Source organism: Lujinxingia vulgaris (genome assembly GCF_007997005.1).
In the GTDB taxonomy this organism is placed as follows: Bacteria; Myxococcota_A; Bradymonadia; order Bradymonadales; family Bradymonadaceae; genus Lujinxingia.
The window spans coordinates 1-40,670 of sequence record NZ_VOSL01000021.1 but is presented as its reverse complement, the minus strand read 5'-3'; the positions used below and the strand labels follow the sequence as shown (position 1 = coordinate 40,670).

General features: G+C 65.2%; 31 protein-coding genes. 17 read left to right on the top strand and 14 right to left on the bottom strand.

The features are described 5' to 3' along the window. Both FRC96_RS21825 and FRC96_RS04870 read left to right on the top strand, forming a co-directional pair. The coding region (locus FRC96_RS21825; RefSeq protein WP_230469890.1) for a hypothetical protein at nucleotides 1-671 on the top strand (671 nt) is incomplete at its 5' end. Between the two features lie 9 nt (nucleotides 672-680). Next, nucleotides 681-1,109: a group I truncated hemoglobin gene (locus FRC96_RS04870; RefSeq protein WP_146973334.1), complete on the top strand. Its 429-nt coding sequence runs from the start codon at nucleotides 681-683 to the stop codon at nucleotides 1,107-1,109. An 80-nt stretch (nucleotides 1,110-1,189) separates the two neighbouring features. On the opposite strand, the gene lpdA is transcribed toward FRC96_RS04870, so the two are convergent. The 3 genes from lpdA to FRC96_RS04855 all read right to left on the bottom strand — a co-directional run bounded on the left by lpdA (nucleotide 1,190) and on the right by FRC96_RS04855 (nucleotide 7,009). Next, a complete protein-coding gene (gene lpdA, locus FRC96_RS04865; RefSeq protein ID WP_146973333.1) occupies nucleotides 1,190-2,584 on the bottom strand; it encodes a dihydrolipoyl dehydrogenase in 1,395 nt (464 codons plus the stop codon). Nucleotides 2,585-2,724: 140 nt separating this feature from the next. Then, on the bottom strand, nucleotides 2,725-3,957 hold the full coding sequence (gene odhB / locus FRC96_RS04860; RefSeq protein WP_146973331.1) for a 2-oxoglutarate dehydrogenase complex dihydrolipoyllysine-residue succinyltransferase: 1,233 nt from the start codon (nucleotides 3,955-3,957) through the stop codon (nucleotides 2,725-2,727). A 148-nt stretch (nucleotides 3,958-4,105) separates the two neighbouring features. Then, entirely contained in the window at nucleotides 4,106-7,009 is a 2,904-nt protein-coding gene (locus FRC96_RS04855; protein ID WP_146973329.1) for a 2-oxoglutarate dehydrogenase E1 component, read from the bottom strand. 493 nt (nucleotides 7,010-7,502) lie between these two features. Here FRC96_RS04855 and FRC96_RS04850 point away from each other — a divergent pair, with 493 nt between their 5' ends. The 12 genes from FRC96_RS04850 to FRC96_RS04790 all read left to right on the top strand — a co-directional run bounded on the left by FRC96_RS04850 (nucleotide 7,503) and on the right by FRC96_RS04790 (nucleotide 18,668). After that, entirely contained in the window at nucleotides 7,503-7,973 is a 471-nt protein-coding gene (locus tag FRC96_RS04850) for an ATP synthase F0 subunit B (protein WP_146973327.1), read from the top strand. A gap of 63 nt (nucleotides 7,974-8,036) precedes the next feature. After that, nucleotides 8,037-8,648, top strand: coding sequence for an ATP synthase F0 subunit B (locus tag FRC96_RS04845; RefSeq protein ID WP_146973325.1), 612 nt, complete (start codon nucleotides 8,037-8,039; stop codon nucleotides 8,646-8,648). Between the two features lie 64 nt (nucleotides 8,649-8,712). Beyond that, entirely contained in the window at nucleotides 8,713-9,258 is a 546-nt protein-coding gene (atpH, locus tag FRC96_RS04840; protein WP_146973323.1) for an ATP synthase F1 subunit delta, read from the top strand. 101 nt (nucleotides 9,259-9,359) lie between these two features. Continuing rightward, nucleotides 9,360-10,916 (top strand): F0F1 ATP synthase subunit alpha, encoded by a 1,557-nt coding sequence (atpA, locus tag FRC96_RS04835; RefSeq protein WP_146973321.1) that lies wholly within the window; start codon nucleotides 9,360-9,362, stop codon nucleotides 10,914-10,916. Nucleotides 10,917-11,016: 100 nt separating this feature from the next. Then, nucleotides 11,017-11,892 carry an ATP synthase F1 subunit gamma gene (gene atpG, locus FRC96_RS04830; RefSeq protein WP_146973319.1) on the top strand — a complete coding sequence of 292 codons (876 nt, stop codon included), beginning with the start codon at nucleotides 11,017-11,019 and terminating at the stop codon, nucleotides 11,890-11,892. A gap of 54 nt (nucleotides 11,893-11,946) precedes the next feature. Beyond that, complete coding sequence (gene atpD / locus FRC96_RS04820) at nucleotides 11,947-13,572, top strand: F0F1 ATP synthase subunit beta (protein WP_230469889.1); 1,626 nt, start codon at nucleotides 11,947-11,949, stop codon at nucleotides 13,570-13,572. Nucleotides 13,573-13,685: 113 nt separating this feature from the next. Beyond that, nucleotides 13,686-14,126 (top strand): ATP synthase F1 subunit epsilon, encoded by a 441-nt coding sequence (atpC, locus tag FRC96_RS04815; RefSeq protein WP_146973317.1) that lies wholly within the window; start codon nucleotides 13,686-13,688, stop codon nucleotides 14,124-14,126. A 540-nt stretch (nucleotides 14,127-14,666) separates the two neighbouring features. Continuing rightward, nucleotides 14,667-15,524, top strand: coding sequence for a hypothetical protein (locus tag FRC96_RS04810; RefSeq protein ID WP_146973316.1), 858 nt, complete (start codon nucleotides 14,667-14,669; stop codon nucleotides 15,522-15,524). 149 nt (nucleotides 15,525-15,673) lie between these two features. Beyond that, complete coding sequence (locus tag FRC96_RS22615) at nucleotides 15,674-16,651, top strand: hypothetical protein (protein ID WP_146973314.1); 978 nt, start codon at nucleotides 15,674-15,676, stop codon at nucleotides 16,649-16,651. 250 nt (nucleotides 16,652-16,901) lie between these two features. Next, nucleotides 16,902-17,207 carry a hypothetical protein gene (locus FRC96_RS04800; RefSeq protein WP_146973312.1) on the top strand — a complete coding sequence of 102 codons (306 nt, stop codon included), beginning with the start codon at nucleotides 16,902-16,904 and terminating at the stop codon, nucleotides 17,205-17,207. A 12-nt stretch (nucleotides 17,208-17,219) separates the two neighbouring features. After that, nucleotides 17,220-17,657, top strand: coding sequence for a hypothetical protein (locus FRC96_RS04795; RefSeq protein WP_146973311.1), 438 nt, complete (start codon nucleotides 17,220-17,222; stop codon nucleotides 17,655-17,657). Between the two features lie 267 nt (nucleotides 17,658-17,924). After that, nucleotides 17,925-18,668: a hypothetical protein gene (locus FRC96_RS04790; protein ID WP_146973309.1), complete on the top strand. Its 744-nt coding sequence runs from the start codon at nucleotides 17,925-17,927 to the stop codon at nucleotides 18,666-18,668. 20 nt (nucleotides 18,669-18,688) lie between these two features. Here FRC96_RS04790 and FRC96_RS04785 read toward each other — a convergent pair whose 3' ends face one another. Together FRC96_RS04785 and FRC96_RS04780 are read right to left on the bottom strand one after the other, a co-directional pair. Next, the gene (locus FRC96_RS04785; protein WP_146973307.1) at nucleotides 18,689-19,720 is read right to left on the bottom strand and encodes a hypothetical protein; all 1,032 of its coding nucleotides are present in this window, start codon (nucleotides 19,718-19,720) and stop codon (nucleotides 18,689-18,691) included. 145 nt (nucleotides 19,721-19,865) lie between these two features. Beyond that, nucleotides 19,866-21,155: an endonuclease/exonuclease/phosphatase family protein gene (locus FRC96_RS04780; protein WP_230469888.1), complete on the bottom strand. Its 1,290-nt coding sequence runs from the start codon at nucleotides 21,153-21,155 to the stop codon at nucleotides 19,866-19,868. Nucleotides 21,156-21,398: 243 nt separating this feature from the next. On the opposite strand from FRC96_RS04780, the gene FRC96_RS04775 reads away from it, so the two are divergent. From FRC96_RS04775 to FRC96_RS04765, 3 genes are all read left to right on the top strand, one after another. Further along, the gene (locus FRC96_RS04775) at nucleotides 21,399-22,649 is read left to right on the top strand and encodes a hypothetical protein (protein WP_146973304.1); all 1,251 of its coding nucleotides are present in this window, start codon (nucleotides 21,399-21,401) and stop codon (nucleotides 22,647-22,649) included. A gap of 164 nt (nucleotides 22,650-22,813) precedes the next feature. Continuing rightward, nucleotides 22,814-23,767, top strand: coding sequence for a hypothetical protein (locus tag FRC96_RS04770; RefSeq protein WP_146973302.1), 954 nt, complete (start codon nucleotides 22,814-22,816; stop codon nucleotides 23,765-23,767). 133 nt (nucleotides 23,768-23,900) lie between these two features. Continuing rightward, a complete protein-coding gene (locus tag FRC96_RS04765; RefSeq protein ID WP_146973301.1) occupies nucleotides 23,901-24,272 on the top strand; it encodes an MmcQ/YjbR family DNA-binding protein in 372 nt (123 codons plus the stop codon). A 275-nt stretch (nucleotides 24,273-24,547) separates the two neighbouring features. Here the strand turns inward: FRC96_RS04765 and FRC96_RS04760 are convergent, their stop codons facing one another. The 9 genes from FRC96_RS04760 to FRC96_RS04720 form a co-directional block, all read right to left on the bottom strand. Beyond that, complete coding sequence (locus tag FRC96_RS04760) at nucleotides 24,548-25,825, bottom strand: polysaccharide pyruvyl transferase family protein (protein WP_146973299.1); 1,278 nt, start codon at nucleotides 25,823-25,825, stop codon at nucleotides 24,548-24,550. An 81-nt stretch (nucleotides 25,826-25,906) separates the two neighbouring features. After that, complete coding sequence (locus FRC96_RS04755; protein ID WP_146973297.1) at nucleotides 25,907-27,442, bottom strand: lipopolysaccharide biosynthesis protein; 1,536 nt, start codon at nucleotides 27,440-27,442, stop codon at nucleotides 25,907-25,909. A gap of 635 nt (nucleotides 27,443-28,077) precedes the next feature. Next, on the bottom strand, nucleotides 28,078-29,277 hold the full coding sequence (locus FRC96_RS04750; protein WP_146973295.1) for an ankyrin repeat domain-containing protein: 1,200 nt from the start codon (nucleotides 29,275-29,277) through the stop codon (nucleotides 28,078-28,080). Nucleotides 29,278-29,512: 235 nt separating this feature from the next. Next, a complete protein-coding gene (locus tag FRC96_RS04745; RefSeq protein ID WP_146973294.1) occupies nucleotides 29,513-35,143 on the bottom strand; it encodes a protein kinase domain-containing protein in 5,631 nt (1,876 codons plus the stop codon). 398 nt (nucleotides 35,144-35,541) lie between these two features. After that, the gene (locus FRC96_RS04740) at nucleotides 35,542-36,321 is read right to left on the bottom strand and encodes a class I SAM-dependent methyltransferase (RefSeq protein ID WP_146973292.1); all 780 of its coding nucleotides are present in this window, start codon (nucleotides 36,319-36,321) and stop codon (nucleotides 35,542-35,544) included. Between the two features lie 27 nt (nucleotides 36,322-36,348). Further along, nucleotides 36,349-36,903, bottom strand: a complete 555-nt coding sequence (locus FRC96_RS04735) for a hypothetical protein (protein WP_146973290.1) — start codon at nucleotides 36,901-36,903, stop codon at nucleotides 36,349-36,351. After that, nucleotides 36,900-37,307: a hypothetical protein gene (locus FRC96_RS04730; RefSeq protein ID WP_146973289.1), complete on the bottom strand. Its 408-nt coding sequence runs from the start codon at nucleotides 37,305-37,307 to the stop codon at nucleotides 36,900-36,902. Before FRC96_RS04730 ends, FRC96_RS04735 begins: the two co-directional genes overlap by 4 nt. A gap of 703 nt (nucleotides 37,308-38,010) precedes the next feature. Beyond that, complete coding sequence (locus FRC96_RS04725) at nucleotides 38,011-39,459, bottom strand: RCC1 domain-containing protein (protein ID WP_146973288.1); 1,449 nt, start codon at nucleotides 39,457-39,459, stop codon at nucleotides 38,011-38,013. Between the two features lie 579 nt (nucleotides 39,460-40,038). Beyond that, nucleotides 40,039-40,670: RCC1 domain-containing protein (locus FRC96_RS04720; protein WP_230469887.1), on the bottom strand; the 632-nt coding region annotated here is incomplete at its 5' end.

The window sequence follows — 40,670 nt, the reverse complement described above, 5'->3', positions numbered from 1 at the left end:
TGCGCGCCGGACAGCTCGGGGCGCGCGCGTTTGAGGCGCGGGCGCCCCTTGGCCGGGGTGAGCCGCAGAGCTGGCGCGTGGGTGTGCCGCGTCGGGTGCCGGCGTCGACCGCCGAGATGCAAGACGCGATCGACGCCGCCTTCGCCGCGACGCGCGCCTCCATGAACGCGCGCTTTGCCAGCCTGAGTGATGCCGAGAAGCAGCGCGCGCTGAGCCTCGCCCAGGGGGCCTTCAGCGGTTTTCTGACTCGCGCGCGCCAGATCTGGGAGCGGCGCCTCGCGACGGTGCGCGCCGGGAAATCTGAGGCGGCGTTCGATGGTTTGATCACCGAGATCGCCCGCTCGCTGGGGCTCCCCCTGCTGGTCGACGTCTTTGAGAGCCCCGCACCCAACGCCCCGCTGGCAGCGATGCCCGTCTTTTGCGTGCCCACCATCTGGTCGGAGCAGGCCGACTTCGCGCCGGTCTGGCTCCCGATCGAGGTGATCGGCGAGTCGCTGGCCACCGCGCCGCTGCGCCTGCGACTGGTGACGCTGACGCAGGGCGCGCTGCGCTGGGCCGGTGATCATACGGTGCCGCCTGGCGAGCTGCGTCAGATCCCGGCGGAGCGCCTGCTGGGCTCGATCTATGAGGGCGCGCTAATGATGACGGTGCATCGCCGCGAGATCGGCTAGAAGGTCAGTATGGCAGAGAGACAGACAGGCTGGGACGTCATCGAGGAGGTGGGCGGGCGCGCACGTATGGAGACGTTGATGCGCGCCTTCTACGACCGCCTCTTCGACGATCTAATGATCGGCTTCTTCTTTGCGATGAGCGACAAAGAGGCGCTCATCGCCTCGCAGAGCGACTATGTGCACGCGCATCTCGGCAGCCGGCAGGGACGCTACCAGGGCCCGCCGATTCGCCAGGCGCACCAGAAGATGCCGATCCTCGTGGGGCATTTTGACCGCCGTCACCAGATCCTCATCGATGTGCTGGAGGAGTTCGAGGTGCCCGCGCACGTGCGCGAGGCCTGGCTGGGGCTGGATCGGGCGATGCGTGACCTGGTGATCCGCCAGGGCGATCAGGCCCGCCAGGAGATGGGCTACGAGGTGTTTCGGCCCAAAGAGTAGCGCACCCGTTTATGCAGCAACAAAAAAGCCCGCTCCCTGTGCAGGGGAGCGGGCTTTTTCATAGGCGGTGCGGCAACGGCTCAGAGGTTGAGCGTGCGGCCATCCACGTCGAGCGCGGCTTCTTTGATGACTTCCGCAAGCGTGGGGTGGGCGTGGGTCGAGCGCGCGATGTCTTCGGCGCTGGAGCCAAACTCCACGGCCACCGCCAGCTCGGCGATCAGATCGCCGGCGCGCGGGCCGATGATATGCGCGCCGAGGATGCGGTCGGTCTCGGCGTCGGCCAGGATCTTCACAAAGCCTTCGGTGTCATTGAGCGCGCGGGCGCGGCCGTTGGCTTTGAAGGGGAACTTGCCGGCCTTGAACTTGATGCCCGCCTCTTTGAGCTGCTGCTCGGTCTTACCGACCGAGGCGATCTCGGGGTGGGTGTAGACCACATCGGGGATGGCGTCGTAGTTGACGTGTCCGGCGATGCCCTTGATGCGCTCGACGCAGGTGACGCCCTCATGCTCGGCCAGGTGGGCGAGCATCGGGCCGGGGATCACATCACCGATGGCGTAGACGCCTTCGACGGAGGTCTCGTAATGCTCATTGACCTCGATGAAGCCGCGTTTGGTGGTCTCCAGGCCGATGTTCTCCAGGCCCAGGCCTTCGGTGTAAGGCTTGCGCCCCACGCCGACCAGCAGGCGGTCGCATTCGATGGTTTTGGTCTCGCCCTTCTGCTCAAAGGTTGCGGTGACCTTGCCATCTTTGACCTCGGCGCCAGTGACGGCCGCGCCCAGCTCAAACGCGATGCCCTGCTTCTTGAAGACGCGCTGGGCCAGGCGAGAGACGTCTTTGTCGGCGCGGCCACCGAAGATCTCATCGAGGTATTCGATGACGGTGACCTTCGCGCCGAGGCGACGCCACACCGAGCCGAGCTCCAGACCGATGACGCCGGCACCGATGATCACCAGGTGCTCCGGGACCTCCTGGAACTCCAGCGCGCCGGTGGAGTCGACGATGTACTCCTTGTCGAGCTCGACGCCGGGCAGCGTGATGGGCTTGGAGCCGGTGGCGATGAGGATGCGCTCGGTCTCCAGCGTCTCCACCGAGCCGTCGTCCTTCTTCACCTCCACCTTTTTGGCATCAACGATGGTGCCGTGGCCCTGGAAGGTGGCGATGTCGTTCTTCTGAAAGAGGCCGGCCACGCCGCCGGTGAGGCTGGCGACGACTTCGTCTTTGCGGGCGAGCATCTTCTTGAGGTCGAAGCTGACCTCGTTGATGGTGATGCCGTGGTCGGCGAAGTGATCTTTGGCCTCTTCATAGCGCTCGCTCGATTCGAGCAGAGCTTTCGAGGGGATGCAGCCGACGTTGAGGCAGGTGCCGCCGAAGGTGGCGTAGCGTTCAACGACGGCGACTTTCATGTCGAGCTGGGCGGCGCGGATGGCGGCGATGTAGCCGCCGGGGCCGGAACCGATCACAACGAGATCATACATAGTAGAGCCTTTGTTCAGGGGCGTTGAGGCCATCTGGCGAGCGCGTCACAGCGGGGCGACCGGGCCTTATGGGCGAAGAGGCCGGGGCCTTCGGCCCCGACCTCTCTCTGACACTCGCCGCCCTGGCGACGCGCCAGGGATCAGACTTCGAGCAGGATGCGCTCGGGGTTTTCCAGGCATTCTTTGATGCGGACCAGGAAGCTGACCGCCTCGCGACCATCGATGATGCGGTGGTCGTAGGAGAGGGCCAGGTACATGATCGGGCGGATCTCGACCTTGCCGTCGATGGCGACCGGGCGCTCCACGATGTTGTGCATCCCCAGGATACCCGACTGCGGCGGGTTGAGGATGGGCGTGGAGAGCATCGAGCCGTAGATGCCACCGTTGGAGATGGTGAAGGTGCCGCCCTGAAGCTCAGGCAGGGTCAACTTGTTGTTGACGGCCTTGTCGACGAGCTTGCCCAGCTCCTGCTCGGTCTGCGCGAAGCTGTACTGGTCGGCGTTCTTGAGCACCGGCACCACCAGCCCGCGGCCACCGCCGACGGCCACGCCGATGTTGTAGTAGTTCTTGTAGACGACATCGTTGCCGTCGATCTCGGCGTTGACCGAGGGGAAGGCTTTGAGCGCTTCGATCGAGGCTTTGATGAAGAAGGACATGAAGCCGAGCTTGATGCCGTACTTCTTGACGAAGCGATCCTGGTACTGCTTGCGCAGAGCCATGATCTCGGTCATGTCGACTTCGTTGAAGGTGGTGAGCATCGCGGCGTTATGCTGGGCTTCGACCAGGCGGCGCGCCACGGTCTGGCGCAGCTTGCTCATGGTCACGCGCTCTTCGAGCGCGCCCTGATCGACCGCGGGGCGCGAGGCTTCCACGGCCTTCTCGGCCTCGGCTTTCTTGCGGGAGGTGCCGCCATCTTTGATGTGCTGCTGCACATCGCCCTTGGTGACGCGTCCGCCGGGGCCGGTGCCTTTGATATCGGCCAGCTCCAGGTTGTTCTCTTCGACGAGGCGGCGCACCGCCGGGCCGACTTTATCGTGGTCGGCGTCGTCGCCTTCCTCGGCGGCAGCTGCGGCTTTGGGTGCTTCTTCTTTGGAGGCGTCGGCTTTCGCATCGCCGGCGTCGCCGCCTTTGGACTCACCGGGCTCGATATCGGCGATGACATCGCCCGGGTTGACGGCGTCGTCGATGGCAAAACGCAGCTTCTTGATCGTGCCTGCGACCGGTGCGGGGACTTCGACGGTGATCTTGTCGGTCTCCAGCTCGGCGATGATCTCGTCTTCTTCGACGAAATCACCTTCTTTTTTCAGCCATTCAGCGATGATCGCCTCGGTGACAGACTCACCAAGGGTGGGGACCTCTACGGGTACGCTCATGTAAGGCCTCGTAGGCGTGCAACGTAAGTACTAAAAATACAGGGGCTCACTATCACAACATGGACTGGCGAGGTGCAGCCTCGCCGCGCCCAAGGGGTTACCAGACCTGGGCGCTGAAACACAAGCCCGCAGGGGGCTTGCCTGGGGCTTAATCGAGAGTCTCGGCGAAGGCTTTGGTGACCAGCGCCCGCTGCTCAAGCTCGTGGCTCTCGTAGGCGCCGGTGGCCGGGCTGGCGCTGGCCACGCGACCGACGTAGGCCGGCAGCGGATCGGCACCGAAGAGCTCGATGAGTCGCGGGAAGATGTAGTGCCAGGAGCCCATGTTCTTGGGCTCTTCCTGGACCCACACGATCTCGCGGGCGTTCTTAAAGGGCGCGACCGCCTCCTGCAGGAGTTTGCCCTCCAGCGGGTAGAGCTGCTCGACGCGCACGATCGCCACATCGTCGATGCCCTGCTCGGCGGCGTGATCGCAGAGGTCGTAGTAGATCTTGCCCGAGCACAGGAGCACGCGGCGAACCTTCTCGGTGTTCACCGACTCGCGCGTCTCTTTGAGGATGGGCTGGAAGCCCACGGTGGTGAAGTCTTCCATGGGGCTGACCGCGTCTTTGTGGCGCAGCAGGCTCTTGGGGCTCATCACGATCAGAGGTTTGCGGGCCGGGTGCAGGACCTGGCGGCGCAGCGCGTGGAAGTACTGCGCAGGCGTGGTCATGTTGCAGACGTACATGTTGTCGCCGGCGCAGAGTTGCAGGAAGCGCTCCAGGCGGGCGGAGGAGTGCTCCGGTCCCTGACCCTCGTAGCCGTGAGGAAGCAGGAGGGTGAGCGCGCTGAGGCGCTTCCACTTATCTTCACCGGAGTTGATGAACTGGTCGATGATGACCTGGGCGCCGTTGACGAAGTCGCCGAACTGCGCCTCCCAGAGCACGAGCGCGTCGGGGGAGTCGAGGCTAAAGCCGTACTCAAAGCCCAGGACCGCGTTCTCAGAGAGGGTGGAGTTGTAGATCTCGATGGAGGCCTGGTCTTCGGTCAGGTGTCGAAGCGGCCAGTAGCCTTCACCGGTCTCGGTGTCGAAGAGGGCGGCGTGGCGGTGGCTAAACGTGCCGCGGATGCAGTCCTGGCCGGTCATGCGGATGCGCGTGCCGTTGATCAAGAGCGAGGCAAAGGCCAGCGCTTCGCCGGTGCCCCAGTCGGCCGGGGCCTCGCCAGAGGCGACCTGCTCGCGACCTTTGAGGAAGCGGCGCAGGGTGCGGTGCACGTTGTGGCTCTCCGGGACCTCGGTGAGTTTGGTGGCGAGCTCTTTGAAGAGATCTTCGCCGATGGGCGCGTCGTTGCCCGCGCCGGCTTCAAGCTCACCGCCGTGGTAGGGGGTCCACAGCCCGTCGAGGGTGCTGATGGACTTGGGCAGGGGCTGCTCGCGCACCTCTTTGAAGACTTCGCCGTAGTAGTCCATGCGCTCGTTCCAGACCGCCTCGGTCTCCTCGGCGCTCATGATCTGGCGCTCGATGAGGCTGTCGACGTACTTCTCACGCACCGGCTTAGAGCTGTCGATGGCGCCGTACATCATCGGCTGGGTGAAGCGGGGCTCGTCGCCTTCGTTGTGGCCGTAGCGGCGGTAGCAGACCAGGTCGATGATGACGTCTTCGCCAAAGCGCTGGCGGTACTGCATGGCGAGCTTCATCACGCGCACGCAGGCTTCGGGGTCGTCGCCGTTGACGTGGAAGATCGGCACTTCGAGCATCTTCGCCACGTCGGTGGCGTAGGTGGTTGAGCGGCCGTCTTCGGGGTTGGTGGTGAAGCCGATCTGGTTGTTGATCACCACGTGAATGGTGCCGCCGACGTTGTAGCCTTTGACACGCGCCAGGTTGAGCGACTCGGTCACGATGCCCTGGCCGGAGAAGGCCGCGTCGCCGTGCAGGAGCAGCGGCAGAAGTTTCTGGCGGGCGGCTTCGTTGCCCAGGCGATCCTGTTTGGCGCGCACGCGCCCCAGCACCACCGGGTTCACGAACTCCAGGTGGCTGGGGTTAAAGCAGAGCGAGAGGTGAACGGTCTTGCCGTTGCGGGTGGGGTGATCGCTGGAGAACCCCATATGGTATTTGACGTCGCTGCTGCCGACGTACTCCTCGGGGGTTTGAACTTTCTCAAACTCCGAGAACATCGCCTCGGCAGGCTTGTTCATGATGTTGTGCAGCACGTTGAGGCGACCGCGGTGGGCCATGCCCACGACGACCTCTTCGACGCCGGAGTCGGCGGCCTCTTCGAGCATGAAGTCGAGCATGGGGATCAGCGACTCCCCGCCGGTCAGCGAGAAGCGCTTCGCGCCGACGTACTTCTTATGCAGGAAGGTCTCAAAGGCGTCGGCGTCGACGAGCTTTTTGAGGATGTGCGGGCCATCGGCGGCGACATCGAGCGGGGCGTAGTCGTTGCGCTCGATGCGATCGCGCAGCCAGGTGCGTGACTGGCTGCCCGGCATGTTCTGGTACTCGACGGCGATGTGGCCGCAGTAGAGATCGCGCAGGCGCTGGATCAGATCGCCCAGGGTCACCTCGCGCGAGCCGAAGAGGGGCTCGTAGTTGACCTTCGCCTTAAGATCGCCGGAGGAGAAGCCGTAGAGCGAGGGCTCAAGCTCCGGGGGCGCGGGGCGGCGCGGGCGATCGAGGGGATCGATCTTCGCGATGAGGTGACCGTGGAGGCGGAAGGCGCGCACGATCGCCTCGACGCGGGCGGCGAACCCTTCGGTGCGCCCGGGGGCCTTCACCGTGATGCCCTCGGCCTTATCGACCCAGACCGCCTCGCCACCGATCTCCTGGGAGGGCAGGCGGGCCGGCTCGAAGATCGAGCGGGGCTTAAAGTGGGGGGCGCTGCCGTTTGGTGCGGCGTCACCGCCGAAGTACTCCTGGAAGATCGGCTTCCAGCTCGGATCGACCGCGGAGGGATCGTCGAGGTACTGGCGGTAGAGATCCTCAATGAACGCGAGGTTCTCCCCGGTAAACTGGCTTTCGGAGGCGGTGGGCCGGGGCGAGTTGGATGCTTGCTCGTTGGAGTCTTTCACGGTCATCAACTTCTGAAGGACAAAGGATGCAAGTCGAGCGGCCTGGTCGTGTCCCATAACGACCCGGGCGCGAAGCTATTTCTCAGAGCTTAGAAGAGGTGGCGAGCAGGGCTCCCGAAAGCGGGAGCGGACCGGGCGAAGGGCGGGTCGGGCCCGGCGCAGGGGTGGCGAGTTCGGTGGGGCGCGTCGGATGCGGCGCGCGGGGTAGCCAGCAGCAATAAAGAGATGAGGTGCGCACATCAAGGATCGGGTGCAGGTACCGGGTTTAAAAAAAGCGCCCCGGGGGCGCCTGATCCTTACAATAGCGATGGCACCAACGCGGTCAAGAAAGATCGCGGCAGAAATGGGGCCGGCGCCCTTGCCGGGCCCCCGGGAGATGCCTTCCTTGACACCTTTGAAAACACCGTGTTAAAGCCGCGACGGTTTTCCCGCAAAACGGCCAAGAGGGCCAGAAATAAGGCGGGAAGCGCAACTTCCCGCTGACTTAAAAGGCGCCACGATGATCGATGTAATGACCGCTTCAAGTCCGCTGCTCGTCGCAGCGGTTGCGATCGACATAGACGGCACGCTCTTCGTTCAGATGGGCGCGTTCTTGCTCGTCTTTGTGATCCTGAACTTCGTCCTGATCAAGCCCTACCTCAAGACGGTGGAGGCGCGCGAAGAGAGCGTGCAGGGCTCTTCCGAAGAGGCCGGTGAGATGGACGCGCAGGCCGCCGTGCTGACGGCTTCCTACGATGAGAAGCTGAGCAAGGCGCGTCGCGAAGCCCAGGATGTGCGCGAGTCTCTGCGCAATCAGGGCCTGGCCGAGCAGGACGACATCCTCGAGGAGGTTCGCGAGGAGCTCGGTGGCAAGCTGGCCGAAGAGCGCAAGGTGATCGAGGAGCGCGTGGTTGCGGCCCGCGCCGAGATCGACGAGCGTGCCCGCGCGCTGGCCGAGGCGATGGTACAGAAGGTGCTCCCGCAGGGATAAGCCGTTGAGCGCGCGCCTCGTGGCGAGGCAGCGCGCCCATTCCTAGTTAGTCAGGACAAGAACATGACTTCGAAACTTCTTCGCGTGACGGGCTCCCGGCGGGCGATCTTTGTGCAGGTGCTGGTGCTGCTGGTATGCGTGAGCGCGCCTGCATTCGCCGCTTCGGGTGAGAGCGCCGGGTTCCCCTGGAAGTACTGGTTTACCGGGATCTTCAACCTGGTGGTGTTCCTGGGGATCATCGTCAAGTTTGGTGGCCCGGCGATCCGCGACTTCTTTGCCAGCCGTCGCGAGACCTTCCTGGCGGATATGAACGCCGCCAAACTCGCCCGCGAGCAGGCCGAGGCGCGTCTGGCCGAGCTTAACGCGAAGCTCGAGGCGCTGGAGCGGGACCGTCAGTCGATGCTCGACGAGTACCACGCTCAGGGTGAGCGCGAGAAACAGCGCCTGATCGACGCCGCCAAAAAGAGCGTTGAGAAGATGCGGGCCGACGCCGAGCTGACCATCCAGCAGGAGGTCAAGCGCGCGGTGTCGATGCTTGAGGAGCAGGCGGTCAACACAGCGCTGGAGATGGCGCAGCGTGTGGCGCGCGAGCGGGTCGACGCCGGTGTGCAGAACAAGCTCGTCGAGAGCTACGTCTCGGAGCTGGGTAAGGCGTCTTCGGCGGCCAAGAACTGAATGGTTTTCAAGCCTCACCTGGCCCTTAAGAGAGGCCGGGCTGAGCGCTTATCAGGAGTAGATAATGGCAAAGGTACCGGTAGCCCGACGATACGCCAGCGCGCTGCTTGAGCTTGCGAGTGAGCAGAAGAAGCTCGAGCCGATTCACGGCTCGCTGAGCTGGCTGAGCGCGGCCTTCGATCAGAGTGAGACGCTGCGTCAGGCGCTGCTCAACCCCGGGGTCAAGCTCAAGGAGCGCCGCGCGGTGATCGAGGCGCTGGCCCAGAAAGAGGGCTGGGATCAGCTCTTTAAAAACTTTGTGATGCTGCTCCTCGACCGCGATCGCCTGCGTTATGTGCGCGAGATCGCCGAGGACTTCAGCGCCGGCGTCGATGAGAAGGCCGGTCGAGTGCGCGCTCGCGTGAGCAGCGCCACGGCGCTGAGCGATGCGCAGCTGGCCGAGGTCAAGGCAGCGCTTGCGAAGATGACGGGTAAAGAGGTGCTGGTGGAGACGTCGGTGGACGAGGCTCTCATCGGCGGGGTCGTCGCGCGGGTCGGCGGCTCGATCTACGACGGTTCGGTGCGCACTCAGCTCAAGCGGATGCGCGAAGCGATTCTCAAAGAAGTCTAATTACGGATCACCGAGGGCGCCGTTGCCCCGGTCGGAGCTCGCCAGATGCGAGTTGGCCCACCGGGATATGAGTGACCCCCGAGCTCAAGGGTAAGTGCAAGATGGACATTAACATCGCAGAGATCAGCTCCATCATCAAAAAGCAGATCGAGAACTACGACTCGCGTATGGAGACCAGCGAGACGGGTACGGTTATCTCGATCGGTGATGGTATCGCGCGCGTTTACGGTCTGGAGTCGGCGATGGCCGGCGAGCTTCTGGAGTTCCCGGGCGAAGTCTACGGGATGGTGCTCAACCTGGAAGAAGACAACGTCGGTGTGGCGCTTCTGGGCAGCGACCGCGGCATTGTTGAGGGCGACGAGGTCAAGCTGACCGGTCGCATCGTCGACGTGCCCGTGGGCCCGGCTCTGGAAGGCCGCGTGGTCAACGCGCTGGGCATGCCGATCGACGGCAAAGGCCCGATCGAGAGCGCGACCCGCTCGCGTATTGAGGTCAAGGCCCCGGGCATCATCCCCCGCCAGAGCGTTGGCGAGCCGATGCAGACCGGCCTTAAAGCCATCGACTCGATGGTGCCGATCGGTCGTGGTCAGCGTGAGCTGATCATTGGTGACCGCCAGACCGGTAAGACCGCGGTGGCCATCGACACGATCATCAACCAGAAAGACACCGGCGTGAAATGCATCTACGTCGCCATCGGTCAGAAAGAGTCGACCGTTGCGCAGACCGTCGAGAAGCTCAAGCGCTTTGGTGCGATGGAGTACACCACGGTGGTCTCGGCGACCGCTTCGCAGCCGGCGCCGCTTCAGTACCTCGCGCCCTACTCCGGTGTGGCGATGGGCGAGTACTACCGCGACAACGGTCAGCACGCGCTGATCGTGTACGATGACCTCTCCAAGCAGGCCGTCGCTTACCGCGAGCTCTCGCTGCTGCTTCGTCGTCCGCCGGGACGCGAAGCCTACCCCGGGGACGTCTTCTACATTCACAGCCGTCTTCTGGAGCGCGCCGCCAAGATGAGCGACGCCGAGGGTGGTGGTAGCCTCACCGCGCTGCCGATCATTGAGACCCAGGCCGGCGACGTCTCCGCCTACATTCCGACCAACGTCATCTCGATTACCGACGGTCAGATCTTCCTGGAGACCGACCTCTTCAACGCCGGTGTTCGCCCGGCGATTAACGTCGGTATCTCGGTGAGCCGCGTCGGTGGTGCGGCGCAGATCTCGGCGATGAAGAACGTCGCCGGTACGTTGCGCGTGGACCTGGCGCAGTACCGCGAGCTGGAGGCGTTCAGCCAGTTTGCCTCCGACCTCGACAAGACCACCCAGGCGCAGCTGGCCAAGGGCGCGCGACTGGTCGAGCTGCTCAAGCAGACCCAGTACAGCCCGCTGGACGCGGCCAAGCAGGTCATGATCATCTTCGCGGCCAACGCCGGCCTGCTCACCGCGCTGGCGGTCAGCGACCTGAAAGCTTACGAAGAGGGCCTGTACAGTTTTGCGGAGAGCAAAGATCCGAAGATCTGGGACGCCATCAAGGGCGACAAGAGGTTCGGCAAGAAGGCGGGCACCGACGCGCAGAGCGAGGTCACGGCGAAGGTGCTGGCGATCCTCGAAGAGTACACCGAGAACTTCAAAGCGCAGCGTGAGGCGGCGGCCGCCGAGTGATCTCGCAAGCGGCGAAGATTGAAGTTTAAAGGGCCGCTCGCCATCGCTTAAAAAGCGAGCAGGGCGGGCGGCTCTCTCCACCACCAAAGAAGACGTCGACATGCCAAATCTCAAGGACATCCGCAAGCGGATCGGGTCGGTCAAGAACACCCAGAAGATCACGCGGGCGATGAAGATGGTCGCCGCCGCCAAGCTGCGCCGAGCGCAGGAGCGTATGGAGGCCTCGCGCCCCTATGCGGTCAAGATGGGGGAGGTGATCGATAGCCTGGCCTCGCGCGTGGATCCGGAGTCGCACCCCCTGCTCGCCAGGCGCGAACTGCGGGAGAAGGCGCTGGTGATCGTGGTCAGCAGTAACCGCGGGTTGTGCGGTGGCTTTAACACCAACCTCTTTCGCCGCGTGGACCGCTTCCTCAAAGAGCTGGTCACCGCCGGGGAGCAGGTCGATGTGGTGACCGTGGGTCGCAAGGCGGCGGGTCATTACGGGCGCAGCAGCTACCCGGTTGTGCGCAGCTACGACGATGTGATCGGGGCGATCGACTACGCCCAGGCCAAGCGCATCGCCCAGGAGGCGATGAACGAGTACCTCCAGGGCGACTACGAGGCGGTCTACATCTGTTATAACCGCTTCGTCTCGGCGATCGCGGTGGAGCAGATGGTCCACCCGCTGCTTCCCTTCGCCACCGATGGCGAGGAAGCCGACGCGCCGGCGGCCAGCGCCGACTACATCTACGAGCCCGACGTCGACACGCTGCTCGGGCGCCTTCTCCCCGGGCATATCGAGGTGCAGGTGCTCCAGGCGCTGTTGGAGAGTGAGGCCAGCGAGCAGGCCTCGCGGATGACGGCGATGGATAACGCCACCAACAACGCCACCGATATGATCGCGTCGTTGACGCTGCAGTATAACCGTGCGCGTCAGGCCTACATCACCAAAGAGATCGTCGAGATCGTCAGCGGTTCCGAATCGCTCAACAGCTAAACAGGCCTTTGAGGCCTTACCCCTTTAAGCAATCCGAATTTCAGGAGTATCGATATGGCGGCAGAACCGGTGAACACAGAAGCGGGCCAGCAGGCCACAAAACTTGGGTCCATCAAGCAGGTCCTTGGTCCGGTTGTGGACGTGGCCTTCGCCACCGACGCGGTGCCCGATCTGTTGACGGCGCTGCTGGTGACCAACCCGGGTCTCTCCGATGAGGAAGACAACCTGGTGTTGGAAGTTGCGCTGCACCTTGGTGAAGGCGTGGTGCGTACCATCGCGATGAGCTCGACCGACGGTCTGGTGCGCGGGATGAAGGTCAAGAACACCGGCGAGCCGATCAACGTGCCGGTCGGCCGCGAGGTGCTCGGTCGTATTCTTAACGTCGCCGGCAAGCCGGTCGACGAGATCAGCGTGCTGCGCCTGAACGACGGCAAGGTCGTGCGCGGTATTATCGCTGAGGAAGGCGACACCTCCTACACCGTGAAGGTGCGCGATCTGAAGCACGTCCATGACATCACGGACGTGACCGTCTCCAAGACCAACGTCAAAGAGATCGTGGCCCTTGAAGCCACTCAGACGCTGCCGATCCACCGCCCGGCTCCGAAGTTTGAGGAGCAGTCCACGGCCAGCGAGATGTTTGAGACGGGCATTAAGGTCGTCGACCTGCTCGCTCCCTACTCGCGTGGTGGTAAGGTCGGCCTCTTCGGCGGCGCCGGCGTCGGTAAGACGGTTCTGATTCAGGAGCTGATCAACAACGTCGCGCTCGCCCACGGTGGTTTCTCGGTCTTCGGCGGCGTCGGTGAGCGTACCCGTGAAGGGAACGACCTCTACTTCGAGATGATGGAGTCGGGGATCATGGGCGCCAACGGCACCTGGGAAGAGTCCAAGGTTGCCCTGGTGTTCGGTCAGATGAACGAGCCGCCCGGAGCACGTGCGCGCGTGGCGCTCTCAGCGCTGACGATCGCCGAGTACTTCCGTGACTCCGAAGGTCAGGACGTGCTGCTCTTCATCGACAACATCTTCCGCTTCACCCAGGCCGGCTCGGAGGTCTCCGCGCTTCTGGGTCGTATCCCGTCTGCCGTCGGTTACCAGCCGACGCTGGCCACCGAGATGGGCGCGCTTCAGGAGCGCATTACCTCGACGACCAAGGGCTCGATTACCTCGGTTCAGGCCGTCTACGTGCCTGCCGATGACCTTACGGACCCGGCTCCCGCGACTGCGTTCGCTCACCTCGATGCGACCACGGTTCTCTCGCGTCAGCTGGCGTCGCTGGGTATCTACCCGGCCGTCGACCCCCTCGACTCCACCAGCCAGATCCTCACCCCGGAGATCGTGGGTGAGGAGCACTACCAGGTAGCTCGCGACGTGCAGTCGGTGCTTCAGCGCTACAAGGAGCTTCAGGACATCATCGCGATTCTCGGCATGGACGAGCTGGCCGAGGAAGACAAGCTGGTGGTCGCCCGCGCCCGTAAGATCCAGCGCTTCCTCTCGCAGCCCTTCCACGTCGCCGAGCAGTTCACCGGCATGAAGGGCAAGTACGTCAAGCTCGAAGACACCATCGCCGGGTTCAAGGCGCTTGTGAACGGTGAGGTCGATGATCTTCCCGAGCAGGCCTTCTACCTGGTGGGTACGCTTGATGATGCCCGCGAGGCGGCTGAGCGACTGGCGGCTGAGGCGTAATCGCTTTTTTGCCGCGCTCCGAGTGGGGCGCGGCGTTGAGTTTGGCGCGTTAGAGGCCGCCCTCCCATCGGGTGCGGGCGGCCTTTAACGCGCAGAAGTGAAAGGACGAAGAGATGGCCGAGACGCTGCATTTGGAAGTTGTGACCCCCGAGAAGGCGGTCTTCAGCGAGCCTGTCAACGACGTGGTTTTGCCGGGTTTGCTGGGGCAGATGGACATTCTGCCGGGCCACCTGCCGATCCTCTCGGTGCTGGGTGTTGGCGAGATGATCGTGACCCAGGAAGGCAAGACGCGACACTTTTTGGTGGAGCAGGGCTACGTCGAGGTGTTCAACGATCGTGTCACCGTGCTCACTGAAGGGTGCAGCGGGGTCAGCGACATCGACATCGAGCGTGCTCGCCGCGATCTGGAGCGCTATGAGACCGCGATGGTCGAGCTCGAAGAGCGCTCGAAGAATGAGATGGTGCCCGAGGATATCTTCGAGCAGCACCGCCTTGCGCTTAAGCGCGAGCGCATGAAGATTGCGTTCGCCAGGGAAGGCAAAATCACCGAATAGTGGCGAGCGCATCAGGACGAAGCCAGCGGTGTCGCTTCGTCGTCGCGGTGGCGCTGCCACAGCGTCCTCCTTGCTCCTTGCTGGACTTCGCCCTGTGTGCGCTCGGGTTTGGGTGCCGAGCGCATCAGGACGACGCTGGCTGCGTCGTCTGGGATTCGCAGTAGCGCTGCCACAGCTTCATCTCAGCCTCCTTGCCATCGGTCGCCCTGAGTGCGCTCGGGTTGGGTGGCGAGCGCATCAGGACGAAGCCAGCGGTGTCGCTTCGTCGTCGCGGTGGCGCTGCCACAGCGTCCTCCTTGCTCCTTGCTGGACTTCGCCCTTAGTGCGCTCGGGTCCGGAGTTATATGGGTTCGGGTTGTGACGTGAAGAGCCGGTTTTCCCTTTGGGGGGAGGCCGGCTTTTTTGATGTTCGGGGGTAAGGGGTGGGGGAAGTTCGGGCTTTGATTTGCGGGACTTCGCTCGTTAGGGTGAGGGAATTCGAGGTCATTATCGGAAGTCGGGGGTCGGAAGGCGCGGCACCCGTCACGATCAGGAGCGAGCATGGGTGTGGGGCTGTTTTTGAAGGAAGTCTGGCGGGTCGCGCTGGCGAGCGGGGCGAACCTCTTTCTGGTGAGCGCGGTCTATTGTGGGGTGACGGGGGGGCTTTTGTACGGGGCGTGGGGGAGCGCGCCGCTGTTGGTGCTGGCGCTGCTGGTGAGCGGGTTGAGCGGGGTCGTGGTGTGGGGAGCGATGCATGAGCTGGCGTTTGAAGATGTGGGGAGCGGGGGAGAGAGCTCGATCGGGCGAGCGTTCGGGGTGTGCTGGGATCGGTATGACGGGGTGCTGCTGGCGTCTTTGATGAGCTGGGGGATGATGGCGCTCGCCGGGATGTTTGTGCTCCCGGCGCCCCTTGTCGGAGGTTTGCTGCTGCCCTTTGTGGCAGTGGTCGTGCTGGAGAGGCGCAGCCCGCTGGGGGGGCTGATGCGAACGCTCGGACTTGTGGAGGGGATGTGGTTGAAGATGGCGCTGTGCTGGCTGGCGCTCTTTGCGGTGCTGGTGGCTCTGGGGGCCGTGGGAGGCGCGGTGAGCGCGGCGCTCTCGCTGACGTCGGGGGCGCAGGGCGTGGGGATCACGATGGCGCTGGCGATGGCATTGGCGGTGGTCGTGTTTCCGCTGCCGGTGGTAGGGGCGGTGGCCTGCTACCGGGTGCTTTTGTACCGCGAGCTGCTCGCGAATAGTCCGGAGGATGTGGCCGAGCGCCTCGCGCGTGAGGAGGCGGAGCGTAACGCGTTGGCGGTGAGCGGGGAGCTTATCGACTGGTATGAAGACATGCTTGATGGGGTGGTGATGGAGGATGAGGAGGAGGTGGCACAGGCGATGCGACGTGTGCGCCGCAGGGTCCTGGGGGCGCCGCCCTGAGGGCGAGTGTGTGGGGAGTGGTGATGGAGTGTGCTTGAGGAAGTTCGCGCGGGTCGCTACTCTCAGGCCATCGAGTCATGGCGTGATCGTGAACGGGCCAACGTGAAGAGGGCTTCGCGGGGGTGGTGAGCCTTGTGGCGGGAGGACGTATGGATGTGGGGCGTTGGGTCGGGGAGTTTCAAAACGTCTGGAAGGCCAGCTTTGTGAGCGTGGGCCTGGTCATTCTGGCCTGCGCGATGGGCTTTATGGTGCCGGGGCTGCTGGTGCAGCGGCTGGGGTCGCCTGTTGCGATCGCGGCGTTCTGGGCGGTGGCGTTGCCGGTGATGGCCTGGCTTTCGGGGGCGGTGCACCTGCAGTGTTTTCGGAACGCGGAGACGGGCAGGTCGACCTCGTTTGGAGATGCGTCGCAGGAGGCGTTTGAGCACTGGGACGATGTGGTGTTGGGGGTGGTGTTCTGCGGCTTGATGCTCGGGGTGGCCGGGGTGCTGGTGCTGCCGGGGGTGGTGGCCGGCGGGGTGCTGCTGCCCTATGTGGTCATCGTGATGGTCGAGAAGAAGGGGCCGATCGAGGCCCTGCGCCGCAACATCGAGCTTACGCAGGGGCGCTGGGTGGAGTTGGTGGTGTACTGGATGCTCTATTACGCGGTGCTGGTGGTGGGTGTGAGCGTGGTGGGGGGCGCGGCGGTGGTGACGGCCATGTTGGGGCTTGTGAGCGCGCCTCCGGTCGGTGGGCTGATGGCAGTCGTTCTGGTGTTGAGCGCGGTCGGGGCGTTCTTTCTGGCGCCGCTGCCTGTGATCGCGTCGGTGGCGACCTATCGGATGATCGTCGAGGAGGCGCCGGCGAGTGTGGCGGCGGCCGGCGAGGAGGTCGGGGAGGCGCCGGAGGGCGGCGAGGCGCCGGAGTTTGATGCGCCCGGGGAGGTTATGGTGCCGTCGAGCAGTGAGGTCGCGCCGGTGGAGGCGCCGGAGGCGGAGCGCGAGGGCGTTGAGGACGACGCAGTGTTTGAGGTGGAGCGCAGCGGTCTGGCGGGTGATAGCGTCTTCGATGATGATGATGAGGCATCCTCTCCGAAATCTGTCCCGGGTTTTCAGAAGGTGCCGCGGGCCGATGAGGGGCCCTACTGGTGATTTTGGGGTAAGGTATGGCAGGGTAAGCGCGGCGTGCGGGCAAGGGCCCGGGGCTAGTTGATGAGACGTTACTACGCTGTGAGCAGAAGTTGACGCTGGTGGATGCGAGATTGAGAGTGACGCGGGCAAGGCGCAAAACGCAGGGGATGCTTTAGCATCGTCGAGGCTTTGCAACGCAGCTCGCGGTGCTCTCAATGCAGCAGACACAGCGTCAACGATAGCTCACGGCGTAATAAGCGAGGAGCTTGAGATGAATCTCGGTGAATGGAAGCGCGATATCTTTTATGTGTGGCGAGCGAGCCGCTGGCCGGTGATCGCGTACTCCTTGCTTTTGTACGCGCTGGCCGCTCCCTACGTCGCGCTCTGTATGTTTTCGCCCGTCGCGGCGGTCGCGATCTTGCCGGTCGTCGGTGTGGTGTTTGTATTGGCGTGGGCTCACCTCCATGTGCTCGGATACGAAGCGGTGCGCCAGCCGGGGACGAAGCTGTCCTTTTTCGCGGGGATTGAGGCGGTGAAGAAGAACTGGCTGGCGTTGATGCTCGGCTACGGCCTCTGATGTGCGCTCTATATGGTGGGGAGCATCCTTGTGCTTCCGGCGCTGGTGATCGTGGCGGTGCTGATGCCCTACCTGCTCTTTATTGCGGTGGAGGGGAGAGGGCCGATCGACGCGCTGGAGACCAACGTGCGTCTGGCGGGCGATCGCCTGGCGGAGATCGTGGTGGCGTGGTTGGCGCTCGCCTTCGGCATGATGGTGATTTTGATGCCGGTGGTTGGGGTGATGATGGGAGGCATTGTGTGGTCGGCGAGCGATGTCGATGGTCCGCTGATTCCAGTGATGGTGGTGGGGGCGGTGGTTTTGTTCGCCATGACGGTGGTGGGGCAGTCGCTGCAGGTGGCGGGTGCGGTGACGGCCTATCGGGTGTTGCGGGGGCTGTCGGTCGATGCGCAGCAGGCCGGCGGGCAGAAGGTGGTGCAGACGTCGTCTGGAGCGCCGGTGGCGTGGTGAGTTTTAGATGGGGGGAGGCGATGGTGGGGAGAGGGGGCTGTCGCCTCTGCGGGGATGTTCCGTGCGATGATTGAGATGTGTCTCAGGACGCCGGGATGTGCTGGGAGGAGCCGCTGGCGCAGGATGAAACGCAGGGGAAGTAGGCCGTAGAGGGCGCCCGAAGGGCGCGAACAAGGGGGCGGCGCGGAGGTCGTATCGTCGTGGCGCGACGCCATCGAGATGACCCGGGGAGGCAGGAGCCTCTTCGACTACAATCTGGGGAAAGGTATGAACTTCAGCCTTTTGAAGCGAGAGTTTGTTGAGGTGTGGTCGGCGTCGTGGCGTGCGGTGATTGTGCCGATGATCGTCGTGGTGTTGGTGTTGAGTGTGACGCATGGCCTTCTGGGGTTTCTGGCGCTTGTCATTGCTCCCCCTGTGGCGCTGTGGGCTTTTGCGCAGGCTCATCGCAAGGGGTATGAGGCCGCGCATCAGGGTGTCCAGCTGCCGATGTCGCAGTGGTGGTGGCAGGTGGGTGTGGGGGGCATGATCTGGGGCGGGCTCTTTGCCGTGGGCGCGGTGTTCTTTGCGCTTCCGGGCGTGCTGGTGATGTCGCTTCTGATGCCCTACGTCTACTTCATGATGGTCGACGGGCTGGGACCGGTGCGGGCATTAGAGACGAATCTGCGTCTTGTATCTAAACACCCGGTCGAGGCGATCGTGATGTGGATGGGGATATTTGCGTTGCAGATTGCGATCGGGCTCTTCTCCCAGCTTGCGGGTGGGGTGGTGGCCATCGGCGCAGCCTTTCTGGGGAGTGAGCTTGTACTGGTGGTCGTCGCGCTGGCGATCTTCCTCGCCCACCTGGTCGTTGCCGTGTTCGGCATGTCGCTGCAGGTGGCCGGTGCGATCACGATCTACCGTGTGGTGACGGGCAAGGTCGCCGGCATCCCGGCACCGGGTGTGGTGCGGGAGCAGGCCGCCCTGAGCGCGGTGCCGGCGACGGCCCCATCGGCTCCCCCCGGGGAGTGGTGAGGTTAAGCGGGGGGGGAGGATCAGCCGCGGGTGCAGTAGACGACGTTACCGAAGCAGTCGTCGATGACGCGGCAGGTGTCGTCGACGCAGTGCTCTTCGGGGATCTCGGCGTAACCTTCGGGGCAGGTGGCCGGCTCGCAGGCGTCGGGGGGGGCGCAGGCCAGGGTGACGCCGCAGATCTCCAGGGTCTCACAGCCGGGGATGAGGGCGTCGTCGCAGCGGTCGACCGGGAGGTAGGTCTCCGGGCAGGTGGGGGGCTCTTCGCAGGTCTCGGCGATGGGGGCGCAGGCCAGCTCCTGGTTGCAGACTTCGATGACCTGGCAGTTCGGGAGATCGGCGGTGCAGGCGTCGACAGGCTCGAAGTCTTCGGGGCAGGCGGGCTCTTCGGTGCACTCGTCGGGGGGGAGGGGGGCGCAGCTGATGTAGCCCTGGCAGGTGAGCACCTGCTCGCAGCCTGTGTCGGGGTCGCAGGCGTCGGGCTCGACCTGTTCAAAATCGTCATCGCAGCTGGAGGGGAGGTTGTCACAGCGGCGGCAGCGGAAGGTCTCGTCGCAGTGGCGAAGCTCAGCGCAGGTGGGGTCGAAGTCGTCGCAGCTGGTGTCGTTGACCCAGCCCTCGGGGCAACTCGGCGGCTCTTCGCAGACGGCCAGCGGGTCGAGGCAGAGCGCGCTCTCTCCGCAGACGGTCACCCGGGTGCAGAAGCGATCGGTGGGGCAGGTGCCGACCTGCTCGGAGCCGCTGGGGCAGCGGGGAGGTTCTTCGCAGATGTCGGGGCTGGCGTCGGGCTCATCGTTGTCGCCGGCGTCGGCGGAGCCCAGGATGGGGACACAGGCCAGCACGCTGCCGTCGCAGGTTTCGATGTGTTCGCACTCGCTCTGTCCCTGGCAGTCGGTGACGACGTAATAGCCGCGCGGGCAGCTCGGCTCACAGATGTCGAAGCCGCCGTAGCTGGCGTCGTCGCTGGAGCAGGCGCCAAGGGTCAGCAGGGCCAGCACGAGGGCCAGGGCCAGGCGCAGCGGGGAGTGAGTGATGGGCAGGTGGGGGAGGTTCATGGGAGGCTCCGGGGGAGCGACGCGCACAGGCGCGGCGGGCAGCTCCATCCCTATCAAAAGCCCAGAAGGCCATCAACGAATCGGTGATCGCGGTGGCCTGCGGCCCCTCAAAGGGCCGCAGGCGTCAGGAGCACTGTGCGGGAGGTTAGTCGTCGCTCTGAGGCAGGACGACGTCGACCCAGACCAGGTGGTGGTCGCTGACCTGGATCAGCTCAAAGTAGTCTTCGGTCGACGCCGGCCAGAAGACGCCCTTGCCGGTCACCTCCAGGGTGGCCGAGGGCAGGGCGTAGTCCAGGCGCAGGTTGCCCACGTTGGGGTTGAAGCGGGCGGTGTCATAGCGGTGGTCGGCCTGGTGCTCCAGGTTGGCACCCTCGCGGGCGTTGCCGGAGGCGATGGCGCCGGTGCTTTCGGGCTGCGGGTCGATGAGGGTGGCGTCGGCCACCAGCAGGTCGGCCGCGTCGAGTCCGTCGCCGTCGACCGGATCATCGTTGAGGTCGCCGACGATCACAAAGTGCGCGCCGTCAGTGAGGCCGCCGGTCTGGCCGGCGTCGTCGTAGATGTAGTCGGAGGCCGCCGGGCGGATGTAGTCGTGCCAGAAGCGGATCTCATCGGCGTTGCGGCGTTTGTTGCGGCCCTCGGCGCCATCAAAAGCCGGCGGGGTGGGGTGGCTGGCCAGAAGGTGGATCGTCTGGCCCTCGATGTCGATGGGAAGATCGACGTGGTTTTTTGAGGAGAGGCGAAGCACCTCAAGGGCCTCGGCGCTGTAGAAGTCTTCCGGGATGCGGTTGTCGGGCATGTCTTTCCACAGAAAGTTCTGGAAGGTGCGCATGCCTTCGAGATCGAGGGGGTATTTGGAGAGGACGGCGAAGGCGTACTGGCCGGGGAAGAGGCCAAAGCCGAAGGCGTCGTTGCCGTAGGCCTGGGTGCCGACGGTCTCACCGACCTCGTCGTCGCCGTTGAGGTCAAAGCCCGAGGCGATGCCAGTGTTGGAGGGGAACTGGTAGCGGTAGGGGTAGGAGATGGCTTCGCCGTCGGCGTCCTGGGCGACCTCCAGGAAGTTGGAGGCGAAGAGGTCGATGGCCTCTTGCTCGTCGTCGAAGTCGAACTCGTTGAGGAGGATGACGTCGGGGCGGACGAGCTGGATGACGTTGGCGATCTTTTTGGGGTGCTCCTCATCGGGGTTGGCGAGGGTTTCCAGGAGGTCGCCGGCTTCGCTGCCGAAGAGGGAGGTGTTGAAGGTGGCCACCCGCAGGCTTGTGGGCTGCGGGGTGGCGTCGGCGTCGGGCGCGGGGGTGGCGTCGGCGTCGTCCTGGTAGGTGGGCGCGTCGGTGGCGTCGCCGGCGTCCTGCGGGGTGGCCGAGGGCGATGAGCAGGCAGCGAATGACGTGGCGAGGGCGGGGATGGCGAGTGCCATCAGGAGGTGGCGAGGGGACATGAGGGGGCTCCAGAGGTGGGGACTGGCGAGTGCCGCTGGCGATGCTCCTAACATAGCGGGGGGCGAAAGTCAGGCGATGGCGTGTGGATCACGTGCTGTTTGCGCGCCCGGTTTCATCGCGATAACGTCGGGTTACGAAACTTAAGAAGCATAAGGCATGCAGGTAGACGGCTCGTCGGCGCAGGTCCGGTGAGTTTGCACGCGAGCGCGGGATGGCTTGCGAGCACGAGGAAGGAGAAGTTGATGCGAGTTCGGCAGGTGGTGATGTGGGCGGCGGCGGTGATGCTGCTTGCCGGGTGTCTGGGCGATCCTGAGGGCGTGGTCTTTGGAGGGGGCGACCTGGACGTCGGCGGCGATGTGGCGTCGGATAGCGGGTCGGGAGACGGTGGCGACAATGACGGCGGTGAGCCGGACGGAGGAGAGCCCGACGGAGGAGAGCCGGATGGAGGGGAGCCCGATGTCTGTGTGCCCGGTGAGGCCGGATGCGGGCCGGAGCATTGTGCAAACAACCAGCTCGATGGCGATGAGAGTGATGTGGACTGCGGCGGGAGCTGCCCGGGGTGTGAGGCTGGCGAGTTCTGCGCGAGCGTGGATGATTGCGCGACTGGCGAGGTGCTTGAGCTGCGGGAGTGTGAGCGGGTCGACGTGGAGGTGTGCGCGCCGCGCGGGGTGGGGGTCTACCAGGTCGGGGAGCTGGCCTGTGAGAGCGAAGACGGGGAGGCTGCCCGCTGTGTCGTCCGCTACTCTGAGAACGAAGAGCGGCGCGTGGAAGACGATGCGGCGTGCGAGATCGACACCGACGAGGTTGTCTGCGGCGATGAGCGGGTGGAGATCGGGGCCTGTTTGCCCGGTGAGGGGCAGGCTTGCAGCACGCAGGGCGTGCGTATGGTGACGACGTATCAGGGGCAGTGCGCCGGGGGGAGTTGCCTGGAGGTTGTGCGCGCGAGCCGGGAGGAGAGTTGCACGCTGGCGTCGCCGCCGGCGCCGGGCGATGTGTGCGGTGCGGGGCAGTGGTCGGCGTGGAGCGATTGCGTGCCGGAGTCCAATCGGGATAGCTGCGCGGCCGGCGGGGTGCAGGAGCGCACGCGGACGGTGGCGCGCTGCACGAGCAACGGGACGTGTGCGCCGGTATCGTCGGAGGTCGACCGGGAGACGCGGGCCTGTCAGCGCTCGCCGAACCCTCAGCTGTGCAGCAGCACCGGCGCCGATAACTCGAGTTTTGTGTGCCATCAGGGGCAGTGTTGCCTGCCGAATTGCAGCGACGCGCGGCTATCGTGCCGCGCGCAGGTTGAGGATGGCTGCGGCGGACGGTGTCCGCGCCTGACTTGCAGCGGTGTGGGTCAGGGGTGCGCGACCGACGGACAATGTCGTCCCTTTTGTGGTGCGGCTACCGGTAGCCGCACCTGCGAGAGTGACGCGCAGTGCGGGCAGATGTGTGCGTGTCCGCTGGGGGCGGCGCCACGCTGCGAAGGGCAGGGGTGCACCTGTCTGTGAGGGGGCTGGCACCCGCGCCGCGCATGGAGGGGGCCCGTCGTTGAGGGGGCGAGTGCGGCGTGTTAGGGTGCGGCGCATACGCGAAGCGCGCGTTTGATCATGGCAGGCTTTCGCTCTCGCGGGCGGAGCCGCAGTGCACGCAATAGTTCGAGTTAAGGAGAGTTATGCGAGGGATGAAGTGGCTGGTGGTGGGGATGCTGGCGCTGGGGTCGGTGGCCTGCAAGAAGACCGAGATTGCGACCGACGAGGCGGCCGAAGCGAGCGATGAGGCTGGGGGCGAAGAGGCCGCTGGTGACGAGGCCGCCGGTGAAGCGCCGGCACCCGCGGCGGAGGCGGCCGGTGAGGAGGCTGCGGTGCCCCCGCCCGAGCCCCCCGAAGACCTCAAGGCGGCCGGTGAGCGCCTCGAGGGTGGCCACGACCCGGCCCAGCCGGTGAGCGTGGAGGAGTTTCGCCCGAAGCTCGTGGAGTCGCTGTGCCTGGCGTACGACTCCTGCGGCAACATGGAGCTGAAGAGCGCGGTGGCCGGGACCTTCTTTATGGCGGGGATGAGCATGGCCTCGCAGAGCCCGGAGGCGCTGGAGAAGTTCCGCGGGCTAATGGGACGCATTGAGGAAGCCAACCTGCCGATGCCGCGTCGGGAAGATTGCGTGGAGCTCTTTGAGATCGTGACCGAAGAGACCGGCGTCGACGGGGAGTCGCTGGCGGCATCTGTGGCCGCCGGGCGCGTGGCCTACGATGCGGCGCAGGCCGGCAAGTGCATGGGTCAGCTGGGCACCCAGTCGGAGGTCTGTGGGGAGTATCGGCCGATGGGTGAGGAGCCCGATATGCAGCGTCTTCAGGCGATGATGATGCAGGCCGGCCCGATCATGGAGGCGCATTACAAGCCCTGCCAGACGATGTTTGAGGGCAAGGTTGCCACCGGCGAATCCTGCTCCTTTGATTATGAGTGCGCCGACCAGCGCACGACCTGCATGGGCGAGGAAGGCAAGAAGACCTGTCAGGAAGTGGCGATGATGCCCCCGGGTGGGATGCCCGGTGGGGGGATGCCGGGTGGCGGGATGCCGGGTGGGCCTGCGCCGGGCGGACCTGCTCCCGGTGGCGCTCCGGGCGCCCCGTGACCCCGCGGTTATGCGGTGATCTGAGAAGGTGAGAGACGCCCGCCGCAGCGACGCTGCGGCGGGCGTTTTTTTGCGTTGAAGCCCGGCGCATCAACCGAGACGACGCAGGCCGGGTCAGGAGCAGGAGGAGAGCATGGATATCTGGCAGGTGCACGACTATGCGGCGGCGCTCCCGGAGGTCAGTGAGGATTTTCCCTTCGATGAGCACACGCTGGTGATGCGGGTGATGGGCAAGATCTTTTTGTTGATGAACGTGCAGAAGGAGCCGGCCCGCGTGAACCTCAAGTGCGAGCCGGAGCGGGCGATCGAGCTGCGCGCGCGTTATGAAGCGGTGCTGCCCGGCTACCATATGAACAAGCGTCACTGGAACACGGTGATGCTGGGGCAGGACGTGCGCCCGGAGCTCATGCGTGAGCTCATCGAGCATTCCTATGAGCGGGTGGTGGCCGGGCTGAAGAAGGCTGAGCGCGAGCGTATTAAGGCGATGCGGGAGGGAGGGGGCTGAGTGGAGGGCTGAGTGAGGGTAGTGGCGCGCACCGGCTCGACCGTGACGCGGGGGGCGGAGGGGGCCTCGTCGCCGGAGCCGCCTCCGTCGCGTTGTGGCGAGGCGTTGATGCGGGAGAACGCCAGGCCGGCGATCAGGGCGACGACGCCCAGGATGACGAGGGTACGAAAGAGGACTCGCTTGTTCACTGCTCTACTCAGCTTCGGGGTCACCTAAGGAGGGGTGGGGCGGGCTGCGCCGCAGGGGAAGCTGACTACGAGGTGAGGGAAGGCAAGTCAGGAGGCGACGAGCGCGCGCACTTTGCGCGCGCCTTCCAGGGCGATTGCGCGTTGTTCGGCGACGCCTTCTGCCAGCAGTGCGCGGACGGCGGGGAGCTCTGCGAAGAGGGCGTCGAGCTTCGGGATGAGGGATTGGGCGTCGATGGTGTTGATGTCTTCGACCCAGCGGCCGGCGCCCATGCGCTCAAAGAGCTCGGTGGTTTTGAACTCGTAGGAGACGGGCAGGACGGCGGTGCCGGCGATCAGCGCGAGGATCGCCATGTGCATGCGGGTGGCGATGACGGCGTCGAAGCTGGCGAGGGTGGTGACGAGGTCTTGAGGGGTATGGAAGGCCTCGTCGACGCGGACGTGGGCGCGGACGTGCTCGGGGAGGGTGTCGACAATGGCGTGGGCGGTCTTGCTGTCGTGGGTCCAGTATTCAGGGATGCCCTGGCAGGTAGAGATGAAGGTGACTTCGGCCTGATGCGTCTCAACCAGATGGGTGACGCCGGAGGCGATAGCGTTCTGGTAACGCTTCATGCCCTCGTCGGTGGAGAGGGTTTTGAAGTGGCTCCAGTGGCGCACCGAGACTGCGACGTTTCGCCGGTCCTCGCTGTCGTGGGCCGGGCTCTCGTCGACGGAGTTTGTGGTGAGTTGAGCGTCGACGTCGAGGGCAAAGACGGCGTCGGCGCAGACGTGCAGATGGTCCGGTCTAACGCCGATCTCGAGGAGATGTTCTTTCGAGCGCGCATCTCGCAGAAGCACAAGGCTTGCCTGATTGAAGATATCGCGGACGCGGCGCTGGTGTTTGGGCTCTGCGAAGGGGCCGAGCGACTGGGTGTAGAAGATGAGGGGGCGGCCGAGCGCGAGGGCGATCTCGTAGTCGAAGAGGCGCGGCTCGATGTCGTAATTTTCGACGAGGTAGGTGCCACCGGTGCTCACGATGAGGTCGGCCTCGGCGTAGGTTTGAAGTGCGTCGGCCTCGGCGCCACTGAGGAGCAGTCGGGCGGCGGCTTCTTTGCCCCGGCTCCAGAGGGAGGCGGCGGCCTTAAAGCGGCTCCGTTGCAGGGGGCGGATGATGGGGCCGAGGCCGTTTGGGGCGCGGGAGACCAGGAGGTAGAGGAGCTTTTGAAAGTCGAAGGTCGGGTAGTAGCGCCGGGCAGTCTCGGGCTGGCTATCAAAGACGGTGAAGCGGGTCTCATCGCCGAGCTCGGCGGTGAGGGCGTCGACGATGGCCTGCAAGATCGCGGCGTCGCCGCCGTTGAGGGCGACGGTGTTGGAGATGATGACTTTCAACGAGGAACCTCAAAGAATATCGGAGCAGGGCAGGCGAAGGGGCCTGTGGGCACAGCGGATCGGCGCGGCTGACCTACCATATCAGGCGGAGGGCTCTCCAGTGGATTCGCTGATGTCGCGGCCGGCGCGCAGGTAGCCGATAAGGTTGATGAGGTCACGCAGGGCGCGGCGGCCGGCGGGAAGGACGCCCAGAACAAGAAGCGCGCCGAGCAGGCAGGTGGGGATGGCCAGGGCGACGTTGGCCACGGGGGATTCGATGGGCAGGTAGATGCGCTGGGCCAGCAGAGCTGTGGCGCCGCCGAGCGCGGCGCTGAAGGGGATGAAGGCGGTGCGGTAGAAGTCACCCATCTTGATGGGGCCCTGGCGCGTGACAAACCACAGAAGGAGCGGGGTGCGCAGGACGATGCCCAGCGCGGTGTAAGCGATGGCCACGCCGAGCGCGCCCCAGTAGATGCCCAGGGCAAAGGAGATGGCGACGAGGCCGGAGCTCAAGAGCCCCCAGTGGAAGAGCTCACGGGTGCGGTCCTGGGAGACAAAGAGCCAGCCGGTGGTGTTGCCGATGGTCTGGGTGAAGATGGAGAGGCCCAGCGCGGCGAAGATGGGGATTGCCGGCCCCCAGGCGTCGCCGAGCACGCTGAGGATGAGCCAGTCGGCGCCGGCCACCAGGATGGCGCCTAGAGGCATGGTGACGAGCAGGAGATTTTCGAGCACGCGCAGGTACATCTGGCGGTAGCGCGCCGGATCGTTTGCGACGCGGCTAAGCGCGGGAATGGCGATTTGCCCCACGGGGTGATTGATCTGGCGCAGGGGGATCATGAGGATCTTGTAGGCCATCTGATAAAAGCCCAGCTGCTGCGCGCCGTGAAAGCGTCCGATGAGGAAGTCGTCAAAATTGCGGGCGAAGTAATTGACGAAGTTAAAGCCGGTCATGTCCGCGCCAAAGGCCAGCATGGAGCGCAGGCCGGAGGCTTTGGCGGGGCGAGCGGGGCGCCAGCCGCAGGCAATCCAGACGCCGAGGCAGCTGGCGACGGCCAGGGCCACGGAGTTGACGACCAGCGCCCAGTAGCCGCCGCCGGCCAGGGCGACGGCCACGGCCAGGCCCACGCTGATGGCCATCGCGCTGACCTCGACGGCGGCCAGGCGCCCAAAGCGCATCTGGCGCCTTAGCAGCGCTTCGTGCTGGACGGTGAGCCCGCCGAAGAAGAACGCTCCGGCCAGGCCCAGCGCAATCGGCACGAGCCTTGGCTCGTCGAAGACCCAGGCCAGCACCCAGGAGGAGCCGGCGGTCACAAGCGTGATCAGCGCGCCCAGGAGCAGGTTGATCCAGAAGAGGGCGCTGACCTGGGCGTGGGTGATATTTTCGCGCTGGATGGTGGCCATCGCCAGGCCCAGGTCTTTGAACATCGTCAGAAAGCCGGTGACGATGATGACCATGCCAAAGAGACCAAAATCCTCCGGGGCGATGAGCCTGGCGAGCACAAAGGTGGAGCCCATCTCCAGAAGTGATTTGAGGATCTGGGCGATGGCGGTGAGGGTGCCGCCGCGCACCGATTGGCCTTCGAGGTCGTCGTGGAGGTGGTCGGTGCTGATGTAGGTTTCGGGGTTCTGGCGGGGCATGGCGTGGGGTGGGGAGGGGGGAGCGTAGTACCACCATGGGTCATTAGCAGGGGTGTCGTGGCGACGCCAGTTGTGCGGAGTTTCGTGTGGTTAGGTGGTTGTGTGGTTGTGTGGTTGTGGGGCGCCGGGGTTCGCGAGGTGGGTCGATTCGTGTGGACGTAGGCGGGTTCGCTTTGGGGGAGGGTGGGGAGTGAGGTCGGAGTGCTTCAGACCAACCTGGGGGAGCTCGTGTGCTCACATGTTTGGTCGGGTGCCCCCGCGTGGTGGGTCAGCGAGGCTGTCGGCGGTGAGTTGGAGTCGTTGAAGGGCCTCTGGGAGGTTGTCTGAGGATGTTGGGGTTACCTTTAGGGACCTCTGGGAGGTTGTTTGGAGAGGTTGAGACCATCTTGAGGGACCTCTGGGAGGTGGTTGGGAATGGTCTGGTGTACTCGGAAGGACCTCTGGGAGGTGGTTGGGAATGGTCTGGTGTACTCGGAAGGACCTCTGGGAGGTGGAAAAAATGGTCGAGACCATCTTGCGGGACCTCTGGGAGGTGGAAATTTTGGTCTGAGGTACGCGGAAGGCCCCCCCGGAGGTGGTTGGGGATCCCTGGCGGTGTGAACCAGGCCTCCGGGAGGTTGAGCTGCCGGGGCCGGTCAGGAGGCTTCGGCGGCCTGGAGCTCTTCGATGAGGGGCACCATGGAGGGTTGATGCTCGCGGACCATATCCATGGTGGTTTTGCCGTTGAGGGTGCTGGTGGTGAGCTTGACGCCGGCGTTGTGCAGTCGGCGCACGAGGGTTTCGTGGGCGGCCAAGACGGCAGCCAGGTCTAGAGTTGAAACGCCCCTGGCTGTTTTAGCGGTTAGAAACGCCTGGCCGACGGTGTCAAACTCATCCCAGAGGGCGAGTGCCGCTTCGGGGTCCCAGCCGACAATGCCCGTGGCGAAGGAGTAGTCCGAAAGGCAGGCATAGGGGGTGTTCAGCGGGCAGCCGGCAGCGACCAGCGGTCGCAGCACCGAAAGGGGGGCTCCTCGAAAGACTGCGAAGCCGAGGTAGTCGACGCTTTCGCCGTTAAACTCAATGGTGCCATCGGTGGGGGCGCCGGCGTTGAGCAGGGTTTCCATGAGGCCGGGCGGGGCTTCGGCCATGGCGAGCAGTCGCCAGATGACGTCGCGGCCGTTGAGGGTCGCGGTGACATCGGCGCCGTGTTGCACGAGAAGCTCGATGGTGGGGGGGACGAACTGAAGGGCGATCTCGGCGCTGCTGTCGTCGGGGTTATCCTCGGAGCGGTTGACGGCGTTGACCAGGGCGCTGATTGCGGCGTGCAGCGGCGTGACGTCGTCGTCGCCGGCGTTGGGATCGGCGCCGGCCTCCAGGAGCAGGCGCACGGTGTCGACGCAGGGGCGCACGCAGGCTTCAAAGAGAGGCGTAGCCGACTGGGAGGGGGCGAGGTTGGGATCGGCGCCCTTATTGAGGAGGAGCTCGGTGATGGCGGCGCCGCGATCTTCGATCACGAGGGCTGCGGCCTGGAGCGGGGTGCCCATATGCTCGGGGAGGTAGGCGTTGGGGTCGGCACCGGCGTCGAGCAGCAGCTCCAGCGCGCGGACGTCGGTGTCGTAGAGGTAGGTGGGGAAGATGCCCATGTGCAGGACGCCGGGGAGGTTTTTGGGGTTGGAGCCGGCGTTGAGGAGGATCTCCACGCCCTCGGCCCAGCCCTGGCGGGCGACCCAGCCTATCAGGGGATGATCGTAGAGGCGGTGATCATCGGGGGTGCCGGGGAGGTTGGCGACGGCGGCGGCAAAGGCCTTGCTGTCGCGGGCGTCGAGGGCGGATTCTACATGGGAGATCGCAGGCATCACGTGATCCTTTGTTATTGGTTACCGAAGCGTGCCGAGCGCCCCAGGACGACGCTGGCGGTGTCGTCAGGGATTCGCAGTAGCGCTGCTACAGCTTCATCCCTGCCTCCTTGCCGGGCGTCGCCCTGGATGCGCTCGGGTTGGGGGGCGTGCGGGGTGTGCCGATGCGCTCGGGGGCATTGTCGAGTTGCGAACCCGTCGATAGTGGGAGGAGGACGCCCGTGGGTCAAGAGGATCAGTCGGCCATGCTCTGCAACGCCAGAAGATCCGGATCGAGGGAGGGGTCGATACGGGTGGGGATCTCGATGGTGAAGGTGGTGCCTTCGCCGGGGGCGCTGTCGACGTGGATGGAGCCGCCCATCAGATCGCAGAAGCGACGGGTGATGGTGAGGCCGAGGCCGGTGCCGCCATGGCGAGAGATGGAGCGCTGGTCGGCCTGGTAGAAGGCTTCAAAGAGGCGCTCCAGGTCGTCGGGGGTCATGCCGATGCCGGAGTCGGCGATTTTGAAGGAGAGCCAGCTCTCTTCGAGGGTGTTGCCGGTGCCGTCGGTGCCGTCGGCCGGGGCGTCGGCGTCGTTCAAGGGGAGGGTGGGGTGTTGGGGGGCGTCGATGAGCTCAATGCTGAGGGTGACTTCGCCCTCTTCGGTGAATTTGGCGGCGTTGCCCAAAAGGTTCAGCAGGATCTGGCGCAGGCGCGTCTCATCGTTAAAGAGGGTGACGTCGGGGATCTCCGAGAGGATGAGGGTGTTGTGGTTGCTCTCGACGAGCTGGCGGGCGGTGGCGGCGACGTCGTCGATCATGGTGGTGAGCGAGAACTCGTGGGGGACGAGCTCGATGTGGCCGGCCTCGATCTTGGAGAGGTCGAGGATGTCGCTGACCAGGCGCAGCAGGTGCTTGCCGGCGACCTGGATGCGGTCGAGGTCGGCGGCCAGGGCGGGGAACTCGTCGGGGGAGTGTTCTTCAAGAAGCATCTCGGCGTAGCCGATGATGGCGTTGAGCGGGGTGCGCAGCTCGTGGCTCATGTTGGCCAAAAAGGTGCTCTTGGCGCGGTTGGCGCTTAAGGCCTGCTCGGTGGCGAGCTCGAGGTCGTCGTTGAGGCGCTGGCGCTCTTCGTCCGCGAGGATGCTGGAGGTGACATCGCGCACGAGGAAGACGCTGTGGTTGGCGTGTTCGCCGAGCTGGTGCTGGGAGCCGGTGTCGGTGAGCTCGAAGACGCGGCGCAGGTTGTCGGGGGTGCGGATGTCGGCCAGGGCGCTCTTTAAGCCGAGGTCGCCCGCAAGCCCGGTGGCGGCGTCCTGCCAGTCGCAGGCTTGCAGGGCGATGGACCACCAGCGGGTGGCCGAGCCCCAGGGCTCGGCCATGGTGTGCAGGGTGGGGCTGGCGCTGATGAGGTGGCCCTTCTGGTCGGTGATGGCCAGGCCGAGCTGCACGGCGCTTGTGGCGTGCTCCAGAAGCGAGGCGCTCTTCTCGGTGGCGCGGGCGACCTCGGCTTCCAGGCGCGTGGTGCGGGCGGCCTCCAGGAGGACGGCCAGGGAGTTGGTAAGACCCTGGAGGGTGCGGATGTCGTTTTGCGCAAACACGCCCTCGGAGAGGGTGGAGTCGAGGTAGACGACGCCGCGGGTCTGGGCGCGCGAGATCATGGGGACGGCGATGGCGCTGCGCAGGTGATCATCAAAGGCCTGCTGGTCCCAGCGGGCGCCTTCGCGGATGTTGTGCACGACCAGGGGGCGCTGGGTGGCGAAGACCTGCTGGACGATGCCGTCGGCCCAGGTTTTTCGGGTGAGTTCGAGGGCGTCGGCGGCGTTGTTGGCCGGGGACGACGCGTCTTTGAGGCGGTTATCGGCATGGCGCGTGGCCTCGAGCACCAGGCGGCTCTCGTCGTCGGGGTCGACGTGAAAGAAGAAGCCGCGCTCGGCGCCGAAGATGGCCAGCAGCTCGTCGAGGACCTGGTTGAGTTTGGTCTGCGGGGTGCCCAGGTCGCTCAAGACCTGGTGGATGCGCAGCAAGGCGTCGAACTGCTGCTGCATGCGCGAGGTCAGGTAGTCGGTGGATGTGAAGGAGCCGCGGGTGGCGGTGGAGGAGCGGGTCATCAGGGGGTTGGAGCCGGAGCGCAGCTCTTCGGCAAAATCGGCGCGCAGGCGGCGCAGGCGGCGCGACCAGCCCTGATCCTGGGCGATTTGCAGGGCCTGGCGGACGTAGCGGGAGGTGACGTCAGTGGCGGAGCCGGCGCGGTGGAGGAGCGCATAGCCGCGGGCGATCTCAAAATGCACGAGCGGCATGTCGCTGTGGTCGGCGAGCTGGCGGGCCTGCTCGAAGTGGCCCCCGACCTCATCGGGGCGCTTTTTGTAGAGGGCCAGGAAGCCGGAGAAGAGGTGGTGGTAGGCGCGCAAGAGCGGCACGTTGGCGCATTGGTCGAGCTCGGCCAGGGCCGCTTCCAGGGCGTCGAAGGGAGGGATGAGGTCGCGCTCCAGGGCCCGCTCGACGCGCATCAGGTAGATCCAGCTCTTCCAGACGTAGAAGGGGCGCAGGTAGAACTGCACGTTGGGGAAGCTCATCGGGAGGGATTCAAAGCCCTCGATGTGGCGGTCGGCGCGGGCGTCGATGTCCTGGCGCTCCACGCAGTACATGAGCAGGCTGTGGTGGAAGACGGCGTGGTAGTAGAGCTGGGCGCCGGTGACGGCGAAGTAGCGTTGGACGGCGGCTTCGTAGTCGCGCAGGTGTTCGGTCTGCCCCAGGGCGACCATTGAGGTCATGGCCATGGCCTGCAGCGGGGTGGTGACGAACTGGCGCTCGGCGTTTTCTTCGCCCAGGCGAGAGTGCAGCTCGCGGATGGCCTGGTGGGCTACCGAGAGGGAGCGGCGGTGGTGGCCGCGAAGCGTGTAGGTCTCGGTGAGCACGGTGGAGCCGGAGGCGTACTCCCAGGCGTCGAGCCACTGGCCCTGGTCCATGACCGATTCTTCGAACATACGCTCGGCTTTGAGCGTGTGCCCTTCGAAGTCGCGGGTCATCGCGTTCATGAAGTGGACCATGCCCAGCACCGAGCGGTCGCGGGTGGTGCGGGCGTGCTCAAGAGCGCGGCGGGCGTGATCTTTACTCCAGTAGGGGCGGCCCATCATCGCGCTCATAAAGCCGAGCAGGCTGTGGGTGCGCGCGAGGAGCGCCGGGTCGTTGAGGCGCACAGCGATCTCGTGCTGGCGCAGGGCGATCTGCAGCAGAAGCTCATCGTCGAAGGTGAAGTAGCCGATGCGCGAGCCGTAGTTATAGAGCTCGGAGAGAACTTCGAGGTGGCGGCGCTCGGAGGTGGAGACGGGTTTTTGCAGCCACTGTTGCAGGGCGGGAAGGCGAGTGGTGAGCTCCCCGCGGGCAAAACCGCCGAGGCTGATCACGAGATCTTTCGGGGTGGGGCGGGGGACGCTTTCGCCGATCTCACCGAGGGCGGATTCGAGCTGTCGGCGAGCCTGGGAGATGTCGAGGTTGGTGATGTCGACGTTGGCCAGATCGCCGCGGAGCAGGGCGCGCAGGTAGGGGTTGGAGGCGTGCTCGATGGCGCGGCTTAAGTGCCTGCGGGCCATGTCCAGGTGGCCGGTGCGGGCGGCGATGCGCCCGAGATCGGCGTCGAGGGTCTCGTGGCGGGTGCCAGAATCGTCGGCGATGCGGGCGGCTTCGCGCAAAAAGCCAAAGGCCTGCTGGTAGGCAAAGCTCTGCATGGCGAGCATGCCGGCTTTGTGGTTGATGTTCAGCGCGCGGGCCGGGTTGAGATGCGGAAGCCCCAGGGCGTAGTGGCGCGCGAGGTCGAAGAGGTGATCGTCGGCGTTGTCGCCCTGGTCGAGGGCCTGAGCGATGGCCTGGTGGCGGCGGTGGCGCTCGGCCGGCTCGAGGTCGTCGAGGAGGCGCTGACGCAGGGAGTTGTGGATGAGCGAGAACCCCTGGTCGGGGAGGTTTCGCAAGAGCCCGGCCAGGCCGGCCTGGGCAAAGGCGTCTTCGACCTGGCCGAGATCCACCTCGGCGCAGATGGCGAGCTCTTCGGGCTGGTCGACCACGCCGAAGAGGGCGATCCAGGAGAGGATGTCGCGGGTCTCGGCGGGGAGCTGATCGAGCTGGAAGTGCAGGAGCTCGGCCATATCATCGGGAAGATCGAGCTTCTGGAGGCGCTCGACGTCCAGGGTCCAGCGGCCCCAGGAGGGGCGGAGCACCGCGGCGTCGAGGAGCGTGCGGATAAAACTCTCGACGGCGTAGGCGTTGCCGCCGCTGACCGAGAAGATGCGCTCGACCAGCGCGATGTCGACGTCGGCGCCGGCCAGGCGGGCGCGGATCAGGGCGTCGACCTCGCGAAGCGTGAGCTGGGAGAGGGCGATGCGGTTGTGCAGGATGCGGCGCAGGGAGCCAGCGAGCTGAGTGGTGCGCGGGGAGGCGTGCTGGGAGTCGTCGGCACCGAGCAACACGAGCAGGGGGGCTTCGCTGCGGGAGAGGTCCAGGCGCTGCAGCACGCGCTCGGTGGCGTCGTCGAGCCACTGGGCGTTGTCGATGGCGATGAGCGCGCCGTTCATGTTGTCGGCGATCTGCTGGATGATGGTGGCCATCGCGTCGTAGACGACGTCGGAGCGCAGATCGAACTGGGCCGGGGCATCCGCGCTGGCGGCTACCGAGAGCTGGCGGGCCAGGCGCGGCACGGCGACCTGGAGGGCGTCGAGGCGGTTGTCGATGGCCTGCAAAAAGAAAGCCGCCGTCATCATCAGCTCCTCGCCGGAGAGCTGGTCGATGTAGTCGCAGACCGGGTCGAAGAGGCGCTGCAGCGGGGCGAAGGGGTGGGGCTCTTCGGGCTGGATGGTGATGGAGAAGGTGCCCGCACCCTCCGACGCCGCGCGGTTGAGCAGCTCGTGGATCAGGCGCGATTTGCCGCTGCCGGAGGGGCCTTCGAGGATGACCAGGGTGGTGTTGTTGCTCTGCGAGTGGTCCCACGCTTCCAAAAGCTGCTGGAGCTCGGCGCGGCGGCCGACGAGCTCGTGGATGCCGTGGTCGATGGCGACGGCAGCGCGCGGAGCCTTGATGCTCTGCAGGGCGGTGAGCAGGGCGGCCGCGGAGGGGAAGCGGTCGGAGGGATCCTTGGCGAGCAGGCGCTGGATGATGCCGGAGAGCGTAGGGTCGAGGTCGGGGCGGTCGTCAAGCGGGTCGGGGATGGGCGCGGTGGCATGGCGAGTGAGGATCTCGTGGCGCTCGTTCCCGTCGAAGGGGGGCTTGCCGGTGGCGGCGAAGTAGAGCACGGCGCCAAGGCTGTAGAGATCGGAGCGGTGATCGACGAGACGATCGAGCATCCCGCCCTGCTCCGGGGCCATAAAGCGCAGGGTGCCCTCCATGCGCTGGGCGTCGTCGGCGACGGCGTCGGCGGCCAGGCCGAAGTCGATCAGCCGCGGTTTGGCCTCGTCGTCGAGCAGGATGTTGGCGGGGTGAATATCGCGATGAATCAGCCCGTGATCGTGGACCTGGGCGAGCGCGTCAGCCAACTCGGTGGCGATGGCGAGGATGGCGTCGGAGCTCAGGGTGCGGCTGGCCACGACCTGCTGGAGCGTCTCCCCTTTGACGTATTCGAGAACAATATAAGGCGTTTTGTCGGACTCACCGACCTCAAAGATGCGGGGGAGCGCCGGGTGGGTCAGGCACGCCAGCAGGCACCCCTCGCGCAGAAAGCGTCGGCGGCGGTTGTCCGAAAGATGCTGGCCGGGTTCGCGGGAGGTTTTCACCGCCACGGAGTCGACGCCGCGGCTGGCCAGAATGACCACCGACTCGGCGCCGCGCCCGATGACTTTATGGAGGCGAACGCCCTCGATGGTGGGGGCGTGGGCGAGGGAGGAGAGGGCGGTCGAGGGCATAAGTCGAGGCCGGGGTGAATCGAGGAGGTGAGGGAGGGAGAGGGGCTACGGCAGGGGGGGCCAGGATCGACGTCAGAGAGCCCCGGGTTGTTGCGGGAAGGTTGGAACAGGGCGCGGGAGGTGCGCCGGAGGTTGGTGAGAGGCTTGTAACATTGCGCCGCTAAAAGGTTTGTAACGGTTTGTTGCCAGGGGATCAAGTGTGCCGACCGCCCCAGGACGACGCTGGCGGTGTCGTCTGGGATTCGCAGTAGCGCTGCTACAGCTTCATCCCAGCCTCCTTGCCAGACGCCGCCCTGGATGCGGTCGGGTTTGGGGGCGCGCGAGGTGCCGAGCGCCCCAGGACGACGCTGGCGGCGTCGTCCTGGATGCGGTCGGGTCGGGGGGGCTGCCGAAAAAACTCACACCTTCCGCGCGATATAGAACCCGTAGCTGTAGTACGCCTGAAACCGCTCGTAGAGCTCGATCTCGCGCTGATGCTCGGCGACGCAGGCCCGGGCGTCGTCGGAGTGATGATGACGCTCAAGAAAGGCGTCGAAGTCGGCGCGCAGCGGGGCGTAGTAGGCGTCAAGCCAGCTTGAGGGGGGGAGGGGAAAGTAGCCGATGGGCGAAAACCCGTGGGTTTCGAGGCGGGCGATCTTGGCCGCGGCAACGTCGACTTCGGGGTAGGCTTCGTCCCAGTAGCGTTGCAGCTCGGCCGGGCGCGGGCCGGCCTCCCCGGGCGTCGTCTCGGGGGACTCGCCAGTGAGCCAGGTGATCTCGGAGACGGCCAGGATGCCGCCCGGTTTGAGGAAGGGGCGCCAGGCCTTCAGCCCGGCCTCAAAGCCCAGGTTGTAGATGGCACCTTCGGACCAGATGACGTCGAGGGATTCCGGCGCAAAGGGGAGCGCGTCGATCGACGCTTCGAGCGGGGTGATGCGCGCGTCGAGGTTGTGGTCGGTCGCGCGACGCGTGAGCTCGTCGAGGAAGTCGCCAAAGAGATCGACGGCGGTGATGTGGGCGTCGAGGGTCTCGGCCAGCACCAGGGCGGAGGCGCCGGTGCCACACCCCAGGTCGGCGATCTTCAGGTCACGTCGGTCGCGAAGGCCGGCGAGCTCGATGGCGCGCAGGGTGTCGGCGCGGGAGCCGGGGCCCTGGCGAGGGTGGGGTTTGTGGAGATCGATGATGAGGGAGAGGTTCATGGGATCTCCAATCTGAAGGTGGTGCGCCTAAAGATCGCGCTCCAGGGCGTGGACCAACGCGTCTTTATTCGGTCGCCCCAGGGGGCCTCGGGTGGGCTCGGCGCCGATGACAAAGGTGCCGTCGCTGCGGCTGGCTCCGGGAGGGGCGGGAGCATCGACGCGCACGGCGCGAAGCGGGGCCAGCGCTTCGGAGCCGTAGGTGTTGCGCACATACGCAAGGGCCTCGCTGAGCGAGTTCAGAAGCAGGCCCAGGCTGACCCGGGCGGCGTCGTTATCCCAGGCTTCCCAGGTCACGTCGACCGATGGGGAGAGCGCAGAGGCGCGGCGCTTGAGCTGCAAGCGCGTGGGAACGGGCGCGTCGGGATCGTCGTTGTGGAGATCGAGCAACAGCGCGCGGGCTTCGGCCGTGGCCTCGGTCACCCAGGCGTCGACAGCTTCGCGGCGCACCACCGAGAGGGTATGCCCCTCCAGCACAAGCGCCTCGGCGCCGGCCTTCCGAAGCAGGCCCCGAAGCTGCTGTCCCCCGCGCAGGTGCAGCGTGATCTCGGAGCCGACCAGCGCATCCAATCCCGTGGCGCTCACAGGTTGTTTTCGAGCAGGGTGGTCAGCGCTTTGACCCGCTCTTGCACGTTATCGATGTTGTAGGTGGGTTTGTGATCGAGCGTAAGGACACCCTCGTTAAACGAAAAACCCCGGTGGTTCGCATACGCGTCGGTGTTGGTGATCACGACTTTTTCAACGCCTTCTTGCAGCGCTTCTTTTCCCATCTCATCGATGCCGACGGCCTCGAAGGCCTGGATCAGAGTCTCAAAGTAGACTTTCGTGAACGCCGTCTCATACATATGCGCCATACCGTCCACAGCGATCGAGCTCCAATCCACCTCCAACACTGGCTCGCCGCCATAGGCTGCGTGGATGCGTTCGACAAGTGCCGGAAAATGGTTCTCTTGAAACTCTTTGGTCGCACGGCGTTCTTTCAGGCCCATGGAAATCTCCATAAAAGGGGTACACGTGTGTGGAAAGCGACTCTTACGTCGCATGGAGCACAGCGTCGGTCAAGATCGGGTTTGCGGGGTGGGGAGGTTTGTGAGGGCGGCTGGTGGGGCGCGTTTTGTGGTTGTGTGGTTGTGTGGTTGGGTGGTTGTGGGGCGCCGGGGTTTGCGGGGTGGGGAGGTTTGTGTGGGCGGCTGGTGGGGTGCGGGCGGCGCTGAGTTGCGGATCTGGGCGTCGAGATCGAGAGGTAAGGGGGCTGAGTTGCGGTACTGGGTATCGAGATCGAGAGGTAAGGAGGCTGAGCGGTGGGACTCGGGTGTCGAGATCGAGAGCTAAGCGCGCCGAGTTGTGGATCTGGGTGTCGAGAAGGGGAGGTAAGGGGGCTGAGCGGTGGGACTCGGGTGTCGAGAACGCCAGCTAAGGGGACTGAGCTGGGAGACTCGGGTGTCGAGAAGGGGAGGTAAGGGGGCTGAGCCGCGGATCTGGGCGTCGAGAACGCCAGCTAAGGGGACTGAGCTGGGAGACTCGGGTGTCGAGAAGGGGAGGTAAGGGGGCTGAGCCGCGGATCTGGGCGTCGAGATTGTGAGCGAAGGGGGCGGCGAGCTAAGGTCAGGGTTCGTTCAAGGGTGTTGCGGCTCTGAAGGCACTCGCTGCACCTCGGCGTTTCAAGGTGCGGCGAGTGCTCAGCGAGCTTGCTCAGCGCGCAAACGCCCAGTCGACCGGGGTGGGGGTGGCGTCGCCGCTGCCTGAGCGACCCAGCTGGCCCACCAGGTTGGAGCCCCAGCAATAAAGCGTGCTGTCGGCGATGCCACAGCTATGGGTCGCGCCTGCAGCAACCGACGTCCAACCCGTGGCTGAACCGCTGACTGCGGTGGGTGCCGTGGTGGTACTTTCGCTGTGACCCAGCTGATCCCAAACATTCTGGCCCCAGCAATACGCCGCCCCGTCGGCGATAGCGCAGGTGTGGTCGGTGCCGGCGGAGATGTGCTGGACGTTGGGGAGGTTGGAGACAAAGCTGACGTCGGAGGCACTTGAATGGCCGAGTTGACCGTAGATGGTGCTGCCCCAGCAATAAGGAAAGTCCTCGGTTCCTCGATCGACGATCGCGCATGAATGCGCGCCGCCAGCCGTCATTGATAATGTTTCAAAGGTCGAGTTCGAAACGGCACTACCTACCATTCGGGGCGTGTTGTCGCCGGCAGAGTCGCCATCCAACCGCCCATTGGCCGCATTGCCCCAACACCACCCATTGGCGTTTTCTTGAGTCACCGCACAGGTATGCGCCGCGCCGGCGTCCACGGCCACGAAAGCGTCGATGCCCCCATCCAGCGTGACCTGCACGCGCCCCTCGGAGGTGGGGCCGGGGCCGAGTTGTTGATCGCTATTCTCTCCCCAACATTGCAGAGAATTAGTCGTGGTTACGGCGCACGTATGCTCGATACCCGTCGCCACAATGAGCCAGTTCGTGTCCGTGCCTACTTGATGAGGCGTCTCATAGTTTGTGGCACTTCCGGCGGCTGATTCGACTTGTGTCTCATTATTACGCCCCCAACACCACAAACTCCCATCCACCTGCACCCCGCAGGTATGCTGCCCGCCGGCGGCGACCGTCTGCCAGAGCGCGTCACCTACCCGCGTCGGCACATCACGCTGGTCGCTATCCCCCACGCCCAGCTCGCCGCTACTATTGCTGCCCCAGCACCACAACGAGCCGTCGTCCAGAATCCCGCAGCTATGGTTCGCCCCGGCGCTCACCTCCACCCAGGTGGGAGCTTCGTACACAAAGGTGTAGCGCTGCTCTTCCAGGCAATGCTCGACGTTGGTGTCGGTGGCGCAGGCGCTCAAAATGATCGTGACTTCGGCGGCATCATCGGGAAGCGCCAGCGCCTCGCAGCTCAGATCCGCGCCCGTCTCATCTTCGCAGCGGTGCGTGACCTCGCAGGCCCCGTCGCGCGAGCAAAAGCTCTCAAGCTCGGGCGGGTAGCTAAACGCGATGGTGTCGCCTGCCTCATAGCCCTCAAGCCCCGCCTCAAAGGCATGCAGCACCTCGAAGGTGAGCGAGGCGCTCTCGATCTGCTCCTCAAACTCCGCCTCGACGCTCAACGTCCAGCTGCCCTCCTGGTCAAGCTCCGCAAGCGTCAGCACGATCGACTCGCCACACCCCTCCAACTCCCACGGCTCGCCGCCCNGGGTTTGCGGGGTGGGGAGGTTTGTGTGGGCGGCTGGTGGGGTGCGGGCGGCGCTGAGTTGCGGATCTGGGCGTCGAGATCGAGAGGTAAGGGGGCTGAGTTGCGGTACTGGGTATCGAGATCGAGAGGTAAGGAGGCTGAGCGGTGGGACTCGGGTGTCGAGATCGAGAGCTAAGCGCGCCGAGTTGTGGATCTGGGTGTCGAGAAGGGGAGGTAAGGGGGCTGAGCGGTGGGACTCGGGTGTCGAGAACGCCAGCTAAGGGGACTGAGCTGGGAGACTCGGGTGTCGAGAAGGGGAGGTAAGGGGGCTGAGCCGCGGATCTGGGCGTCGAGAACGCCAGCTAAGGGGACTGAGCTGGGAGACTCGGGTGTCGAGAAGGGGAGGTAAGGGGGCTGAGCCGCGGATCTGGGCGTCGAGATTGTGAGCGAAGGGGGCGGCGAGCTAAGGTCAGGGTTCGTTCAAGGGTGTTGCGGCTCTGAAGGCACTCGCTGCACCTCGGCGTTTCAAGGTGCGGCGAGTGCTCAGCGAGCTTGCTCAGCGCGCAAACGCCCAGTCGACCGGGGTGGGGGTGGCGTCGCCGCTGCCTGAGCGACCCAGCTGGCCCACCAGGTTGGAGCCCCAGCAATAAAGCGTGCTGTCGGCGATGCCACAGCTATGGGTCGCGCCTGCAGCAACCGACGTCCAACCCGTGGCTGAACCGCTGACTGCGGTGGGTGCCGTGGTGGTACTTTCGCTGTGACCCAGCTGATCCCAAACATTCTGGCCCCAGCAATACGCCGCCCCGTCGGCGATAGCGCAGGTGTGGTCGGTGCCGGCGGAGATGTGCTGGACGTTGGGGAGGTTGGAGACAAAGCTGACGTCGGAGGCACTTGAATGGCCGAGTTGACCGTAGATGGTGCTGCCCCAGCAATAAGGAAAGTCCTCGGTTCCTCGATCGACGATCGCGCATGAATGCGCGCCGCCAGCCGTCATTGATAATGTTTCAAAGGTCGAGTTCGAAACGGCACTACCTACCATTCGGGGCGTGTTGTCGCCGGCAGAGTCGCCATCCAACCGCCCATTGGCCGCATTGCCCCAACACCACCCATTGGCGTTTTCTTGAGTCACCGCACAGGTATGCGCCGCGCCGGCGTCCACGGCCACGAAAGCGTCGATGCCCCCATCCA

Bases quoted from the DNA above. Each gene is read 5' to 3' on its own strand.
- FRC96_RS04870 (WP_146973334.1), top strand. From the start codon at position 681: ATGGCAGAGAGACAGACAGGCTGGGACGTCATCGAGGAGGTGGGCGGG.
- lpdA (WP_146973333.1), bottom strand. From the start codon at position 2,584: ATGTATGATCTCGTTGTGATCGGTTCCGGCCCCGGCGGCTACATCGCC.
- odhB (WP_146973331.1), bottom strand. From the start codon at position 3,957: ATGAGCGTACCCGTAGAGGTCCCCACCCTTGGTGAGTCTGTCACCGAG.
- FRC96_RS04855 (WP_146973329.1), bottom strand. From the start codon at position 7,009: ATGACCGTGAAAGACTCCAACGAGCAAGCATCCAACTCGCCCCGGCCC.
- FRC96_RS04850 (WP_146973327.1), top strand. From the start codon at position 7,503: ATGATCGATGTAATGACCGCTTCAAGTCCGCTGCTCGTCGCAGCGGTT.
- FRC96_RS04845 (WP_146973325.1), top strand. From the start codon at position 8,037: ATGACTTCGAAACTTCTTCGCGTGACGGGCTCCCGGCGGGCGATCTTT.
- atpH (WP_146973323.1), top strand. From the start codon at position 8,713: ATGGCAAAGGTACCGGTAGCCCGACGATACGCCAGCGCGCTGCTTGAG.
- atpA (WP_146973321.1), top strand. From the start codon at position 9,360: ATGGACATTAACATCGCAGAGATCAGCTCCATCATCAAAAAGCAGATC.
- atpG (WP_146973319.1), top strand. From the start codon at position 11,017: ATGCCAAATCTCAAGGACATCCGCAAGCGGATCGGGTCGGTCAAGAAC.
- atpD (WP_230469889.1), top strand. From the start codon at position 11,947: ATGGCGGCAGAACCGGTGAACACAGAAGCGGGCCAGCAGGCCACAAAA.
- atpC (WP_146973317.1), top strand. From the start codon at position 13,686: ATGGCCGAGACGCTGCATTTGGAAGTTGTGACCCCCGAGAAGGCGGTC.
- FRC96_RS04810 (WP_146973316.1), top strand. From the start codon at position 14,667: ATGGGTGTGGGGCTGTTTTTGAAGGAAGTCTGGCGGGTCGCGCTGGCG.
- FRC96_RS22615 (WP_146973314.1), top strand. From the start codon at position 15,674: ATGGATGTGGGGCGTTGGGTCGGGGAGTTTCAAAACGTCTGGAAGGCC.
- FRC96_RS04800 (WP_146973312.1), top strand. From the start codon at position 16,902: ATGAATCTCGGTGAATGGAAGCGCGATATCTTTTATGTGTGGCGAGCG.
- FRC96_RS04795 (WP_146973311.1), top strand. From the start codon at position 17,220: ATGGTGGGGAGCATCCTTGTGCTTCCGGCGCTGGTGATCGTGGCGGTG.
- FRC96_RS04790 (WP_146973309.1), top strand. From the start codon at position 17,925: ATGAACTTCAGCCTTTTGAAGCGAGAGTTTGTTGAGGTGTGGTCGGCG.
- FRC96_RS04785 (WP_146973307.1), bottom strand. From the start codon at position 19,720: ATGAACCTCCCCCACCTGCCCATCACTCACTCCCCGCTGCGCCTGGCC.
- FRC96_RS04780 (WP_230469888.1), bottom strand. From the start codon at position 21,155: ATGTCCCCTCGCCACCTCCTGATGGCACTCGCCATCCCCGCCCTCGCC.
- FRC96_RS04775 (WP_146973304.1), top strand. From the start codon at position 21,399: ATGCGAGTTCGGCAGGTGGTGATGTGGGCGGCGGCGGTGATGCTGCTT.
- FRC96_RS04770 (WP_146973302.1), top strand. From the start codon at position 22,814: ATGCGAGGGATGAAGTGGCTGGTGGTGGGGATGCTGGCGCTGGGGTCG.
- FRC96_RS04765 (WP_146973301.1), top strand. From the start codon at position 23,901: ATGGATATCTGGCAGGTGCACGACTATGCGGCGGCGCTCCCGGAGGTC.
- FRC96_RS04755 (WP_146973297.1), bottom strand. From the start codon at position 27,442: ATGCCCCGCCAGAACCCCGAAACCTACATCAGCACCGACCACCTCCAC.
- FRC96_RS04750 (WP_146973295.1), bottom strand. From the start codon at position 29,277: ATGCCTGCGATCTCCCATGTAGAATCCGCCCTCGACGCCCGCGACAGC.
- FRC96_RS04745 (WP_146973294.1), bottom strand. From the start codon at position 35,143: ATGCCCTCGACCGCCCTCTCCTCCCTCGCCCACGCCCCCACCATCGAG.
- FRC96_RS04740 (WP_146973292.1), bottom strand. From the start codon at position 36,321: ATGAACCTCTCCCTCATCATCGATCTCCACAAACCCCACCCTCGCCAG.
- FRC96_RS04730 (WP_146973289.1), bottom strand. From the start codon at position 37,307: ATGGGCCTGAAAGAACGCCGTGCGACCAAAGAGTTTCAAGAGAACCAT.